This window comes from Alkalicoccobacillus murimartini (genome assembly GCF_030813245.1).
Taxonomy (GTDB): domain Bacteria; phylum Bacillota; class Bacilli; order Bacillales; family Bacillaceae_D; genus Alkalicoccobacillus; species Alkalicoccobacillus murimartini.
On the sequence record NZ_JAUSUA010000003.1, the window covers coordinates 1 to 56,629 of the forward strand.

Sequence of the window (56,629 nt, forward strand, 5' to 3'; positions counted from 1 at the left end):
TCACACCCGTTCCCATGCCGAACACGGCCGTTAAGCTCTTCTGCGTCAATGGTAGTTGGGGGCTTCCCCCTGCGAGAGTAGAACGTTGCCGGGCTTTTTTTTGTTTATACATATATTCCACAGTAGCTCAGTGGTAGAGCAATCGGCTGTTAACCGATCGGTCGTAGGTTCGAGTCCTACCTGTGGAGCCATTGCTTCCATAGCTCAGCAGGTAGAGCACCACCATGGTAAGGTGGGGGTCAGCGGTTCGAATCCGCTTGGAAGCTTTTATAGAAGTAGTAGAAGGGTTTCTCCTAATGTGGAGAAACCCTTTTTTTAGGTTAAATAAGCAAACTTCTAACAAACTTCTAACATCATCTAATAATGCATTCAGTTTGAGTCTTAAATATATTTAGTTCTAATCTCGTGTATATAGATTCTGTGAAAAAAGATTTATAGCTTCTTTCTGAATGGAATGTACTTATATCAAGGGTTTGTACGCACCACACTTATTCTTGCTATTGAGGGACTAAAGAGTTTTAATTAAAATAAAAGCGCAGGTTCTGCTGCTGATTATCTTATAAATTTATAAAGTGTCTGTGAGGGATTAATTTGGAGTGGTATAACTATGTATCACTATCTATTCTGTTACTAACTACATTGTTTGTTTTAATTTTGACTTATAAAAACAAACAATCTGAAGAAGGTAAGGGTAAAGAGTTCCTTTCTTTTCTTATGCTAGGAGTGTTCTCTTGGTTTGTTGCTGTCGGCATTACAAATATCTTTTCACTAGTATTATACGCTGTTTCAGTAATTTATTTTATAGTAGCAGCAGTCCTATTTTTGAAACAAAAAGAGAGTGCTTCTAATTGATCAAAAGTAATAAACAATGAGGGGCGGCGAACTGTCCCTTTTCAATTTTCGATCTCACTATTTCTGAAGGCTAAATGTTAATATCAACTCTCTGTAATTTAATACGAATGATTTTGTTTAAGCAGATAAGAATGTTCGGTTTAAATTTTAGTAAGAGTTACCACTTTTACTCCGTAAAAGACATAAATATTAATAAAGTATGGAATCAACGCTACGGAATGTACTTATACCAAGGGGTTGTATCTTACAACACTCTTTCTCGCTATTGGGGCTTAGTGGGTTGAATCTAGTCCTAAAGCATATCTACTTTCTTCTATTATATATCTGTAATCTAATCTTTTATTTTTGTTAAATAAAAACGTGCCGATTTTGTGCCGATGAAGTTTGATATCTCTTGATGTATTATTATGAGCACTATGTAATACCCCTTGAAAAACAAAGGATTCCAAGTAGTTTTGATACACTCTGAAATCCCTAATTAATCAAGTTCGAAATGGATGGTTCATTTCATTTACGATTTTTTTAACGATAAATTGTATTAAATAGTATTATGTTAGTGTAATATGAATAAAAAGAGACAACGTAATGGGTTAAACTTATAAGTGATTGGAGGTTTTAGTATCGAATCAGTTATAGAAATTTTATATATTTTGTTACCTCTTATAATAGTATCTGCCATTGTACTATTTGTGATTAAAAGGCTTCAATATAAATACAAGCGAGGTACTTTAGGAAAGAAAAAATCGAAAAGTTCTCAAATATTATTAGATAGTTTAATACCACTGGGAATGCTAATGGGTACTATTATTAGCATGTTTCTCAGCATGTTCTCTCAAATTAATTTCCTATCCGCAATTAGTTTAGGACCTGGAATAGGTTTTCTATTCGGATACTTTGCCTATGAAATTTTTAGTAAGAAAGAAGAAGCTTCTTCGTAAATACTTTCTGTAAAAAAGAATGCAGTTATTCATGCTTAAGTGGTTAGTTGATAATTTTTTTAGTTTGCAAACCAAACTGCAAACGGATGAATTACAATGTAACGGAAACAGTAAGAAATATGATTAGTACAAAGTTGAAATCCCTTGTTTTAACGCAGTAAATGGAACTGGGACTCATACTAAATACCAATGAGACAGAAATGGTAAGGTGGGGGTCAGCGGTTCGAATCCGCTTGGAAGCTTTTATAGAAGTACTGGTATAGAAGGGTTTCTCCGATGATGGGGAGGCTTTTTTGTATATAAAAAAGATTTTTAATTCGATATATAAATTAGCGACCATTTGTGTTCCTAATAGTCCTGGATTACCTTCACAGATTAAATTTAATTCTCTATATAAAATCATGGCAAAAATGTTTAGAAAGGCTTTCCTCAAAAGAAGAGAAGCCTTTTTTATTTTGTTTTGATATAATCACCATAAAAAGTAATTCTAACCTAAAGGAAAATTATTATTAAATAAATCCGTCTACAAATCTATTTTCTTAAAAGGAGAGATAAATTATATGATTTTTGGACTTATTGCTCTAATACTAATTATTTTTTTCAGTTCTAGTATAATCGAGAAAAGATTAGCTGAAATAGTTAAGCAAAATAACACTATCATCGAATTAATGAAAGAAGATAAGTCTGTAAAGAAAAAAGAATAAGATATCTAGTAGATGAACTCGTTATTGTTACGGAACCATGTTTTAAGCCCCATTAATCACAAATTTGCATTATAGAATAGAATAAACTCTTTAACTTCTAAACATGAAAAGTGAGGTGGTAACATGAAGAAAATTTCAACCATAATACTGTTATTGATTCTAGCTGGATGCGGATCAAATAATGAACTGGCTACTCACACTGGCAACGTCACTGATTTAATAGAAGAAGAGAATGGAACTCGTATCTTTGTAGAGGAAAGTGAGGACAATACTATAGCTTTTCTAATTACAGACGATTTAAATGATGGAATTGAATTAGATAATAATGTAACTGTGTATTACGATTCAACTGCTATGATAGAAGAATCATTACCACCTAATCAAGGTAGGGTTGAAAGAGTAGAAATAAACTAGTTACTAATCAATCAACTACTCAAAAGGCAGATAAGGACTACTATTTAATACATGGGCTTCTCATAGAGAGGCTCTTTTTTAATTAAAAAATGATTAATGACCATGAGGCGATAAAACCACCAATAACTAATCGATGTTCATCCTGCTCAGAAATCATTTTACAGAGCTTTTAAAGGATGGAAGCACTTACATGCTAGATAACAGTTGAAGAAGGGCCAACAGTCCATTAAACGCTTCTCAGCCTATTTTTAAATACAAGATGTGTGTACTTGAGACTAGTCTAGAGTTAGCTTTAAAATTAATAGCCTATTTGGATGTGCCTATTGATGAAATTTTTATCTTAGAGGAGGAAGATTGATGAATGTAAAAGACAGAAAGAAGTTAGGAGCTATGTTAGAAAAGTGGATGCCATTCTTTATCATTACTTGTACGCTCATAGGTGCTGTTTTAGGTTCATTCCTTTATTATCTTTTTCAAGGTGAATTTCCGTATGAAGTGGTTATGAGTGGCCTGATTATAACTGTTATTTTTACAGTCATTGAGGTGATTAAACAGAAACGAAAAAAAGATAAAGTACCTGAAGCAGATGAGCGAGTGATTCAGAATATATCTCGATATTTTGCTTATATATCGCATGGTTCATTAGCGATTATCTTTATATCTTTAGCGGGTTTCACTCTTATCGGTCAGGAATCTTTTCCAATTCTATACTTATGGATCTTGTTCTTTGCGTATATCTGGATTGTGGGGATTGGTACGCTAATTATCAAAAGAAGGTAAGTAGATATAACAGGTGGGGCAGTGGTTCGGGATTCTCCTAAATGTGGAGAAACTTTTTCTTATGATATGAGAATAGACTAGCTTCCTTGGCAGCAGCAAAGATCGTTTTGTGTAGCTCTTTGTCTTATTCTTAAAATACTTTGATTATTATCCTTTCATGCTACTTAAAACCTATTGGTAGTAAGTCCAAGAATAGTTTAAGACAATCATTCATCTCCTTAAAAATCATATCGATTCTCTTTAAAAATGAAACCGGTTTCAATTAAAGATATATCGATTTACTCATTTTGTCAATCGTTTATATACAACACAATTGGTAAGGAAAGAAAACTGGAAACGTATTAATGTCACGGCTGTTTCCACTCTTCACATGAATTTCTAATGGTTACATACGTTGGTATGATGGTTTCTTTTTCTTGTTCTTCATGCGAGATTAATCCAATTAACGTTTCAATCGTTTTTTTGGCAAGCTTTTGATAATTATGGTTAACAGACGTTATACCAGGTGGAAAGTGTTCAGATAGATACGTGTCATCAAATCCTGTGACCGAGACGTCACCAGGAACCTTTAACCCGAACTTACGAAACATTTTAATGGCGCCAATGGCTACGAAGTCATTAATGCACATTACTGCTGTTGGCCGTTCATCAAGATGTAAAAGGTGCATAGCATCCTGTTCTCCACCCTCAATGCTATACCCACTACTGTGGATCCATTCCTCTTTAACCATAAGCCTTTTTTCTTTCAGCGTCTCCCGAAATACGCTTATCTTCTCATCTGTTGAAGAGACACCAACCACGCCACCTATCAAACCAATGGTCTTATGTCCGTGATGAATGAGCATATCTAGCAATCTGCGAACCCCGCTTGCTTCATCTGTGCGAATGGTATGGGCATTTACGCCGTCCATTTTTCCATTCACAAACACAATAGGTACATGCCGGAGCGAATCATTCATACCTGTGAGTAATTCCTCTGTTGGGTGGGTTTGATTAATCCGACCGCCTAAGAAAACAATCCCATCGACCTGGCGAGAGATGAGGTTATCTAAATAGGCTTGCTCGATAGAAAAATTTTGCATGGAGTTACATAAGAGGCAGGTGTAGCCTCTTTCTAGTGCTTGGCTTTCAAGCTGTTTAACAATCATAGAATAAAAGGGGTGGTCGATATCAGGAAGGATGATACCTAACATTTTTGATTGTTTTAAGTACAAGCTTTGTGCCATTACATTTGGTTTAAAGTTATATTTGTTTATTAGCGCTAATACTCTAGACTTTGCAGGTTCTCGAACGTTGGCACTTCCTGTTAATACTCTCGATACAGTAGCGGGTGATACCTTCGCTTCTTTAGCAATGTGATAAATGGTTACCCCGTCTTTCTTTAGCATCGTTATCTCCTTCCTCTCCAAAATCTCATCTTCTTATTTTCTACAAAATTATAGATTTGATTTGATGAAGAGTCAAAGTGCAAAATTGTCTATTGACAAATATTGATTTATTTTTTAAAGTTAATTGAAACCGGTTTCTTTAAAAGAAATGCACAAATGGAATAGAGATAAGAGAACGTGCGCAACTAAAATGTAAGCGATAACAAATGATTGTAGAATGATATCCACTTGAGGGGGAGCACTAACATGAAACGATTATCTATGTATGCAACAGCAGTTGTGGCACTTGTGTCTTTATCAGCTTGCGGAGGCTCTGGAAGTAGCGGAAGTTCAGATGACAATAAATTGACCGCTTGGGCTTGGAATATTAATATTCCTGTTCTTGAAGAGGCAGCAGAGCAATTTAAAGCAGACAATCCTGACTTTGAATTAGAGATTATTGAAGTAGGAACACCAGACGTCTATCAACGTATTACGACAGGTCTTCAAGCAAATGGAGAAGGATTGCCAGATATTATGCTTGTTGAAGATGATCGGGTTCAAGGCTATCTATCCAACTTTCAAGATTCTTTTTTAGATATCTCTGAGTACGGCTTTGGAGAAGATCATAATGATAAGTTTCCAGCGTTTAAAACGGAATTATTAACTGTCGGTGACGGCGTTTATGGCTTCCCATTTGATGCGGGTCCGTCAGGCGTATTTTACCGAACGGACTTATTTGAAGAGGCAGGCATTGACCCAGACCAAATTGAGACTTGGGACGATTTTATTGAAGCGGGGCAAACGTTGCGTGATGAGCTTGATGTTGCAATGACCGGTATTGATATCAGCAATGATGACGGGGTTTACCGCATGATGTTGAATCAACAAGGAACGTTTTATTTTGATGAAAACGAAGAGGTTGCTTTGGCATCTGAGGAATCTATAAAGGCTATGGAAGTTGTGCAACGCCTTCAACAAGATGGATTAAATGAGAACTTAGTTGGATGGGATGCATGGTTAACGGGATTAGCCAATGGTACTGTGGCGACTGCTCCAACCGGTGCATGGTTAACAGGGTCATTAACAGAACAAGCGCCTGATTTAGAAGGGAAATGGGGAGTAATACCACTTCCGGCAATGGAAGAGGGTGGCAACCGCGCATCTAACCTGGGCGGAAGCAATTACATGATCTCTTCACGTACAGATAACCCTGACCTTGCTTATGAATTTATGGAGTATTTCTCTACTTCAGATGATGTACAGTTAACAGCTATGGAAAACGGATTATTTCCTTCTCTTAACACAATTTATGACGATGAAATCTTCACGTCTCCAGTTAGTTACTTTGGAGATCAAGCTATCTGGGAGATGTTTGCTGGCATGATGGAAGACATTCCTGCAGTAAATTATACCGGGAATTATTCCATTGCACGCGATGAAACAGAAACAGCCCAATCGGATGCAGCGAATGGGGCAGATGTCACTGAAGTTATGACACGTGCTGAGCAACAATTACAAAACAGAATGAATTAATAAACTCAAAAGCGAGCGAGTGAAGCGTTTTGTATAAACGCTTCACCGTTTCATAGAAAGAGGGCTGTGGCGATGAACCGATCGAAGGCAACACCCTATATATTCTTAGCACCGGCGGTCATCTTATTTTTACTCTTCACTGCGTACCCAATCATTGCTTCAGTAATACTTAGTTTTCAAAGATTTGAAGGCGGCAGTTATGTGTTTGCAGGATTCGATAATTACATACGACTGATCAATGACTCCATCTTTCAAACAGCATTAACTAATACATTTATTATCTTTATTCTCCAAGTACCTTTAATGCTCTTGCTCTCAATGATTTTAGCCAATATTTTAAACAGTCAATTGCTGCGCTTGAAAGGTTTCTTTCGGGTTTCGTTCTTTTTACCCGCAGTCACCTCATTAGTAGCGTATTCATTACTCTTTTCAGTTCTACTTCAGGATAACGGACTTATCAACCAATTGATTACAAGCTTTGGAATGGCCGCGGTACCTTGGTTAACAGACGGAACGTGGGCGAAAATTTCTATTGTGCTCGCTATGATGTGGAGATGGACTGGGTATAACATGATTATTTATCTAGCGGCTCTGCAAAATATTCCGCATGAAATGTATGAAGCAGCTAAAATGGACGGGGCAGGAAAAATCAGACAGTTCTTTTCTATCACGATTCCTAGCTTGAAACCGGTTATCTTATTCACAGGTATACTTTCAACCATTGGTACACTTCAGTTATTTGATGAACCGTTTAACCTTACGGGCGGTGGTCCAGCCAACTCAACGATGACACTCGGTTTGTATATCTATGAGAATGGGTTTGAGTACTTTGACTTTAACTATGCAAGCGCCGTAGCGTATGTAGTCGTTATGCTAGTGGCTGTACTTTCCTTAATTCAATTCAAAATAACAGGTGATAAATGATGAAAACAACAAATGGACGGAAACACTTGTTAGGGAAAATAGGGATGTATGTTTTTCTTCTATTCTTTTTAATCATATCAATTTTCCCTTTTTATTGGATGTTTATTGGTGCGACTAATCCATCGTCTTCTATGTTTGCAAGTCCTCCAACCTTTATACCTGGTAGTGATTTCTTGGAGAACTTAAGGAATTTAGATAATAACGTAGGGATTTGGCGTGTCTTATTTAATTCACTTTTTGTAGCTGGTTTATACGTTGTGCTTGCATTAGCCATTAGTACAACCGCGGCCTATGCTTTTGCAAAGTTTTCATTTAGAGGGCGAAACTTCATTTTCACTGTCTTTTTGCTTTCCATGATGATTCCTTATCAAGCAACGTTAATACCACTGTTTCAAATGATGGCAAGCTTTGATTTATTAAATACGTATTTTGCGTTAATTGCACCACAGCTATGTTATCCATTTGCAATCTTTCTTATGAGACAAAACTTTCTATCCTTCCCTACGGAGCTTCTGGAATCAGCACGCTTAGATGGGGCGGGAGAATGGCGGATCTTTCTGCAAATTGTTCTGCCATCAATGAAGCCAGCTCTAGCAGCGACATCCATCTTTTTGTTCATGTTTCAATGGAACAACTTTATGTGGCCGCTTATTGCGATACGCACACCGGATATGTACACGTTCCCTGTGGCATTATCTACGCTTAGCGGGGTGTCATACACGGATTATGGTCAAGTGATGATGGGGATTACGATTGCGACGGTTCCGATTCTGATCTTCTTCCTTATGATGCAAAAGCACTTTATCTCAGGAATGCTTGGAAGCGCACTAAAGTAACACATCATTGTATACATGATTCTTTGGGAGAGAGTAACGGTCATCGTTAGTCTCTCTTTTTTATGGATATTTTTTTACAAATGTTTATGTATCATTTAAGCTTTAATTAATAATAGAAGAAAGAGGAGGTAGTATGCGGAATAAGTTTCTGGTAGATATGATAAAGATCCTGTCTTTTGTAGCCGTTTTTTTAGTGTTTTTTGCGATAGCAGCCAACCTGTTAGACTTGATTATGAATAGACAATTAACAATAATCTTAAGTCTGTTAGCTTTTTTTGTTGTAATCATTAGCTCACTCCTGATTAGTCGGAAGATTTCAGAGTGGTTAGAGCATAAATTGCGAAAGTAGGAATGAATGGATTTAAAAAAAAGACTGGCAGGTAGCCAGTCCTTCTTATCTTTAGAGAAAAGAACCTATGCTCTTTTTCCTTTCCATTTTTGAGAAAGAGACATGATGCACCAAATGGCCGGTGGAAAGGTAATAGATGCAACAATCATATATGCTAAAGTTCGCATAGAATTTTCAGTGCCATTAAAAAAGATTAAAAACAGCACACAACCCAATAAAAATAAAGGTATGATGGTCCTTGCCATGTTTACTAATGCCTTTTTTTCTTCAGCCATCCATTTATTTTTATAGATAGTCATTACAGTCCACGCGGAGGGAACTGCCACTATGGTTAAAGGAAAAGTGGCTACCGCAAATACATTTTTTATGTTTCCTGAACTTAGATATAATCCAATCCAAGCAAGTACTGCTAGTAGAACAGAAGAGAGTGCGATCCATTTTGATGTGCTTCCTAAATTTTGATGTTTCTCTGCTACTGATTCACGATCACTATAAATGGGGGTAGTACCTGGCGCTGCACGAAACAAGTGAATCTCACCACTTGAGCTAATATGTGACCATCCTGAAGATAAGAAAAAATCGAAGTATTCTTCTTTTTCTCCTTCTTTTAATGTACGGTAATCTACACTATAAATATAATCAGAACTTTGGCCTTTTTCCGTAACATAGCCCATGAACTTAAAATCAGTGACATGCCATCCTTTTAGAGAGAATTGACGTAGCTTCTCCATATCCTTTTCCTCTGCAAAAGCTAATCCACCTGACATTACATACTTTGTCTGACTCATTGTTAAACCTCCTCCAATCCAGTCTCTGCTAAGTGCAACATAAGCCTTCTTAGCTTCACATCTTCTTTTAGTACTTCCTTGCCTTTTTCGGTAAGAAAGTATGTTTTTCGCCGGGAATCGGTTCCATCATGCAAATAAATCCATTCATGTTTTAAAAGCTTTTTAATAATCGTGTACATAGAGGCAGGGCCTATTGAAACAGTTCCTTTTGTTGTTTCCTCGATTAAGTTCATAATGGCGTATCCATGCCGTGGTTTCGTTAACGCAGCCATAATATAAAACATAGAGTCTGTTAGTTGCTCAGTGGTTTTCATTTAATCACCTGCTTATCTTTATATCGTTATCTGATGTATCTAAAAGTAATATATCATTATGTGATATATAAAACAAGGATATATCATAAAATGATATATATTTAGTTTGAAATAAAAAAAAGATACATCGGCATCCTTTGTAATAGCTAAAATCCTTAGTGTAATTAAATCATAATTTTAAACGGGCTTATTGTCTAAGAGAATGATCATTGAAGCGCTAATTGGCAATTGTGTAGTTCTTACTTATTTTTAGAAATTTAAAGAGTCCACTCAATGCTACAAAGGTAGTAGTAAGTATAGCTCCTAATAATTCATGATCCTGCCTGAAAATATGTCTAGTGGAAAGTTTATCACTAAAAGCTGATGGGTTGATTAAGTATCAATAGAATCTAATCATTCTTTAAACCCCAATTCCCATCTCCCTTTCTATCCATCACTTGTCTAATAATATACTATTCTATAAAGTATAGATAAATCCTACAATGTGGTACGTGAACGGCCGTTGAATGTGGATAGAAAGCAAGGAGGGATCCATATGCATTTTCCTAAGTATTGGGCTAAAGCAGAAGTGAGGGAGGCAAGTGCCTTCGGTAAAGACATGACATCATCTGTTTGGCGTTGGTCCGATCATAGTATAGAAGAAGCTCAGGCTTTAGCTGATCAGGCAGCAAAAAAGCTGAGGGAACGGATTAGTAGTGGAGAGACTTTACCGGATGCTTATTCGTATGGAGATCGTCCTGTACGTGAAGAAGTCATCCATGAGCAAAAAGATGAAAATAAGATTACGGATTTTGTGATTACGCGTACGACCTATGGGAGCTTAGTATTAAATTCACCACATACTCTATTTGTAGATGTTGATCTAGATGAGTCTCCTAGACCAAATAAAGTGAGTGGTTTTTTTAAGAAGTTGTTTCGGTCGAATGAAGAGACAACAGAACCAACCGCTGAGGAACAAGCTATTGGTCATCTTAAAGGCTGGGTAAGTGAGCATTCGGAACGTGGAGCACGCGTCTATCGAACGCGTGGAGGTCTGCGTTATCTTATTACGCATCAACCATTTAAACCGGGAGAAGCTGAGTCGGATCAAGTTCTCGAATACTTAAACAGTGATCCTAAATATAGAAGGCTATGCTCTATCCAGAAAAGCTTCAGGGCAAGACTCACACCTAAACCATGGAGATGCGGTACCAAACGTCTACCTGTGCGCTTCCCTTACAACTCAGACGCAGAGAGGGAAGCTTTAGAGGGATGGGAGGCTACCTACAAGAACGTGTCTTCAGGTTGGAGAACCTGCAAATATATTACCTCGGTTGGGAATACTCAGATCCATCCAAAGGTCAAAGCAGTACAGGAGATGCATGATCAAATGACTGAGACGCATAAAGATCTTCCGTTGGCTTGAGATGTTAAACAAATCAAAAATAAAAACCCTGCTAGAATGGCAGGGTTTTTATAAAGGCTAAAATGCAGCGGTCCAGCCAGCGTCGGCAGCAAGGACTGCTCCATTCACAAAGCTTGATTGCTCTGAAGCAAGAAACAGTGCGACCTTTGCAATTTCATCAGCTGTGCCTACCCGAGGCATCACAGACGTCGTCTTTTTAATGCGTTCCAAGCCGAAAGTATTAGGTTGTTTTAGACTTGATGTAATGTTTGTTGCTACACCACCTGGAGCAATGGCGTTACAACGAATGCCTTCATTTGCATACATGTATCCAGTATTTTTGGTTAAGCCGACTACTGCATGTTTAGATGCCCCATAGGCTGCGCCAGCATGTGCTCCACTAATACCGCCAGTAGATGCCACATTCACAATGATACCTTGTTTCTTCTCTAAGAAAATAGGAATGGATTTTCGCATAGTGTACATGACACTTTTGGTATTAATATCAAAGAGTAGATCCCATTTCTCATCTGTAATATCACCAACTGGTTCAAACGCATCCATGATACCCGCATTATTCACTAGAATATCTAGCGTTCCATACGTTTCTACAGCTAGATCAATCATTGATTCGGCTTCTTCCCGTTTGGCAAGGTCTACACGAATAGAGGTTGCTTGTCCACCGGCTTCTTTTATAGCCGTGACAGTAGCTTCAACTCCCTCTTGATTTAAATCAGCGGCAACAACCTTAGCCCCTTCTTTCGCATATAATTCGGCGATAGCCTTTCCCATTCCTGATGCGGCTCCTGTTACGATGGCTACTTTATTCTCTAATTGCATACTAAGGACCTCCAATTAATTTCAAATTATTTTAAAATGAAACGGGTAAGGATTCTAAACCTTGTGATGAAAGTGAGAACTGCCAGTTCACTTCTTCGGGAGGAATACTAAGTCGTAAGTTAGGTAATCTATTAAGTAATGTTGTAAACGCAATGTCTCCCTCAACACGAGCAAGTGGAGCACCTAGGCACATATGCATACCAAATCCAAATGCTAGGTGGCGATGAACATCGCGGGTGATATCTAATTCATCTGAATTAGAAAATGTCTCTTCATCGCGGTTTGCCGATTTTACCAATACAAGAAGCATGTCTCCTTTTTTGATCGATTGACCGGCTAATTCGAGATCCTCTTTAGCAAACCTAGGACCAACACTGGTTGATGGACCATTAAAGCGCAATAATTCCTCTACTGCGGTTGGAACTAAATCTAAGTCTGCTTTAAGCTGTTCTAATTGCTCTGGATGATCAAATAGCATCATGCTACCTGTTGCGATTAAGTTAGATGTCGTCTCATGACCTGCAAATATGAGCAATGTAATCATAGAGATTAGCTCTTCTTCATCTAAGCGCTCGCCTTCTTCCTCGATAGCAATGAGTTGGCTGATTAGATCATCTTTAGGATGCTCACGTTTTTTAGCTACAAGGTCTTTAGTATATTCTCCAAACTCTTTTAAGTGTTTTTGAACGGCGGGATCTTGTTTTCCCCAACCTAAACCGTTGGCAATGGCTGAAGACCACGTTTGAAGGTTCTGGCGATCAGACTTAGGAATTCCTAGCATTTCAGAAATCACGTTAATTGGTAAAGGGTAGGCGTAATCCTTCACAAGATCCATCTCACCTTTAGATTGGACCTGGTCAATGAGTTCATCTGCAATTTCCTGAATGCGAGGACGTAAGCCTTCCATATATTTAGGGGTAAAGGCTTTAGATACTAACATTCGTAACCGTTTGTGATCGATACCATCAATAAAAAGCATCGATTTACCAGTGAAAAAGGTATCAGGAGAATCATCCGAATCGGATACAATCTTATCTCTGAATTCACTTCCTTTTTCAATCGATGATGGATCAACGGTAAACAATTTTGGACTCTTTAACACGTGTGTAGCCTCGTCCATTTTTGTGACCATCCATGCATTCTTATCTGGATCACCCATCGGATTTGGGATAGAGATAACCGGGCCAAATTCTCTTAGTTGAGCAAATAAAGAAAAAGGATTCTCGTCACTCTTCCCGCTTAGAAAACCTAGAACTTTCTCGTGTACCTGTTCTGAACTACTCACTTTGCTTCACCCTCTCTGTGTGGAAATACAGATCTGTATTTCAGGAGACCTGTATTAAATAGATGTGATAGAGTTATCATTAAGCTACTTTACACAATCACTTGTTTGTCTTACGAACAAATGTAAAGGTTAAAAAAATTATAGTGTCACTGAGTGACAAAAGTCAACGGAGGAAAGATGTAAAAATGAATGAAGATCATGATATAAATAATCAAAGTCTTAGAGAGACTAAGAAACGTAAGGCTCAAACGGATATTGAACGAGCGGCACTTCGACTATTTTTAGAAAAAGGGTATGAACAAACGTCGATCAAAGATATTACAGATGAAGTCATGATGTCCTCTCGAACCTTTTTTCGGTATTTCACGTCAAAAGAAGAAGTACTCACAGGTTTTTCTCAAACAACGCAAAAGGAACGGGTCGAGCAAATGGCATCAAGCGCTTCTGTTTCAGAAGCGCTTCAAGCCATATTTTCTCTTCTTTCAGAGAAGTATGAACAACAAAAGCAAAACCTTTTGACTCGCTATCATATCTCAAAACAAACGGAATCCATCTCATCCTTATTCTTGTACAAACTATTAGAACCAGAGCCATTAATTTGTGAGGACCTTTGCACTCACATCGAAGGTGCAGATCGAGATCGCGTTCGCTTTTTAGTGGCTATACATATGGCCGCATTTCGTGTGTCAGTGGAGGTTTGGTTAGAGGATAAAGAGAATAAATCTTCGTTAAAGGAGATTCTATTTACGCATTTGGACCAGTTTAAAGACATGTAAACATACGAAATCAAAGTGCTTGATGATACAATAGTCTCAAAAGCAGCAATACTAGGAGGAAGAACCAGATGGACGTATTCTCAGATTTTTTAGCGGGCATTGATAATCCAGAGCACCGCGCGAGAACAGAAGAGGTATTAAGCTGGGTTTCAGAAACATATCCACACTTAGTTCCGAAGATTGCCTGGAATCAGCCGATGTTTACCGACCACGAAACATTTATCATTGGCTTCAGTGTCGCCAAACAACACCTGGCCGTTGCTCCTGAAAAGGTCGTAATAGATCAATTTTCTGAGGACATTGTAGAGGCAGGCTATGAGCACACCGCGCAGTTAATACGGATGAAATGGAAAAAACCGACTGATTTCTCCTTACTAGGGAAGTTGATCGACTTTAACATTAAAGACAAAGCAGGGTATACAAAATTTTGGCGAAAATAGGGTAGTAGGTAGTTCCATACAGGCGAAACAGACAGTCTTTTTTGTCTGTTTCGTCTGTTTTTTTATGTTGGGGTGGGTTCCTCTTGCTATACTTGGTTTTCCTCTTGTGAAATGAGTGAAGCTCTTGTTAAAGGGACTTTAATCTTGCTAGATATTGAATCGATCTTGATTAAACGTGTACCTCTCTTAATAACGGTCCCTGTCACTTGTTGGTACCTCATTCCACCTTGGTTCTCTCTAATTCTTCTTAATTATGACCCAAGAGAATACATTTTTCAGATAAAATGAATACAGATTTTGATTATTTTAAAATCCGTGCCACTTTTAGGGAGATTTATCCGTCTAAATAGGTGAAGGGGGAGTGAGAGCTTGGAGGATAAGGATTTAATACATAAAATACTTGAGGGTGATGAGTTCGCTCTTGAAGAGTTACATAAGCGATATGCACGTCAGATCTATCATTATATTTATACTGAGACGAGGAATTATGATGATGCTGAGGAGATTCTTCAGGAGGTATTCTATAAAGTATCTACTAAACTGAATCAGTTCAAACGACGTTCTTCTTTTAAAACATGGATCTATGTCATCACAAGGAATGCGATCGTTGACTATTATAGGAAACAAGAAAATCAACTTAAAACCATTCCATTACAAGAGGAATTAATTGAGCATAATGGAGGCTTTGAGAGGGATGAGAGCCTCACAGATCTTCAACATTCGATAGAGAGATTACCATTAACGTATCGAAGAATCCTGCATCTACGTTATATCGAGGGTTTTTCACTACTTGATACTGCGAGAATTACTGGTGTATCGGTGATGTCAGTAAAATCTACTCAAAAACGTGCAAAGAAAATGTTGAAGACGCAGCTTGATGAGGGGGTAGCGTGTAATGGATAACCATTCAAACGATAAGAAATATATCATATTGCCTCATAGTGCTTATACGAAAAGTCTAAACGCATTTAAGCAAGGTATGGATGACATTGAGAAGCCAAAACCTAAAAATAGAGCGACGTATGTCGCAGGTATCGGGGTTGCTGTATTACTGGGTTTATTAGCACTTACATTTATTCCTGCGATTGACGATCAAGACCACCCAGCGGAACAAAAGGAAACGGAGAGAGAAGAAGTAAAGGAAGAGCATATAATTAACCTCAATGAAATTAAAGAAAATGATGACCTACTCTCTCAAGTATTGGTTAGAGGTCCTCTAGATTTAGGATCAGGCGGTGGAAGTGAAACGATTCACAGCGGAGAATTTTCAGTTATAGCTCTTTCAGATTGGCAACTAATAAGCTATGGATCTGAGTTTGAACATGGGAGTAAAGCAGTGATTGAAGGACCAGCGGGACTTCATCAAACTATCCTTTTGTTTGATGAAGAAGCAACTCAAGATGAAATGGATCAAGCTAAAACCGAACTTCTATCAAACTATCGTTATACCGAAGCCACAAGGGTTCCTGTTGAGGAGCTTAAAAACTATAAAGAGAAAAACAATGTTACCGACAGTTCTTTGATGGAGCGATTCAAGGATCGATTTGCAATCGAATTAGATGAAGAAACTAAGTTCTATACTATGACAAACGAACAAGAAGGGCGTCTGTATGATTATGTTGAAGCTACCATGTTTGATAAGAAGCTAATTTTATTCTCAGACGTTCCGAATACTCATCAAGGATTACTTTCCGCGAGTTATTTTACATTAAGCTCAATTACTCCTGAGGAAAGTTATGAGGTTTCAATAGGCCCTTATGACCAAAAGCATGGAAGGCCAATCACTCGAACAATGTTAATGGGTGGCTTTCAATGGGAATACTTAGAACTAGACTTGTATGAACATGAACTTGGTTTTACAAGTTATATAAGAGAGGGTGCAACATTAGAAAAAATAGAGCGAACTGGTTTTACGGAGTGGAAATTTTCAGATGAGGGTACCAAAGAAAATCGCTACTATTCATTTGGTAAACTCGATCCCGAAATTTCATTAGAAGATGCGAAGTTAACCTTAATTGATGGGTATGGTCTTGATCGGAAATTTATAGATGGTACAAGCCAAATATCATTTCATCATTATGAACCCTCAATAAATACGACAAGGTCTTTTGAATTAGTTCAGAAACAAGGAGAATGGTATTACATTTTTTCAGAAGATGATCATAGTGAGGGTTTTATTGGTCCAGGCATGTTTGAACTTGCTAGCAAATTTCAGCAGGAAATCATATTTGACTAAGTCGTAGAGGACGTTCTTGATCAACAAGAACGTCCTTTTACAAACTCTATTTATCATCAATCGCCTGACACGCCCACGCATCAATCTCAACTTTAAATGATGGGGCTGCTAACGCCACGACGTAGATCATTGTTGTACAAGGTAGATGGTCACCTAGAAAATCTTTGACTACCTGTCGTCTTTTCTCTGTATCGAAATTTCCGACTAAATAAAAGACGAGCTTTGTCAGGTCTTCTATTCCCATGTTGGCTTCTTCGAGATTTAGTTTGATGTTGTGTAGTGCTAACTCTAGTTGGTTGATCGGGTCTTCTGGTATGTCATTGTGTACATCCATGCCGAGCTGGCCTGAAAGAGTTAACCATCTATTAGCGCCTGTAACTTCCATTTGATGTACATAGGGTGCAACGGGCTCATGTATTCCTTTTGGGTTTCTTGATATCTTCATGTGATTACTCCTTCACCTGTTTTATGATCTTGGCAGGATTTTTGTGGGTTTTATTGAACAATATAACATAAGAGGAGAGGATCTCTATCATGGAACGAATCCTAAACAACCACCGCGAAGACTACGAATTTTATTTGATGGCTATTGCTATTTTATCTGTGTTGACCTTCAGGAAAATAAAGAAACTAGAACGATATAAATTGAACTTAAAAGAGCAGCTTGATCAGAACAAAAATAGGTAAAGTTCACTAGTTGAGAGGAGATGGAGATGTTAAAAGATCCATGGTTTACGGTTCAACAAATAGACAGTACAACCTATGCCATTAGCGAGTATGGTCATTGGGAGAAGGTGCACTCATTTCTTTTAATTGGAGAGTCTAAGGCTATCTTAATTGATACGGGGTTAGGCATTGATGATATGTCGCGAGTGACTTCGCAGCTGACCGAGCTTCCTATTGTAGTCTTAACGACTCATGTTCATGCTGATCACATTGGTAGTCATGATAAGTTTGATCAGATCTACGTCCATGAGGCAGATAAGGATTGGTTAGTGAATGGGATACAGGGGCTACCAATTGAACAGATTAGAAAGGATATGGGGAGAGATATTACGATTCCAACACCAGAGTCGTTTGATCCACAAACGTATACACCTTATCAAGGGGAGCCTGCTGGTTTATTGCATGAGGGTGATGTCATTGAGCTAGGCAATCGTTCACTCAAGGTGCTCCATACCCCAGGTCACTCTCCTGGCCATCTAGCTTTCTTCGATCAGGAGAGAGGGTATTTGTTTACTGGAGATTTACTGTATGACGAAACCCCAGTCTATGCGCATTATCCATCTACCAATCCAGTAGACTTAGTAAACTCTCTCGAAAAAATTGCCTCTCTCAATCATGTGAGTATGGTGTATGGTGCTCATAATTCAGTAGGGCTTCAACCAGCCATTTTAGATGAAGTCAAAACAGCAGTTGCTTATTTAAGAGAGCATCAGTTGTTAACGTTCGGGACAGGTATTCACCGGTTTAATGGCTTTAGTGTTCAGTTTTAAATTTAAAATGGATTCTCGCCATTAATAAATGGAACGATAAGAATAACAATCGAACCTATGGATACTAACCAAAAGACCTTTGAGGTTAACCGTTCTTTAAAGAAAGTACGAAGCTTACCTATCAGTAGTCCTGATAATAACGAATAGAGAACAAATAATGTGTACGATAAACCTAACCAATTAACCCAGATGTTCCCCATAAAAGGAATATCAAAAGCCGCATAAAAGGGTCCCATAAAATGATAGGTAAGGATAAATCCAATAACTAGAAAAACCACTAATTCGATAGAGAGAACAATATCTTTTTTTGTTTGAGTCACAGCTACTCACCCTTTAATAGTTAATGACAAATTCAAACCCCGTAGGCTTGTTTTTTTCATGTGTTTTAAACTCTGTAAAAACTAATTTCAGACCGCTCTCCTCATCTGGTAAGGGTGGAGATACAACATAGGTGTTGGATAGATGGTTATCTGACCCGCTACCGCCTTGCCAGCGACAATCATAGGTTTGATCGTCCCCTACAATCGACAGCTCTAAACGATGAGGAATGTGAAAATCATGCGGATGAAGCGTCTCAGTTGGAGCCAGTCCATCTGTATTTAAAAATACGACACTGGCATTCTTGAATTGTCTCATTATTGTCATCGAATAAAATAGATCATTATCCTTTTCATATGTTTTGAGAATAGGAATATTCTTTCTAAATCCCTTAGGCTCTACAACCGGCTTATGATGCTCTTCATGATACATTTCAGAGAATAGACTCTGAAGAAACTCTTCATAGAGGTGATATGTTTTAGCCCAAGAAGAAATCAGCTTATGAGGCGGGAACCCAGGGTTGTTATGTGTGCGTTCCTTCCTTTCACGAATGAGCTGACAAATTTGTTCATCTATGTCCTGAATGGATTCATCATAGTGATTGGTAGGTGGTTCAAATGATTCGTGGTACAAAATATCGCCTCCAAGGCTTTAAAGATAAATGTGACTCTCGTTATATTTCTAGATACGAACCAACTATTCCTGCGAATGGGAGGAGGAAAAAATGAACGAGTATCCTAAGGTGAAGTATGGCTTTACCTTTACCAGTACTCCAGATGCGATCTCTCGTCAAAAACGAAAGGATGTTCCAACTATTTTAAGTGTCGAAGCAACATTCTCTATTTGGATTAATGATGATCTTTATGTAAGGGTAGAGGAAATGGCCATTCTTGAATTTTATAAGAGCTTAGCTAAATGGGTACAGGCAAATCAAAAATATAAACGCATACAAGAGTTTCATTATTTTACGATTGAACATGATGAAAGAGAAGGTGCGATTATTTCATTACTGCCTTTTGGAGATAAAGCTAGACTTAAAACCATTTGGCCAGAGCAAGAGTTGTATAATGTGTTTGAATTAAAGTATATCGTGGAGCAGCTAACGATAGTAGAGGCAGATTTGAGAAAAGAGATTGAGCATTATTTTGATATAAATCTTACCCATTTTATGAACCATATCCCGTATCGAATTGCCGAATGGAGAGCCTAGACTATGTGTCTCGCTTTTATGTGCCTATCTAGAGGAGGCAATACAGACTAGTCGTGTGATTGAGTACTTTACGAGTGTCAGTGGACAGGAGCATCTGCCATTATCAAATAGGAGAAGCGTACGCTGGAATGATATAAAAGACCCATATGATTTGATACTGAATGATCTTGAATTATGGGAATTGATATTGTATTAAAAACAAAAAACCACGGAATCTAATTCCGTGGAATGATAATCAAGGCTTCGCTGCCCAGATTTCGATTTCAATCTTAATTTCAGGTAAACCTAATGCTGTAAGGTAACCAATGGTCATGGATGGGTACTCGGTATTGAACAAGTTACCCCATTCTGAATAAAAATGATCCCAATCAATTTCTTCTGTTGCCCATACGTTCACTTTAATCACGTGTTCGGCAGATAATGCTTCGGAATCGAGTACAGACTTGATATTTGAAAAGGTGTTAGAGACTTGGTCGTTTAAGCCTTTTGGAAAATTCCCTTCAGCGCTTACTCCAACCTGTCCTGATGTCACATAGAGTTCCGCGTTTCTCGGAATCTTTGTGATATGTGTGTATTGACCAACAGGTGCTGGCACACTTTTAGGATTCTTTCTTGTTATGCTTCTGTTTTCCATTGTGTATCCTCTCCAATTTAAAAAGTAGACTGCTGCTCTCAATTTAGGCAGACTTGTGCCTATGAGGGCTTCTTAGAAAAAAACAGCCGTGGAGTATCCATATCCTATTGCTAAACTAGCGAGTGAACGTTTTTTCATAAGCTTGAATACTCCTTCCTTCTTCTTGGTGAGCTATTACTCTTATCATGTATGATGTTAGAATTTCTGTCAATTCTCATGTGTGGATCGGTCTTGATGTGATTAGCATCGACTTATTAAAGATACTTTTTAAGATCTATGAACTTATATGGTATGATTTATACGAATCTTCAAACAAAGGGAGAGAGTAGCATGGGGCACTCGAAAGCAGTAGTAGGTATTAATTGGGGCGATGAAGGAAAAGGTCGGATCGTTGATTATTTGGCAAAGGATTCAAATGTTGTGGTGAGGTACCAGGGTGGAAATAATGCTGGTCATACAGTCATAAATACATACGGAACATTTAAGCTTCATTTGCTTCCATCAGGTGTCTTTCATAAGGATACAGTGAATGTGTTAGGGGCGGGAATGGTCATTGATTTAGAGCAGCTGTCTATTGAATACCATGAAATTCAAAGTAGGATTGATTTTGATATTGATCTAAAAATATCAGATAAAGCGACGATCCTGTTACCTTATCACGTACTATTAGATAAAGCGGAAGAAGAACGATTAAGCGATAAGAAATTTGGCTCTACCCAAAAAGGAATAGCGCCGGCTTATGGCGATAAATTTATGAAGAGGTCCCTAAAAATTGGTGACTTATATAATATGAACTATGTAGAAGAAAAATTATCTGAGAGCCTTGAATGGGTTAATCATCTGTTAACCGAAGTGTACGAACTTCCTGCGATTGAATTAGGATCGGTCATGGATTGGATTCAAACCTACAGAGACTTTATTTTGAAGTTTGTTACAGATACCGATCAATTAAATAAGCTATATCAAGAGAAATCGGTGCTTTTTGAAGCCCAACTTGGTGCGTTGAGAGATATTGACTATGGAATCTATCCTTATACAACCTCTTCATCCGTACTCGCATCTAATATTCCGATTGGGGCCGGTTATTTTGGGCGCGTTCCAAGCGAAATTATTGGTGTAGTTAAAGCATTCTCATCTTGTGTGGGAGAAGGTCCATTTGTAACGGAATTAAATGAAGAGGATTCACATTTTTTACGTGAAAAAGGGGAAGAGTACGGTGCGGCTACAGGAAGGCCGAGAAGAGTAGGACATTTTGATGCCATTGCTTCTGCATATGGTGTCAAAATCCAAGCGGCAACTGAGCTAGCTTTAACCAAACTAGATACTCTATCTGGAATCAATACTTTAAAGATTTGTACAGCATATGAAGTAAATGGTGAGAACCAACAATCCTTTCCTCATACGTCGCTTTTGCATCACGCAAAGCCGGTATATGAAGAGTTCGAGGGTTGGGATGAGGACATTACAGGAGTAAGAAACTTTGAGGATCTGCCTAAAAATGCACAACGATATGTGAGTCGGATCGAGGAACTCCTCCATACAACCATCAAATCAATCTCAGTCGGCCCAGAACGGTCACAAATCATTCTTCTGTAAAAGGAATGGACGATACCAAGAAGAATGAATGAGCAAGCAAGACAGCGAGAGATTTACAAAGAGCTAGAGGCTGTATCCAAGAGAGTTACACACGATGCCAAGACGGAATACGATTTAACAAGAGCGGACGTCCATGACTAAGAGCATAACGGCTTTTATCAAGCGCAAGGCTTTCCTTAGTAAGAACCAGGTGGCCTCATTTACGAAAAAGCACGAACCAAAAACGAAGTGGATACTATTCCGTATCCACTTCGTTTTATTTCCGTCATAGATACCCCAACAACAACTCAATATTTCTCCCCGGCACAGTTCCTTTCGTTAAGACGTAAGAGAACTGTCTTTTCTCTGAGAGTCCATCAAAATCAATAATTTGCAATGACTTCTGGTGGAGCTCCTCTTTCATTGTCGCTTCTGATAGAAGGGCGAGACCAAGATTATTTTTGACACTTTCCTTAATCCCGTGGGTAGAGCTGAAAACAATCGTTGACCCGATTCGAATGTTATTCGATTGAATCAGGTGGTCGAAGGAATAGCGCGTTCCTGACCCAACTTCTCGAATGACCCAGGTCTGATCGTGGAGGTCTTCGATTGACCGGGGTAACGTGCTTTCCCCTGAGCAGACAACTTGGAGTTGATCGTCTTTAAAAGGAGTGAGTGACACTTCTTTTGATGATGTCTGACCTTCTACTAAACCAATGTCCACATCAAACGAGCGGACCGCGTCTATGACAGAATTGGTATTTCCCATCGTAATACTGAAGTCGATCTGAGGATGATCGGCTCTTAATTTGGCTATGGCTTGCGGCAAGATATATTCCCCGATAGTAAAGCTCGTACCAATTCGAATAAAGCCCGCAGCCTGTTTCTTTTTTTGATATAGCGTTTCCTGAGTATGCTGGTACAGAGCTTTTATTTGCAAGGCTTGTTCATAGAAAAATGCACCTTCCGCAGTTAAGCTGAGTTGTTTGGTTGTTCGTTTGAAAAAAGAAGTCGAGAATTCTTTTTCTAGATTTCGAATGTGAACACTGACAGTTGGCTGAGATAGAGAGCGTTTGACTGCAGTTTTGGTAAAGTTTTTTTCTTGGACTAACGTAATAAATGTTTCGAGCTCATCCATATGCATCTAGCTCACCTCGTTTATTAATTTTGCTAATTATAATCATTATATATATTTATTTCACAAATAAAAAGAGGAGGAGTAAGCTTAAGGGGACATCAGGAGGCGTTAGCGTGCGATTTACAATGAATCATGACCGATCCAACTTTCTCTTAGGAGTGAGCGTAACTTTATTGATTGCTGGACTTGCTTATTACTTGGCTAAGCTCCCTTTTTTAAGTATCGTAGGGCAACTTGTGATTGCCATCTTACTAGGCATGATTTGGAGACAGGTAGTACACACTAAGAAAAAATGTATGCCAGGAGTTGAGTTTTCGAGTACTAAGCTGCTAAGACTAGGCATTATTTTGCTAGGGTTACGTTTAAATCTATCAGATATCTATCAAGCTGGGTTACCAGTCTTTTTTTATGCGCTCATTCTACTAGTTAGTACACTCGGTATTGTCTATGGATTATGCCGACTATTGAAAGTGGATCGAACCGTGAGTCTATTAACAGCTTGTGGAACAGCGATTTGTGGGGCTGCTGCCATTTTGGCTATAGCTCCTATATTAAAAGCAAGAGAGCAGTCCATCGCGATAAGTGTTGCGGTGATTGCCGTACTCGGAACAGCATTTACACTCCTATATACCGTGGTGTTTACTTGGATTCCTCTTACGTCTTACAGCTATGGTGTATTGGCAGGGGGAACGCTTCATGAGGTGGCTCACGTAGTCGCCGCATCATCAGTGGGGGGAGATCAAGCGGAAGATACGGCGATCGTCGTAAAGCTTACTCGTGTTGCCCTACTAGTTCCAACAGCATTTGTAATCAGTCTGATTGTGAGAAGAGGCAAGTACCAACAGGACAATCATAAACTACCGATACCGTGGTTCCTGTTTGCTTTTTTAGGGATGAGTATACTCAATACAATGGGCATGGTCCCTAGTGGCGTAATTGATATCTGTCTAACTCTTTCTTATTTATTTCTTGCGATGGCGATGGCGGGGCTTGGGCTGAAAATAGATGTAGCTGTTTTGCGCAAAAGTGGAGGACGTGTTTTTGCTGCGGCTCTGATTGGGTCGATCATACTTGTCATGGCGGGGTATATCCTCATTCACTTGTTGCCTCTCTAAAGATAAAAGCTTAGCCTCATTTATTACGAGGCTGGGCTTTTTTGTGGGGCGCAGAAGTGTTGGTGAGAATTGAAAAATTGGTTAAATTTATTGGGGGAATTGGAGTATGATGGAGAGAAATGACTGATGGGGGAATGAACGTTAATGAAAGTAAAAACGATTGAACTCTATATTGGGCCATCCATTGACTTAGATGTTGCTGTTGGTAAGGATTATATTGAGCCATCAATCGGGTTCGACGGCCTCATTTATTTTCTAAGACCATTAGATGAAGAAGCCTATAATGAGTTCATTCTAAAAGAGCATCCTATTCAGAAGCCTTGTGATTTTGAGGTGGTAATTCTCAAAGGCGAGCATACCGAGATTCTCACGGTTAAGGATCAAATGCAGCCATATCGTTATGTTCAGCCGCTTCCGAATCATCGCTTTCTTCTTGTGAACGCAAGATCTACTTACGACGGAAATGGAACGTTTGTGAAGAATGCAAAGGTACTAAAAAGAGAAGGAAATGAGTTAAAGACGGTTCGTGAATTTCTAATGGGTGATGGAATAAGCCATGTTTATACAACGGAGATGGGCACGATTTGGACAGGTTACTTTGATGAAGGGGTCTTTGGCAATATGGGTTGGGGGGATCCCGATGCAAAGGAGCCTAGAGATCCTGTTGGAATGTCTGGTGTTATTAAATGGAACTTGAAGGGCGAGAAGCTTTTTGAAAATACGCAGGCTGACATTGCCGATTGCTACGCGATGAACGTTATTTCGGATCATGAAGTATGGTTTTATTATTATGATGTATTTAAGCTTGCTCACTTAAAAAACGGAGTCTTCAAAGAGTTTGACCCTAATTTTGAATCGTCAAATGACTTTATTGTGAATGACACACATGTTTTGATGAGAGTAGATCACATCTTTCAATTGTATGAAATCCAAGGAGATCATCTGAAGTTAGTAGCTCGTATTCATTTAGTGAATGAACATGAAAAGAAGATGGGTGTTGCAAACTCAACGATAGATGTCAGAGGGAATCGGTTAATATTTCTATCTAGACACTACTTATACGATGTCACACTAGATGAAATTGTTGAGCTGGCTAAAGAGATGCTGGAGGATGAATAATATGAGCTATCTAGAAAAGTTGGTTATCTATACAGACCTTATTTTAAAAGTCGGATTGAATGTTCAACTTGGCGATCGTATTCAGCTTAAGTTTAATTCAGAACAATTGGAGCTTGCTCGTCTCATCGTAAGGCGTGCCTATCAGCTAGGAGCGGCCCACATCGTATTAGATCTGCAAGACGATGAAATGTTACTCGCACAGTATGAGCATCTGCACGATCCGTATCTGGATACATACCCAGCCATTCTTGCAGACCATAAGCTGGACTTGTATAAAGAAGGCTATATGCAGTTATCATTGCTCTCTCCTAATCCGGGATTATTTGATAAGTTAGATACGGAGCGTGTCGGAAAAATTAATAAAGCCCGCTCTCTAGCCATGCAGAACGTGATGAGGTATGGCATGGAGAATCATTCAAAATGGGTCATTGCAGCGGCCGCATCAAAGGCATGGGCTAAGATCGTGTTCCCTCAACTACCTGAAGCTGCTGCTGTAGAGCAACTGTGGGAGCAGGTTTTTATGGCAACACGCGTATTGGAGGAGAATCCGGTAGAAGCGTGGCGGAAACATGATCAACTGTTAAAAAAGTATCAAGCCTATCTTAACCATAAACAATATCAAAAAATACACTTTATGAGCGAAGGAACGGATTTACTAGTTGGGCTCGTGGATGGCCACAGCTGGAATGGTGGATCAGAGCAAACTTCAGCTGGAGACGTATTCATGTCCAATATGCCTGTGGAAGAAATTTGGACCATGCCTGATACTAACCAAGTAAATGGATCTGTCTCCATGACAAAATTATTAGAGGTAGGAGGCAAACGCGTGAATAACTTAAAGTTGGAATTTGAGGGTGGGGAAGTTACAAAGGTTATAAGTGATCAGAAAGAAGTCGTCAATCAATTGCTCAACACAGATGCTGGAGCGAGATATCTGGGCGAAGTGGCTTTAGTTTCAGTAGACTCACCAATTGAGAAGACAGGTATCCACTTTTATAACACACTTTTCGATGAAAATGCAGCAAGCCATTTAGCATTAGGACAAGCCTATGCGGATAATCTAATAGGTAGTAATGAGATGAGCCGTGAAGAACGAGAACAACACGGAATGAATCACTCATCTATACACGTAGATTTTATGATTGGTAGCGAGGATATGTCTGTATTTGGTGTGACAAAAGAAGGCCAGAAGGAGAAGATCATGGAGAAAGGGAGATGGATCATTTAATGGTTTCTTGATGATGTGTGGAGAAGCCTTGATGGATGGAGGATCAGTCTTGATAAAGAGGGTGAGTTCTTGATAAATGGGATGGTGGCTTGCTATAAGCAGCACTTCTCTTGGAGAGCGGCACTGCTTCTTGATACAAGCTGGTTCGGTCTTGATATGGGGTGCATAGGCCTTGGTAAAGGGGCTTCGCTCTTAATAAATCGGCTCATGCCTTGGTCCCAATCCTATTCCTCTTGATAAAGCGTTCAACGTACAATTCGGTTGGTAGGAAGGGGCATTTTTAAAAAGTCTTGATAAGTGGATCAGAGTCCATAGTAAAAGCAGCACTCCTCTTGGAGAGCAGCACTGCCTCTTGATAACATACGATTGGTCTTGATTGTTGGCAAATCAATCTTGGTAACGGCGCCGACTTCTTACTAAATCTCTACCGGCCTTAGTGTAGGACCCATTCTTCTTGATCATGCCTTATGTCTACTACGTAGTGTCCAGATTTTGTACACCATGACACTGGAAGCGAAGATGGTTAAGTAGGTAAGGATGAGCCATCCAACTATGAGATAGGGTTCAGTCAGTTCTTGAATGGATTCACTGGTTAATAGCTCTCTGTAATGGATGGCAGCAAGGACAATAGCTGCTATAAAAAGAATAAATAAGCCAAGTCCTTGCCACAGCTTGCTTCGAGTCGTACCATTTTCTGCTTGATATTGCTGGGCCCAGCCATCTTTTTTATATGGTGATAGTTTATCTAGCCACACTTGGATAAAGGTTAAAAAGTTTACCCATAGATAGATTTCCGTGCTAATCACGAGTGCGCCTAAAAAGACGTCTATGGGTCGGCTCATTGGTGTTTTAAGGGCAAGGGTGAAGTTAAGAATTGAAGCTAAGATTACCGGAATAATCCATAACCAAGACCACAAAAACTGATCTGTTGAAATAGCCACGGTTAACAAAACAAAGAGCAGGATGCGGATAAATAGATCAACAAAGGTCTTCATTTGTGAGCGCCACAACATGCCATAGTGTCTGGTTTTAATTTTGATGTCTTTATTTGTGAGTAAATCAACAGTCCCTCCACGCCATTTATTTCGCTGTTGCCGATACGTATGATAGGACCTCATCGCATCTACAAAACAACGGGCGTCAGGGCTGATAAGGGTTTTCCACTTTAGTTTTTGTAGCTGCCAGGTAAGGAGCATATCTTCTACATCACTATCATTTTGCCAAGGTCCGTCTAGGTTGTTTTCATCGACGATTTTTTGCAGAGCTTCTGGACGAAATAGAGTGGCCTGTCCCCCAAGCACATACGTACTTCCTCCGTGATATTGTAGATTTAAAATCCAGCTAGCCATATCTTGTTTTTGTTGATGGGTCCACCAGCGTTGGATAGGACCGCCATATTTATCGCTACTCAGCTTTTGTTCATAATGAGGATCGTCTCGTGTAAGTGTGCTTTTTTTCTGCGGCATCCGCATCGTGTATTTGGCCATCACTCCACCGATGTTTCTAGCACTCATTAATCCACCCCATAAGTGGAGCAGGGCGTTCGGAGCTAGCCGACTATCAGCATCCATTCCGAGAATTGCTTTGACCGCAAGCTTGTACTTCTCTTGGAAAGGAGTGAGCTTATTCTCATATAGATCCATAACATCACCGTAAATGCTCTTCCATGCAGCATTTAATGCGCCGACTTTGCGCTGTTTGTTCCCCTCTGTTTTTAAGACAATGACTCTTAGATTTAATTCATGTCCAGCTTTAAGCGCTTCTTCCTCTGTTTTGTCTGTGCAATTATCTGCGATGACGAAAACATCAAGCTCAACATTTTGCGGTAACTCCTGATCTGCTAATCCTTCCAAACAATCTCGGATTGAGTTCTCTTCATTGTGGGCAGGAATAAAGGCGGCGATTCTCGGCTTTACGTATACACGCTTAAGCGCTGTATTATCAACTGATGGATTCATTTTTCCCCTCCGACTATACAATGACCAACTTCTCAATCATTCTATTTCGGTATATAGAACAAAAGAACTTAAAACGGGTAAAAAGTTTGGTTGTTTTTATATGTCAAAAGTAAGAGTGAGAATCATTCATCGAAAACTCGTTTGGAATAGAAATGGTGGGGTTATATAGATGTGAAAGAGTATATCATTGCGTTTGTTTTTTGCTTTTTTGTTAGGAAAGGTTATATCCAAGCAAATCGTAAACTACTATAAATTATTGGAGATTTCACAGAAACGTTTAAACTAGTCACTTTTGGAGGTGTTAATGAATACTCTTGAATTTATTTCCTCACTCATTCACTCATTAGCATGGCCTCTTGTTATTTTAGTGATTGTCATTCTTTTAAAGGAGCATGTTATTCAAGTTATTTATTCCATTAGAAGAATTTCCTATCGGAATGTTCGCGTAGATGTAGGAGAGCGATTAAGTGAAATTGAATATCAAACTGAAACCGAGGCGAAAAGCTTTGTTGCTGAAGGTGGAGTGATACCCAAAGCGAAAGAATTCGATCATCTTCGTATCAAAATGGAGGAGATTGCAGCGACCTCTCCCCGTGCCGCAATCCTCTACACGTGGTCGGTAATGGAAAAGGAGCTTGAACAAATCCTTGGGACATTTAATGTACCAAATGATGCATCAAATAAGATGAAGTCACTAAAAAAGAACAAGCTACTAGACTCAAAATCATGGAAGCTCCTTAACGATCTTAAAGGATTATACGAAGATATAGAAGCAGGGCCCTCTTTACCATTAACGCAATCAGAAGCGATCCGATACTGTGAACTATGTCAGCGTGTGCTGATTAAATTAAATGAGAATACCAAATGATGCTAAATAACTCAACTCTGCTTACTGGTCAGCTTAAACTAGCGTAGGACATACACGGAGACTCCGATGGGAGCAAAGGCCTGGGTGAGACTCCGCAGTGCATTAGCACAAGGAGGCTCACCAGCCGCCCACGGAAAACGGAGTGTATGTCCGGAGCGGGTATCTACACTATTAAATATGATCGGACAAAAAAACGAACCAATATGCATGGTAAACAGCATAATGGTTCGTTTTTTATAATTGATAAAATAGTTCTGTCCAAGTCTCGTTCTTCTCTAATTAGCGACTGCTATACCCCATGGGGAGAATAACCAGTACGTTAAAATGACCACAATAATAATCAAGGCACTTACCCATTTACTGTGCTTCCACGGAGTCATATCAACCTTAACCTCAGTCTTTGGAAACTCAAATGGTTTGCTTGATTTCTGAAGACGACTAATTCCCCAGATGAGTAGTAAGTCGACAAAGAATATGACACTAAACACATACAGGTAATGAATGTCAGTAAATAGCTGTGTAGATGTGTAAACAACTAAGTGAAAGACAAAGGTAACTTTTGCTGCAAATGGAGTGGCATATCTTGAATAGAATCCTAAGATAATAATGGCTAACAACGGCATACTGTACGCACCGTTAAATTGTTGTACGATGTGGAACAGTCCTGCTGGCGCAAAAGAGATTAATGGTGCAATGACAGCCGACACCAATCCAATGGCTATCGTAAATACCTTTCCAGCTCGTGCAACCTGTTTGTCTGTCACGTTCTTTTTTAATGGCTTATAAAAGTCCAATGTTAAAAGCGTTGTTGTGGCATTTAATGCGCCAACAAATGAGCTGAGAATCGCTCCGAAAATGATTGCTGCAAAAATACCGAATGCCCATTCTGGTAGAACAGCAGTGACAAGCATTGGGTACGCATTATCTGATGGATTGACCCCATCACCAAACATGTTGAAGGCAATAATTCCTGGAAAGACTAAGAATAGGGCGCCAAAGATTTTAAAGAAACCAACATAAAGTGCGCCTTTTTGACCTTCTTTTAAATCTTTTCCTGCTAATACTTTTTGTACAATCATTTGATTGGTACACCAGAAAAATAAGTTATTAAAGAATAAGCCTAAAAAGAGCGTTGGCCAAGGGACCATGTCTGAATCAACGGCACCAAAAGAATTGAGTTTCTCAGGGGTGTTTTGTTGAATCGTCTCAAACCCACCAAGGAAGCTACCATCTCCTAAAACAATTAACCCGAATATCGGAATGGATAACCCAACAATAAGTAAGCCAATTCCATAGACCGTATCACTAAAAGCACTTAATCGTAGTCCGCCAATTAAGAGATAAAGTAAACCAATAATACCTATTACACCAGAAATGAGTGAGATGGCGATAAGAGGTGAAACGTTCAGTAGCTCATCTACTGAAAAGATTTGATTGAATACTAGTGAACCCGAATAAAGCACTACAGGTAAAAACGAAACAACATATGTAAAGATAAATAGCAATGAAGCAATCCGTTTCGTTGTTGTATCAAATCGAATTTCAATAAAATCAGTGACTGTATCGACACCGTACTTTAAATATTTTGGTAAGAAGATAAGAGCAAGTGCAACAATCGCGATAGCGGAAGTGACTTCCCAACCCATAACTTCCATACCGGTTTCATAACTCTGTCCATTTTGCCCAACGATTTGTTCCGTTGATAAGTTGGTCATAATGACAGAACCCGCAATCGTTATGCCAGTTAAGCTACGGCCGCCTAAAAACAATCCCTCTGAGGAATCCATATTGACTCCGCGACTTCGTTTATACGCAAAAAGCCAAATGACAACCACGATAACTACAAATGAAATAATTGATAATAACCCCAAGGCTCTTCTCTCCTTTGTGAATGAATGAACTATCTAGTGAATTTCCTTTTTACTAGAAAGTTAAACAATTTTTAATTAAATTAATCCGTGGAAAATAATTGGAATGATTGGAAAGCGCTTTACTAATAAGTTTTTAATATGAATACAACATTAGGTATTTAAACATTCTCTGAAGTTATCATGGTGCCCTGTTTATACGAATTAATGCTAAGAAATCAATTGATGGGGTAAGAACAAAGAAAAGAAGAGGATGAGGGAGGGAGTTGGTTACGAGAGTAAGAATCCATGATCAAACAAAAATAAAGAGCAAATGAATGATCAATTCCACCATTCATTTGCTCTTTATATTATAGATGTCGCCAAATAGGGATAAACCATTAGACGACTCCAGTTTCTATTTATAGACAGCTGTTGAATAAAGGAACAAACGAGTCGACTTGGTGTCTAAATTTCTCTCTAATCCAAGCATCGATCTACTTTTCTGATACCTGGTTTAGAAGAGACATTAACAGCAGAACAACACTTGTTAAAAATGAGGAACTACTTAGTCAAATGATAGTGAGAGGGGATTCGTTAGTGTTGGCGATGGTAGTGAGAAGTTTGTACGTGAAAAAAAGCAAAACGAAGAATAAATAAACCTTACTTAGAAATAGACCAAACTTGCTCTACAGACCAAATATGAGTCTCAGCATTTTCTTGGTTTTTTTCCTTTGCTACAGCCTTTGCCTCTTGAAGAGTAGTGAAGGTTTTTTCTGACAAGTTATTATGCGTTCTGTGCAATGACTTTGTGTGTTTGATGGTTGTACATACAATCCGATACATATAGCACCCCTAATCTATTTTTTGAGTATAACGTGTTAAAAAAAGAGTGAACAGGCCGTGACCTATTCACTCAGTATCGTTTGTTCTAACCGTCCAGTGATAACCAGGACGAGCGTTATTGTTCAGCTGCTTCGCGAGCATCTCTGCATCAACGAATTCAAAAAAGGATTTATCCAAATGACTGTTTGAAGCCTTTAAAGTTTTCGTTTCACCGTTACATGTACGAATGACTGTGTACAAACGGATCGACTCCTTTAGTGAGTGGCTTGCTGTCTGTCTTCATTATCTCATACATTTGACTAAATAGATACAGAGTACGAGAGGTTTATGCAGGGGACCATTCCCATTACTTAGTTTGGGCGAATATCCCAGTTGATATCATCCCTTTCAACAAGCGAGTTAATGGTAGCTAAGTGATGGGTCTCACTGACGATACGATATTGATTAAAAAATTGATGATTCATTCTTAAAGTGATCCTATCTGTAGAAAATAACCGATCCTCTAATTGATTTGTTGTCGTAATCGAGACCCGATGTGTGTGATTATTTATGGTCCCATCCTCGTCTTTTAGTTCAATTGATGAGAGGTCGCTTAGGATATGAGCAATGATTGATTCATCTTCAATGGACGTTGTTCTACTATCTATATTGGTATCGATTGTAATATCTATTTTTTGAATGGTCGATTCCTCGTTGATCTGATCCGAATATAACTCATCAAAGCTTGTGTACTTTGTATTATTTATGAGTATGAATAGACCAATACCTATTGTAGAAACGATTATGAGTGAATAGATGATTCGCTTAGACATAATGACACCTCTCCCATTACGTACTGTTTGGATATACTATCCTTAATTTAGATTATGAAACATTAATAGGGTGTATTCTCGTCACTATACATATCCATTTTATAATCCAATACCTGTAAAATGTTTGACATTGTATATAATGGTTATATACAATATAAACAAAGATTACATTAGTGAGGTTAATATGAATATTAATTTATCCAACTCATCTCAAGAACCGATTTATTTACAGATAAAGAATCAAATCAAGCAAAGCATATTACGAGATGAATTAAAAGAGGGAGATCCGTTGCCATCTATGCGACGTCTCGCGCAAGATCTTCGCATTAGTGTCATTACAACAAAGCGAGCGTATGAGGAGTTAGAGCGCGATGGGTTCATCACATCCTTTGTCGGAAAGGGATCATTTGTCGCAGGTCACAACAATGATCTAATTCATGAGAATCGACTGAAGATGGTAGAGGAAGAGCTAGCTGCCATTGTCACTGAGAGTAAGAATTTAAATATTTCCTATCAACAGCTAGAGGAATTGTTGCGGATGCTTTATGAGGAGGAAGAGTAGTGGAGGATGTGGTCACACTTAAGAATGTAAACAAAGCATACAAAGAGTTTGCATTAACAGATCTATCATTTTCAGTAAAGAAGGGGTTTATCACAGGTTTCATTGGTCCAAATGGAGCCGGGAAAACCACAACGATCAAATTAATGCTGAACCTTCTTGAAGCAGATTCAGGATCAATCAACGTGTTTGGCAATGATTATTCGACTCAGGTGAATAAGATTAAGCAACGAATTGGCTTTATTTATGCAGATCATCATTTGTATGGGCACCTGACAATAGAGAAGATGAAGAAAGTAATTGCTACGTTTTATACAAATTGGGATGATCAGGTCTTTGCATCGTATATGGAGCGACTAGAATTACCATGGAAACGAAAAATTAATCAGCTCTCAAAGGGTATGGGGACCAAGCTTTCTATAGCTATAGCTCTTTCCCATCATGCAGATTTGATTATTTTAGATGAGCCGACATCAGGATTGGACCCTGTAAGTAGAAGAGAGATCCTAAATTTATTAGCAGAAGTGATCCAAGATGAAGAAAAGGCCATCTTCTTTTCTTCACATATCACAACTGACTTGGAGCAAATTGCTGATTACATCACATTTATTCATGACGGCAAAATTGTGTTTAGTGACAGTAAAGAAACCATCACAGACCAACACTACCTTGTTCGTGGCGCAACTGAATTGCTAGATAAGGACATTCGTACGCTTTTTGTTCAGGTTAGAGAAACATCAGTGGGCTTTGAAGGACTAACCAATCAGGCAGAACTCGTTAAACGATTAATGGGTGAGCACGTTGTTATGGAGCGCGCGTCACTTGAGGACATTATGGTATATACGGTGGGAAAACCTTAGGGGGGAGTCCGAGTGGAAAAGATCGTTTCATGGTTGAAAAGGTGTATATGGTCCATCTTATTATTTAGTGGAGTATATTTAGTTCTCTTTTTAATTGATCAATCGTCGTGGAATCCAGCGGGGTGGAGTGATAAAGTATTTCAACGAATTCAATCAATTGTACCCGAGACTTGGTTTGTTGATCAGTTTGCCTTTTTCTCATCGTATGAATTCAACTTCTTAATTACAATCCTAGGGATAGGCACGGTAGTGGGCATCATATGGGACTTTTATTCTTATGTATTGCTAGATAAAGAAGGAGGAACAGAACAATGACAAGCATACTCGAGGTTAATCAGCTACAAAAAACGTACGCTGATTCTAGTTTTGGATTAAAGGATGTCACCTTTACAATCCCATACGGCTCCATTGTAGGATTTATTGGTGAAAATGGAGCAGGTAAATCAACAACAATGGGATCGATTTTAGGCACATTGCAAAAAGACAGTGGCACCATTAAGATCTTTGGGGTAGAAAGAAATCTCAAAGACGTGCATGTTAACGAAGACATCGGAGTAGTCTTTGACACAATAAAACTACCTGGTGGGTTAACCGTGGCAAAGCTGGATCGAGTGTTTCAGCAGATTTATACGAATTGGAGTAAAGAAACCTACTTCAGGTTGATTCAACTATTCTCACTACCAAAGAATAAAGTAGTCAGTAGCTTCTCGCGTGGAATGTCTATGAAACTATCCGTTGCAGTTGCCCTTTCTCATGAGGCAAAGCTATTAATCTTAGATGAAGCAACGGCTGGCCTTGATCCAGGCGGAAGAGAGGATGTACTGTCGGTCCTTCGTGACTTTGTACAGGATCAGAAATGTAGTATTTTGTTATCCTCTCATATTACGAACGACATCGAGCAAATTGCCGATAGTCTGATTTTCATAAAAAGCGGAGAGATCCTGTTGCAAGCTACTAAGGAAGAGATACTAGGTAACTATGGAATTGTCCAATGTGACCCTATCGAATATCGGAATATTCCGTCAAAAATCAGAGTGGCGACTCGAGGAAATGATGCATTCTTTGATGTTCTTGTCTCTGATATAGAAGAGTTGCCGCCCTCACTAAAATCGAAAAGATTCTCTATCGATGATGTGACATTATTACTTATGAGAGGTGAACGAGTATGAAGGGGTTAATATTAAATCAATATTATTCGGTGGAGAAGTCGATATGGTGGTATTCACTCATAGGGTTTGTGGCTGCGATGGTTTTGATATTTTTTGAGAACCCAGTCATGCAAAGAGCAGCGGGCTTTTTACCACTTTTCCTTTTGGCAACAGCCGCGCTAGAAGTAGTGAGGCATGAAGCGATTTCTGGCTGGAACAAGTATGTGCTAACCTTGCCAGTTAAACGAATCCGTGTTGTTCAAAGCCATTATTTGTTCTTTTTAATCCTTACTATTGTTGGAGTACTTATTTCAATTGTTGCCTATATGATTGCACAGTTTGTATTTGGTCTTAGTCCGAGTGCAGGATATATAAATTCCTTGCTGAATATAATGGGTATTTCGTTTACGATGGGATTTGTCGTCTATCCATTAACGTATATTCTTGGAACTGAAAAGGCGGAGACAGTAACGCTGGTAGGAGCAGGAGTAGGTATAGGAGTCTTCTTTTTATCTGCTTTTATTTTTGATTTTATACCTATTGAAATTCAAGGATTAAACAGTGATCAACTTTTCTCGCTAAGCTTCATGATCATCAACTTTGTTCTCTTCATCATCTCCTATATCGTTTCAATTCAAGTCTATAAAAGAAAAGAATTTTAAGAAATTAATATTGAGGTGTCTCATGTCCAAGTCGATATATTTAAGAAAGCTTAAGCCTGACGATCTTAGTCATATATATGAATCTTTTGATTATGAAGAAATACTCTATATGACTGGAACGAAAAAGACTTTCACATTTAAGCAGGTACAAAAGCATTATGAAAAATGCATAGAGGACGACTCCCGTTATGACTTTGCTATCTGTTTATCAGAGAACGACGAACTCATAGGTGATTTATCCATTGTTGATATTGAGGAAGATAATCACAAAGCTGTATTTAGAATCTCCTTGCATCGGATCGACGTCGCAGGAAAAGGTTATGGAACTGAAGCCGCCAAACAAGCTGTCGCGTTTGCCTTTGAAGAGCTGAAGCTAAACCGGCTACAACTCGAAGTCTACTCCCACAACCTACGAGGATACCATTCTTATAAAAAAGCCGGATTTATAGAAGAAGGTAGACTTAGACAATCACTCTACATGAACGGACAATACTCGGATGAGGTCATCATGTCGGTGTTGCGAGAGGATTATGAAAAAGCACTGAGATGAGGCTGATGCGCGAAAACAGGGGCGAGGTGCGCGAAAAGCTTGGGAATGCGCGAAAATGAAGTTGAAGTGCGCGGAAATCCTGAGAAGTGCTCGAAAATAGAGACGAAGGTGCGCAGAAAGCTTGAGAATGCGCGAAAAAGAGGTCTAAGTGCGCGAAACGATCACTGCGCTACACCAAAAATTAAAACATAGAAAAAAGCAGTAGATGACTCTACTGCTTTTTAGATAATAATCGGGAGAAGGAGAACTATATTAGTTTCCCTTCTCCCCTTTTCGAAACAGCCATTGTATTAAATTCTGCGCCTGCTCCATGGTGATCTCCTCTTGGTGCAATCGTAGTAATACTGAACGCCATGCTGGTAGCAGAATAACGTCTAAAGGTAGATCCGTACCATTTTGAAGAGAGCCAATATATTGATCAACCTTTCCTTCCTTTCCTTCTGGATGATTAGAACCTAATAATAAACAAAAATTTTGCTCATACACAAAAGGTAGGTTAGTTGTCATTGCGGCAGACATTTTTTCAATACTTGTTTCAAATAAACTTGCTGCTCCTTCCATTCTGTCAATAAGTCTTTGCTCCATTTCCTCTCTAATAGTGGTATACAGATTTATTTTGGAACCGAAATGATGATAAACGGCACCAGTTGTCATGTCAGCTTTTTTTGCCAATTCATTAATGTTTACATCGGGAAAAGCCTTATGTTTAAATTCTTCGATAGCCACCTTTAGTAGGGCTTCTTTTTTTGTTCCGGGTATAGGGATCCAATTTTTCATACTATTCACTCTACCATATTGACAGAAGTACGTAAATAGACTACGTTATACATAATGGTATTATGTTCCATAATTCGAATTTGAGGAGAATCGCTATGAAGTTATTGTTTCTATCACACCCTGTACAGGATTTAAAAAAAGCACTAAATTTTTATCGCGAGACTCTTGGCTTTGAAGAAGCGTGGCGGGAAGGGGACCATACAGTTGCGTTGAAGCTTCCAGGAACTGAAGTACAGTTAATGTTAGAGGTGGGAGAAGAAAGCCTAGCAGCGGGTGGCGTATTTTTAGTTGAGAGTGTTGATAATTTTTATAATCAGAGTAAAGGGGAACTAAACTTTATTCGTACACCAGTTGATATACCGCCTGGAAGATATGCGATATTTCAAGACACATCTAACAATGTATTAAGATTGATCGATTTCTCAAATGAGAATGCTTAAATGAACGTGCACACTTTCGATGACACGCAGCATTTACATGTAGGCTATTATGAAGGTGGGAAGGATCTTGAAGGGATATTTTTTAAAATAGTGGGTGAACCGACATGGTGCTTATTCTTTGATCATGATTTTTATGGGCTCAAAGTCAGTGGCACGTATTCATGGGACTCTTCATTTGGATTACTTGTTGATACGATCTCCACAAAACATGAAGAACTGACGTATGAGCGCGGATGTTTGCTGTTTCAACAGTTTTTAGAACGAGAGAAATTTATATAAATTGGAGTCGGGTGGATGAATGCGCAAAAATATGGTCGGAGTGCGCAGAAAACTTAGGAATGCGCGAAAAAGAAGTTGAAGTGCGCGGAAAACCTGAGAAGTGCGCGAAAACGATATCGCGATGCTCAAAAAAGTTAAAAATGCGCGAAAAACAGAGTTTGATGCGCAAAAAACCAAAGTCATACGAAAAGGAGGCACGAGAAATGGATGCAGAATTCTTCTTAGTAGTGGGCGGGTTGCTTGTGCTTGGTATTGGGTCCATTCTTTTCATAAGGAAAGTCCTACTCAAACCTAATCCGCTCCACATAGTCCATTTCATAAAAGTGAACAGGGGCAGCAATCGAGCTGCGGCTTCTATTCATTATAATGGTGAGTCTTTTGCGGCGATTAATGAAAATCAATCGATGCCATTAGCTAGCACGGTTAAAATTATGGTGGCCATTGAGTATGCAAGGCAGGCTTCGGAAGGAAAGCTGGATCCAAAAGAGTCAGTTGCGCGAGAGGAGCTTGATCCGTTTTATGTACCTAAAACGGATGGTGGCGCTCATCAGGCTTGGTTACACAGCTTATCTTCGGAAGAGGAACCGACTCTTAAGGATATTGCGGTTGGGATGATTGCATATAGTTCGAATGCTAATACGGAGTATCTAATGAATAGGCTGGGGTTAGACCGAATCAATCAGCTTATCTCATTGTTAGACTTACATACACATGATCCGCTTTATCCTTTTGTTAGTGCCTTGGCCATTCCTAACAGTATCAAGGAAGAGAAGCAGCTTTCGCGTGAACAAATGCTTCAAGAAATGAAAAACATGGACAATACAGAGTATCGAGCGCGCGCCAATCAAATTCATCGTCAATGGTTACATACACCTTTAACGCATCATGAGAAACAATCGATGACAAAGGACTTAGACATGGAGGTTCAACAGATTTGGTCAGATCGACTGCCTGGATCAACGAGTTCAGACTATCTAACGATTATGAAGAAATTAAATGATAAGGACTTTTTTGATCCGGCTGTTTACGCAGAACTTGATCCAATACTTGAACAATTAATGGTGAACCCGGCTAATCAAAAATGGCTAAAGCATGCTGGGCAAAAAGCAGGTTCGACTGCTTTTGTATTAACTATTGCTATGTATGCGACGGATAAGGAAGGCAACCAAACAGAACTGGTCATACTTACAGATCAGTTACAGATTAAGGAACAGATGAAATTATCGAATAGCTTAAATGCCTTTCAGCTAGAATTTATGAAAAATGAAGTCTTTCGTAATCGGGTAAAAGATTTGATTGGTGGAGGTAATTAAATGGACTGTCTTGTATGTGAGTTAAAAAACGGTGTCCAGGAAGGCATAACCTAGTCTTACTCTACATAATCCTACTCTAGACGTTTAAATAAAATAAAACGGGGAACGTTAAGTAAACGTTTGTTTAATTTACTCAGAGGATGGATGCGTTATGTTATATTTACTTGCGATTTTATTACCGCCTGTTGCGGTGTTGTTTGTAGGAAGACCCTTTCAAGCAATCCTTAATTTCATTTTAACTCTGTTCTTTTGGGTGCCAGGAGCTATTCATGCTTGTTTAGTTGTAGCGGATAAGAAAGCAGATCAGAGGGCAAAAAAATACGGAAGTCATAGATAAAGAATGTAACAGCGGCAAATGGATGTCGCTGTTTTTTTGTGTTATTTTCCAGTTGTATAAAGAACGTATGTTCGGTTATACTACTTGTTATAAGGTGGGGTTACCGATGATTAGAGAAGATATGTATCCATTAGTAAATCGTTTTATTGTGTGTTCTACAACGCGTAATGTGATCGAAAGGCATCTAAGGAAGCTTCCGACTGAGCGTCTACGGATGATGTCTTATGAGTTAGGCAAGGAGTTACATGATATCAAGAAGGAGATGCACGCGCGTGACGTAAAGCTAGCCAAGGTGCCTTCATCTAGTACGGATTTTTATGGCTACACTCTCTATCATAAGGGCTGGCGTTCCGAGCATCAGGTGTTAAAGGTCATTATTCAACAAGATGTTGAGACGCTTCTTGAGGAATTAAAACAGAAGACAGCTAAGAAAAAAGAATCAAACCATTAAGCTAAAGCAAATCGCTTTAGTTTTTTTGTATGAATAGTATGGTTGAGGAAATAAGTCCCGTTGGTTAAATATGTGAAATAATACTCTTTCCTCATGCTTTTTTTAGCGGAATTTGGCAGAATAAAAAGAGTTATTCTCGAGGAAGGGAGTTGAACTATCATAAAGAACGTTCAAGACGCCTATGATTTGGAAAGGTTCTCAAAAACCGAGGAGGAGTTTGAAGCATTTTATGATCAAGATCTCCATCATTTAGCAGAGGATCTAGAGAATGAACGAAAGACACTAGTTGGTTCCCAGCGAAAGCTATATGTGATCATCAGTTTACTTACGGTGGCTGTTGCTGCTTATGTTTTCTTTTATGCCGAATTAAAATACCTACTTGTTATCCCTGGGTTATGGCTCTTATATTATATGGCGGTTGGGCAGGGACGAAGTAGACAGTTTAAGCAGGCAGAAGCCGAGCTGAAGGAACGAATAAAAGAAGAGCTCCTAACAAAAATTATTCATTTTATGAATGAGCATTTTACTTATAAGCCTACTCATTATATTCGTGCAAACCATTTTGTGGATGCCCATATCTTTGCAGATGAGTTCGATTATTATCATGGCGATGACTTTGTTGAAGGGTATGTGGGAGATGGAGACGAGCGAACAAAGGTTTATTTCTGTGAAGTGACGGCTGATAAAGTTGTTACCTATGAGCATCGTAAACGAGTGAGGCGTTGGAGGGAAGCAGCCTTTCAAGGGTTATTTTTTATGGCAGACTTTAACAAAGATTTTCAAGGACTTACTACCATTGTGCCAAAGGAGAAGCGAAGGAGTTGGCTTTCTCGCTTTTTCACGAAGCGTGATGAGGGCATATTACGTGAAATGGAGACTATGGATCTTGATTTTGATAAGACGTTTACAGTCAAAACAACAGATGAAATAAAAGCAAGATACATTTTGACACCAGCATTAAAAAAACGCTTAATGGAATTTGCCAGCCAACAACGATCCAATAGGTCCAATGCCAAATATCGCAAAAAAGAAGCCGTTAGACAGAGTCTAGAACAGATGGACAAACATCCGATTCCAAAGAAGTACACCAAACCGTTAAAACGAGCGAAAAGCTATTTTTCCTTTTTAGATGGGAAAATGTACTTTATGCTTCATACAAACCAAACTCATTTTGAATCACACATTCATCAAAAGGTAGATAAAAAGATGTTTATGGAGTACTACAAAGATATTAACCGGGCGATGCAGCTCGTAGATGATTTGAACTTGAATCTGAGAATCTGGAATAAATAAACCACACATACAAAAGTGTATCGTAAGAGATAAAAGGAGAGGTGTTAGTTGGGGACTTATATACTCATTGGAGTTGGGGTGATCGTGATCGCTATGATCGCTATCTCCATTGTCTACTATAATAAATTACAGCGCTACAACATCCATGTTGATAATGTATTTGCGAATTTGGATGCCATTTTAATGCGAAGGGTAGATGAACTTTCGAAATTAGTAGATATGACACGTCAGCATGTAGAAGATGAAAATGAAATCTTGCAAGGAGTTATTGGGTTAAGACAACAAATCATCGACGCAACAAATGTAGATGACAAAGTCAAAGCACACAACAATATGAACCGCCAAGTACCTAACTTCATGCTTCAGGCTGAACGGTACCCAGATATCAAGTTTAGCGATGCATACAAGCATCTCCAACGTTCCATTACAAATATTGAGGAGAACATTCAAGCGGGACGTCAATCCTATAATCAGTCAGTAGGACGCTTTAATACTGAAGTAACAACCTTTCCAGGCAATATTTTTGCTGGGATCTTTCGCTTTGGCTCAAGGCCTATGTTTGAGGCACCCGCTGAGAAGCGTGAAGATGTAGACCTTCGTTCGATGTTTAGTCGGTAATACGAGTGGGTGGGTCATTAAATTGTCTAAAGAAAAAGAGACGCTGAGAGTAGCGTCTCTTTTTCTTCGTGCCGAGGATTTTGAGTTTGTTATAGCACAAATTTTACTTTTGACATATGAACCTAAATAAAATCAAATTCAAACGAGGCATCACCATTGACTTCACTAAGGGTAAAATCAATGAGGACAACCTCCTGAGGAGCGCCGGAGTGGTCTATAAATGATTCTCTTTTTACATCGACTGACCATGTATCTTGAGCAAAGTAAACGGAGAGTTCGGAATCCAATCGAGATAAGATAAGCTTTCCGGATTCAATTTGTACATCTTTTGCTAAGCTGACAAAGCGTTCGATAATCGGTTCTGGTGAGTGTAGAGAGAAAGAATCAATGATTTTTATGGCGCCAGTTTTGTTATCGACTTTCCATTCTCGTTTGAATGAATGCAAGGATTCAGTTGTATAGGCATTAGTCAGATCCAAAGAAAACCGTGTCTCTTCATGTTGGTTGTTATACGAGAGGACATGAGCAGCAGCTTGTTCTCCTGTACTCTGGACATCCCCTCCGATAATAGGTACTGAATGACCGTGAGAACCGTTAGTGAGGATATCATAACGATTTGAACCAAAGTAGGCCCTTGAATAGTGACCAGCACCTAAATCAGAAAGCATCGAAACACCATCTACAAAGATCATAAAGTGTCCTAAGTCATTGTGGTTATGGGGTTCATCATTATGCCCGCCTTTGGCTGCGAAACCGATTTGTTTATCATGATATGTAGCTGTTTTAAGCAATAATTTTGCTTCTGGAAAGAAGCTTTCATGGCAGGGCCAATCTTGCCCTTCATTTGTCTCGTCAAACCAAATAAGATCCCGAATAGCCGGAGCAAATCGATAACATGGGTCGTTCCCGTACGCCGCACACAGAGTTGAATGAGGTAGGTGAATGTGATCAATGTGAGCATGCAGATAGTGACTGAGCCCTAGCATAGGAGAGGCTTGCTCCAATGCATCAGAAAAATTAGCAACCGTGCCTGCACCCATAAACACTTTTTCTTGAAACTTGGCGGCACATTTTATCTTTGGATTCTCTAATAGGTTTATTTCACTTTGTGTATGTTTCTTAAGCAGGTCCGCAAAGTAGATGTAGTAGCCGTAGCCATACTGCCAGTAATGGTACCCTTCCTGACAAACACCCTCATCAGTCAGTCCTTGCTCAAAATAACCAACACTGCGAATGCATTTCTCCAGAATCGAAGCGAGCCTGTCCTCTGAATCAACCAAATAGATCGCACAAGCACCAATCGATCCCGCACACACGGCAGACCAGTTATGTTCTGCTTTCTCCCAGCTATGTTCAAAAGCTAAGAAGGGACGAAGGACACGTCTTTCTATCTCATAGTGGATACGTTGGTTTATGAGAGCTGGTAAACGGTTTTTGTGCATCGTCAGAATTTCTGCGAGAGAAAAAGCGGTCTCAGCTGCAAATAAATCGATTTGTTCGTAGGCATTAGATTCATTTTCTGATAAGTTAAAAATAGAGTCTAGATTTAGGTGGGCCGGGAGACTCCACGTCCACTCTTCACAAATGGACCAGAGGATGTTTTCTAGATGAGTTTGATAAAGCGGTTCATTGGGATTCAAATAGAGAAGGATAGCTAACGCATTTAACCGTCTGCGGCGTAAAAAATAAAGCTTTTGATAGGTATCTCGATTCCCGTTGTTCACATAGTCTGCGAAAGCTGTGTAACTAAGTGTGGGAATGGGTTCATTCATGAGTCTATCTGCATCAATTGATAGCTCGCTGACCCAATGTTGCAGGTGAGGGGAATTTTTTATTTTTTGTTGTGCACGTTCGCTTGTCATTGGAAAGCCAAAACTATCTGTAAATAAAAGATCAGTAGATGGTCGTTTCATAGTGTATCTCCTCCAGTGATGTATCATCATAGCGATTTTTTTGTCTGCGGTACCTTCATGTAAAAATTGTATCACTTTTTGTTTTGAAAGGGGTTACAATGAAATAAATCCAGCTATAGGGAAGGTGTAAGAATGACGAAATGGAACGTATCGACTCAAAAAGGAAACAAAGAGAAAACAGAGCTTGAAGATATATTGCTAAAACTTGTAAAACCAGCAATCTCTGAGTTTCAATCGGGACACGCAGGCATTCGTCTCGGGGAAACGGGTACATCCTATGATTCTCAAACTGCAGAAATGGAAGGGTTATCACGGCTCTTATGGGGAGTCGCTCCACTTCTTGCAGGAGGTAGAAAAGAGTCGCAAGTTATTGACCCATTAGTAGAAGGAATCAAAAATGGAATCAATCCTACCCATCCTGAATATTGGGGGGAGCTTTCTGATTATGATCAGAGGCTTGTTGAGATGTCCGTATACGGCTATGCCCTTTGTTTAGCTCCGGATCAGGTATGGGGGAAACTTACGGCTGAAGAGCAAGAACAACTAGTCGTTTGGTTGTCACAAAGCAGTAAATATAAATGCCATGATTGTAATTGGTTGTTCTTTCCCGTGCTAGTTCAACTTGGCTTGAAGCAAGTAGGTGCTCCTTACTGTCAAAAAACGATTGATGAATCACTAGATCGAGTGGAGGCCTTCTATTTAGGAGACGGTTGGTATGCAGATGGGCAGGATGCTCATCGTGACTATTACGTTCCGTTTGCGATTCATTTTTACAGCTTATTTTATGCAAAGATGATGGAGAATGAGGACCCTAAGCGTGCTGCCACTTACAAAGAGAGAGCAGCATTGTTTGCACAGGACTTCATTTATTGGTTTGCTGATGACGGGGCAGCTATTCCATTTGGTCGAAGTATGACCTACCGTTTTTCTCAGGCCGCATTTTGGAGCGCGGTTGTGTTTGCTGATGTAGAGGTTGCTCCTTATTCTCTTGGTGAGATTAAAGGAATTCTATTTCGTCATATCCGTCAGTGGATGGAGCTACCAATTTTTGATACAAGAGGTGTGCTGACGATTGGATATGCCTATCCAAACCTGTGCGTGTCAGAGAATTATAATTCACCGGGCTCTCCTTACTGGGCACTAAAAACATTTTTATTTCTTGCGTTGGCAGAGGACCATCCTTTTTGGGAAGCCGAGGAAGAGAAGATGCCGGTATTGGCTGACGTTTCTGTACAGCCTGAATCTAATAAAGTACTTGCTCGCGACAACGGGCATGCAGCGATCTTTAATCCCGGACATACGAAGACCAATGATCATACCCACACCTCTGCTAAGTACGAAAAGTTTGTCTATTCCAGTCACTTCGGATTTAGTGTCCCACGAGGAGAATGGGGGCTTGAGCAGGCAGCATTTGATTCAATGCTCGCATTAAGTGAGCAGGATCATTTATACAGAGTGAAACGTACGTCTAAAACAATCACGCTCTCAGAATCTATGATACAAATGGTTTGGCAGCCTTGGAATGACGTAGAAGTAGAAACATGGGTCATTCCAGTTCTTCCAGGACACCTTCGTGTCCATCGAATCAAGACAGCTAGGCATCTCTCAGCTGCAGAAGGAGGATTCGCTGTTGGACTTGGTGATCGGAATACAGAACCAACAGCATTGATCACAAATTCAGACGACGCTGCTTTGTATTCTAACGTAGGAGGCACAAGCGCGATCAAACTTCTATATGGAAAAGGTCATGCGAAGCTAGTATTTCCGAATGCAAATACAAACCTAGTAAAATCCAGAACAAGTATCCCAACAATTGTTGCTGATTTTGAACCTGGTACTCATATAGTTGCTTCCATCGTATATGGCACCCCTGAACCTCATGTTGAAGAGGACTGGGCCTCTAGCTTTTCTTTCCAAGAAGAAGAGGGTTCTATTTCCTTTTATCAAAAGGGAGATGAAGAGCCTAGGTTGAAGCTTTCATTGGAGTAGGATAGGAGTTGTAAAATAGCAGTGTCCCATTGAAGGGACACTGTTTTTAATTGTGGCTATAGTAGAGTGTTTGTTTGATGGTTTACCAAGACAAAGATAAGAAATACAAAAACAGTTGAACATTTACCAAGAGAGGGAGCTAGATATCAAGAGAGATCAGAGAGATACGAAGCAGAAAGAAGATTTATCAAGACACGAAGCTCTTTTCCAAGAGAACAGTCAACAATATCAAGAGCTTTGATCACTTTACTCAGATCGCTCAAAAAAAGGAGGCTTGCGCACACGCGCAAGCCTCTTTCCTTATGAGTTGAATTGCACAAATTGTGTGTTAGCTGTAATGAACAGGCCACTTCGAAGCTCGTACATTTTTGAGCCATTCACAAACAGTTCTCGCACAACAGTAAATACCTCGTCGCGTCTAACAATTTGATGGCGAGCATTCCAATCAGGTTGGTTATAGACCCAAAGCTCGGAAGCGAGTACACGAACGGTTCCGATTGAATCACTTCCCTCACTGTTAGCAATCTCGTTGATGAAGCTGTCCCAGACACTAAGTAGATTAGCGGGGCAGTTCTTACCAGTCCAGTGCTGATGGCTAACGACACGAGAAAGGGGGACGTTTAATTGGTTCATTAAACTACGAACTAGCTCAATGCCTCTAGCTCGTGTAGCTGTGAAGTTCCCGTCACTATTGACGCAAAGCTCAATCCCAACGGATTGTCTATTACCAGTGGCGCCTGCGTGCCAGCCGATTTCATTTGTCGGAAGGTGTTGATAGATTTCCGTGTCATCTACTGTGTAATGCCAGGACACCTGTCGATTCTGGGCGTCTGCTCCTTTTACATAGCGAGCATGAGATTCAGCATTCGCCCCATTACTTGTGTTGGCTGTTTCATGTACGGTAATAAATGTGGGATCAATGCTTGTCCCAGGTCGGTTGGAGTTACTTGTTGGAATCAAATCTTGGATGATGTTCATGTTAGTTGTCCTCCTCTTTTTTTGTAGCCAGCTTTCTTGTCAGGTCATGAATGGCCAAAGTCTGTGCGGCGATTCGCTTTTCGAAACGAAGTAATAAATACAAAGCAACGGTACTTGGAAATCCAACGTTAGCCAGCAGCATCGTCCATTCAGGCATTGCACCCATTTTTTCACCCCTTTAAGAGAAGCTACTGTATAAAGAGATGCTTTCTCATAAAAAATCAACTTTTTTCCCAAGAAAATAAGAACATACATTCGTAAAAACTATGTATAATGAGAACATAAGTTCTTATAAATTGTGAGTAGACGTTGTTTATTAATGTCTCTTCATCTCTTTAAAAGAGAAAGGAGGTAGGAAAATGAAGCATCCAAAGCAACGTTCCTATAGGGACTTTCCTGCTTATCAAACGTATGTAAACACCTATGGAGAAGCGTTAAAACATCCAGTAATTAAAGCTTTTTTAGAAGAAGAACATCATGAGGAACAGTTGGCGAAAAGTATCTCCAATCCAACTGAAAAGAATATAGAAGTTGTGAATGAGAGTTTCCGTGCTTTTTATATGGAACTTCGATTAGTGAAGTACCTCTCGCAATTAATTCATTTTTATTCGATTGATGTCAGCAAACGATACAGACGGCATTTCTCCAGACATTCATATGTAATGGATCAGCCGCTCTCATACGATAACTCACTTCATCTACACGATGTGCTTGAGTCAACGGAGCCAAGTACAGAAACATTGGTGACAGAGACAAGTAAGAGCTTAGAGGATTTGATCGAGCATCCACTGCTTTATGAACAATTTCTAAGTCTTTCGGACAAGCAGAAGCAGGTTTTGAACCTGCAGTTTATACAAGGGCTTAGTCATAAGGTGATTGCTGAGAAACTTGGTAGCACACCGCAGAACATTTCTCAGATAGGCAGCAGAGCATTAGCTAAGTTGAGAGAGTCAATTCATCAGGGAGGGAACAATGATTAAAGAAAACAAGAAAAACAGGCAAGAGGAATTAATAAGAAAGATGGAGCCAAAGATTAAGAAAAGTGTTCGTACAGTGCCTTGGCAGTACCGCGAAGATGTAGAACAGGAGATTAAGATGAAAGTCATGGAATCGATCGAAAAGGTGAATACGTACGACGTCCCTACATTTTTTGAATATACTCAAAAAGAAAAAAGACGTAGAGAAGGATTGTGTCAGGATGAAGCGAATAATAAAGGATAACGTAATAAAAGAAGGGTGAGGTGAATAATGACAGTAAACGCAAAGCAAATCTTTGTGAATCTACCAATCAAGAATTTACAGACATCCAAAGCATTTTTCTCTAAAGTTGGATTCACATTTAATGAACAGTTCGAAGACGAGACCACAACTTGCATGGTGATTAGCGAGACCATCTACGTGATGCTACTGGAGGAAGAACGGTTTGTCTCCTTCACCAAGAAGGAAATTCCTGATAACACCAACTATTCAGAGGCGATTGTGGCTCTCTCTGTAGGTAGCCGAGCCGAAGTAGATGAAATTGTAAATCAAGCTTTTGCAGCAGGAGCTAGCAAATATAATGAATCACAAGACCATGGATTCATGTACGGCTGGAGCTTTGCCGATTTGGATGGACATCTGTGGGAAGTTTTCTATATGGATGAGAGTGCTGCGGAAGAAGCGGCGAAGGGATAAGAGAAAGTGCAGTGAGTATCTACGGGTGCTTGCTGTTTTTTTGTGGTTTTTGCGGGGAGGGGGGGTTGAACGATGGAAGCAAATGGGTTTCATCACCCTACTATGTGGGTATATTTATCATTAAGTCACTGATACACTGAATATAATGTATTTTCTGATATTTATAGGAGGGTAAACTTTTATGAATGGCAAGCTGCTTTTCGTTATAGGTATTCTTTCGTCCTTTGTATTGATTGGTGTTGCAAGATATTTTGGCATAAATATTTCTCTGGCACCACTTTTAACGGCGGTGTTTGGAGAACCTACTCTAATTTCTTCTGCGATCATTATTATTTTTATGGGGGCCATCTGCTATTTTATATACAAGTCCATAAAAAAAGCTGGTGGATTTAATTGAGGGTTATACCAATATTTTTGCTCATGCTAGCTTTTTTAATTAGTGGGATTACGTTGTTTAATTTAGGTGAACAACGGGCTGCCGCGGATTGGATTGCTGTTTGCCTATTTCCTTTACTAATGATTACTGTCTATCCAGTGAATTATTTATTATTCAAAGCGTATCAGTCTTTAACGGACACTCGATTTGAATTTGAATCATTAGCTCAGATTGTCATGTCCGTGTTTATATTTGTTATTCATCTAGCTATCTCTCTTCATATAATAGGCTTTAATGTTAACGTTGGGTTGGTTATAGGTATTTTGTTTGGTTCATTTATGATGATAGTAGGATATGCTTTTCCAAAAACCAAGCCAAACGTCTTGTTTGGTGCTCGCACAATATGGGCATTGAAGGATGATGAGGTTTGGCGTTTAACTAATCATTTTGCTGGAAAGCTTACCGTTTATATTGGTGCTGCTTTAATTTTATGTACACTCATATTTGCGAACTCGTTTGCTCTTATTATTTCTACTCTGCTCTTCTTGTTAATCATCCTAACAATCATCATTGAGATCTTTTCATATAAAACATACAAAAAGCTATATCGCGAATAATTGATTTCACCTCTAAATATTATCCATTGATTTATTCTGAGTAGATTGATAAAGTTAGTACTAATATAAAGCTCTTATCAAGAGAGGCGGAGGGACTGGCCCGATGATGCCCGGCAACCGACACGTATGTAAAGGTGCCAAATCCAGCAGAACAGTAGGTGTTCTGATAGATAAGGAGAACGTTCACGTCTTCTTATAGAAGAGGTGTTTTTTTTATAGGAACTGGGGGGAAGCGTTATGAAATACGGGTTTTGGTTGCCGATCTTTGGTGGCTGGCTACGTAATGTTGAGGATGAACAGATGCCATCGACCTTTGACTATGCAAAAAAAGTCGTTCAGGCAGCGGAAGAGTGGGGATACGATACGACGCTTCTTGCTGAGCTCTATTTAAATGATATAAAAGGACCAGGTGAGGATGTGCTGGAGGCTTGGACCACAGCTGCTGCCCTTGCATCGGTTACAAATAAAATTGAATTAATGACGGCGATTAGACCTGGGTTCCATAATCCAGCGACTACGGCAAAGATGGCCGCAAATATTGATCAGATAAGCAACGGTCGTTTTACGTTAAATGTCGTATCGGCTTGGTGGGCGGAGGAAGCTCGCCAATATGGAGGCGTGTTCACAGAGCATGATGAGCGGTATGCACGCACGGAGGAATTTATTGATGTGTTAAAAGGACTGTGGACAGAGGATTCCTTTTCTTATGATGGAACCTATTATCAGTTAAAAGAAACGCGTCTCTCGCCTAAACCTGTACAGCGACCTAATCCAATTTTATATGCAGGTGGCGAAAGTGAACAAGGCAAAACAACCATTACTGAGAAGTGTGACGCCTATGTGATGCATGGGGGAACTGTTGAGGAAATTCGTACGAAGATTTTAGATATGAAAGAGCGCCGAGCGAAAACTAGTCATGCTCCACTATCGAGCTTTGGCATGGCGGCTTATGTGATCTGCCGCGATACAGAGGAAGAGGCGCAGGCTGAGCTAGAACGAATTACCGATGTAAAAGAATCGGATGCTTATGCGGGGTATGATGATTTCACAAGTAAATCACAGCTGGAACAACAAATTAAGCTACAGGATTATTCCGTGTCTAACCGTGGACTTAGACCACAGCTTATAGGTACACCTGAGACCATTGCGAAGCGAATTCTTGAATTTGAAGAGGCGGGTCTTGATCTAGTACTGCTTCAATGCTCCCCACAATATGAGGAGATGGAGCGCTTTGCACGAGATGTTATGCCATTGGTCGAACAATTTAGAAACCAGACAAATACAGCTATTACGTAAGGGGACGATTGGATGAAGAAAATATATGTAATTCACGAAAACCAAGAGTGGACCATTCACCTGTTTAAGAGATTAGAAGAATTAGGACTTCCTTATGAAGACTGGCATTTAGGATCTGGCTCTATTAACCTGAATGAAGCGCCTCCTGAAGGCATATTTTACTCGCGAATGAGTGCTTCTGCCCATACACGAAATCATAGGTATGCACCAGAATTAGCGGCGGCTGTTTTAGCTTGGCTTGAGCGACATGGTCGAACGGTTATTAACAATAGTCGTGCCCTACAGCTTGAAGTAAGTAAAGTAGTCCAATACATGGAGCTTGAGAAGTTCGGTGTGCTTACACCTAAAACACTAGCAGCTGTTGGGCAGGATCAGATCCTGGAGGCAGCTAACGCGTTTGAAGGACAGGCGTTTATTACGAAGCATAACCGTGCAGGAAAAGGGCTTGGTGTGAGGTTGTTTCAGGACAAGCAAGCACTAAAAACCTACTTGGAAAGTGATGAATTTGAGGAACCGGTAGATGGCATTACCTTATTGCAACAATATATTGAAGCGCCAGAACCGTATATCACTCGTTGTGAGTTTGTTGGAGGAAAGTTTGTCTATGCGGTACGTGTTGATACATCAGAAGGATTTGAACTTTGCCCAGCTGATGCGTGCTCTATAGAGGATTTATTTTGCCCGGCTGGAGAAGAGCCTCAAGCGAAATTCCAGGTCGATAACAGCTTTGATGATCCAGTGCTTGAGAAATATGCGGAGGTACTTAAGGCAAATGGCATCCAAATTGCTGGCATTGAGTGTATCCGCGACAAGCAAGGCAACCTGTACAGCTATGACATTAATACCAACACAAATTACAATTCAGAGGCTGAAGAGAAAGCTGGAGTCTTCGGTATGCTTGAGGTAGCTAAATATCTTGGGAGTGTCCTAAAAGAAGAACAGGTCGTATTGGTTTAATTTGTGAAAAAAGATAAAATAAAAAGCCCATCGAGCTGGTATACTACCTGCTCGATGGGCTTTCATTGTTTAATGGTGGAATCCGCCACTCATGGAGTCTAGTTCAAATGAATCCAGTACAGTGTCCTCACCATCAAGAATCTCGATTGTATGTGAGTCGTACCAGTTTTCATCACTGTCTGTAATTGATAAGAATGTTTGATCTTCGATTGGAACGGTAATCGTTTCTCCTGAATAGGCAATTCGTGCTCGTTCTGCTTCAGGTAGTGGTGTGTATCCGAATGTGACATACGTGAATCTAAAGTCCGGATTATACCAGCTTCCAGAGTCAAATCGTTGTGTTTGAGTTCCGTTGGTTCCAGATCGACTGAATCCGCCTTCTAATACCAACCCGCTTACTGGAATACGAGTGAATTTCTCTAGATTCACAGTTAACTTTTCGAGTCCGAGATCTGTCTCATTCACAGTATAAATGGCGTATGCATCGTCTGTATTAATATCCTCCCAGAGCACATCAATGGTAGATTGTTCGGGGTGACTGGCAGCAATGGCATCCTCTACTTCTGAATACGAAGTGTTATCTACATAGATTTCACCTGGAGAGAGTGAGGTCATCAGTCCGCCATACAAACTAATAAATAATAAGGCCATCATAAGCGATGAGAAGAAGGCCCCTCTGGTTAGAAGCATAATGGCTAAGCCAGCCAACAAAAAGATGATAGCAAGATAAAGTAAGACAAACCCAATAGGTCCAGGTGAAAAGGAAAGGAGCTGATATTGAGATAAAGGTTCTTGGATAAACCATTGCGTCACCCAGCTAACAGGTTCTGATTGAAGTGTGCGTAGCACTTCATGCGGAGGTTCCAATTCAGACATAAATCCTGTGACCAAAAAGATAAAAAAGGCGATGATCGACTCTGCCTTAAACGAACGTTGAAGCTGTGCCCCTGATAATCTCGGCTTTTTTAAGCTGAGTAATACGAGATGACGAAATCCAAAAAAGAGAAGTGGTAGATAGAGCAGATGCTTCACCAGCAGAAACTGCCCATAAGATAATAGCCAGCCATTAAAATAATCCTGCGTAACACGTGTAACTAAAAATAACCCGGACAGAGACAACAGCAAAACAGCCCCAGCTGCAACGGGTGAAAACCACTTGTGTAACTTCTGGCTATCTGGCAGTTGTGAAGCAAACCAACCCATTACAAACAAAGGGCCGATCCATGCTGCGACACTTAGAAAGTGAATAAAGGTTGAGATAAATCCCATCCATCCTGCAATAGAAGCTCCGTGGCTCGCCCAACTAGCTGAGAGCATGAGCAAGACTGTACCTATTAAAAGTAAGTAGTTGGTCAGCTGTGAAGCTTGTTTCTCTGCCCGTTGGATCAGTAGCATACTCACAGTAATGATAGAAGCAAATAGTAAAGCTTGTCCTGTTGCATAAGTAAACAAAACTGAACTAATGGCATCAGGCCAGGTAGATCCAAACTGACTTGTGAGTGTGGTAATCACATTCATTGTAGGCACAGCAAGGAGAATGGGAATAGAGATCAACATACTTTCAACGCTTTGTTTCTTTAGAGAAATCGTTGGTTGATACTGCTCTGGAATGAGTTTGAGAATATAATAACCGCTAACAAAAGCAAAAGCGATGTATAGAAAAATGTTAGATAGCTGTACAATAATCATGGAGTGCCTCCGAAAATATTTAATCTCATCTACATTGTAACCATCAGCTATAAAAAGAGACAAGCTCCATCTAATTGGACAGACTGTTTCTTGGAACGATGTGACGGCTCTGTTCACAAAGGTCAGGTTTTTTAGAACAGATCCTAAGAATAAAGTGACATTAAGTAAAGATCGAGTTATCTTTAGGAAGAGAAAAAGGGAGACGATGACAAATGGTTACGAAAGAAGTTGGGAAGCGGAGTCTTTTGGCAGCTTTGCTTGCCATTGTGTTGCTTTGGGCTTTTATGCCGACAGTTGTATCCGCACATTCGCAGCTAGAAAGCTCTAGCCCGGAAGATGGTCAAACGCTTGAAGAAAGTATTGATAGCGTTGTCCTGGAATTCAGCGCAGGTATTGAATCAGCAAGTACAATAACGATATTGAATGAAGCAGAAGAAGAGATTCCAGTTGATATTAACGTAAACGCATCTTCCTTAGATGCTCAAACAGAAGCACCATTACCAAACGGCGAATACCGTATCGTCTACACTATTTTAAGTGAAGACAGCCATCCAGTTGAAGGTGAAATCTCGTTTGTTGTGAACGCAGAAGAGCCTGAGGAATCAGCATCTGAGGAAGCTGATTCAGATCAGACCGAAGTACCTCCAGTGGAAGAAGAACAGGAAGAACCTGTTGAAGCACCTGATACAGATGTAGAAACAGAATCATCAGGATTTAGTTTTATATGGATCGTTGTCGTAGTGGCTGCAATTGGTCTAATTGCAGGCGTAGCGGGCCGAATGGCGAAACGAAATAAATAAAAACAAACAAGCAGTGGACATCTTAGATGGCACTGCTTGTTTTAATAGGTTGGCACTGACTTTAATACTTAACAGCTTTCTTATGAAGCTTGGTTGAAATATTTGTAGGTTCAAAGTTAAAGGTGTAAGAACCAGACCCTAATTCAGCGGTGACATCCTCAAGCTGAAGAAGACCTTCAATGTCAGCAAGCTGTGTGGAGCCTTCACGTACATTTACGGCGCTGACTACAGGGAATTGAACCAAGCCAGTTGTATTGGGTGGAATATCGATGGACCATTTCACGCGTCCGTCTTCATCCATTTTCCAAGCGGATGTTACTTGCCCATAAAGAGTGTGTAGGGAAGCTTTGACCCAACGAAGTTCATTGGTGAAATGAGGTTCGAAGCGTATTCGTTGGTACCCTGGTTTATCACAGTCAATTCCTGCGACCTTTCTGTAAAGCCAATCACCTATTGAGCCATAAGCATAATGATTAAAGGAGTTCATGTCCGCACTCCAGAATCCGCCATCCTCTTTGATCCCATCCCAATGCTCCCAAACTGTTGTTGCTCCTTTTTTAACCTGGTAGAGCCATGAAGGATAGTCATCCTGGAAAAGGAGGGTGTAGGCAATATCTGTGTGACCCGCTTTTGTGAGGGCGAAGTTCAAATAAGGTGTGCCCACAAAGCCTGTTTTCAGGTGATAATTCGCGTCGCTCATTAACTGCTTCAGCTTTTGTTCCGTTCGCTCGCGTGTTTTACCTGTGACGAGATCAAAGTTTAGGGCGAGGATATGTGCTGTCTGTGTAGGCACCGCAAGTCGGCCATTGGTGGTGATGAACTCATTAGAAAAGGCGTCTTGAACCTGACTGTGGAGCTTTTTGTAGTGATGATGATCAGCCTCCAATCCAAGAACATGTGCCGCCTTGCTAACTAGTTTGGCCGAATAAGCATAGAAGGCTGTTGCTATAAAATCTCTTTCTGTTGCTCCAATGTAGCTACCTGGCTTGGAATCAAGGGCGAGCCAATCACCGAAGTGAAAGCCAGTATTCCAAAGGTATGGATCATCTCCTTGCTGATGAATATAGTTCACCCAAGCTTTCATGCTCCCAAATTGCTCTTCAAGAATTCGTTTATCTCCATAATTCTCATAAAGAACCCAAGGGCAGATGACTGCTGCATCTCCCCATGCGGCAGACGAATGAGAGGTCTCATTCAGAACATGTGGAATGACAAACGGAACAGAGCCATCCTCGCCTTGCTCGCTAGATAGATCTCGTAACCACTTTTTGAAAAAAGGGACAACATTATAGAGATAAGAAGCCGTGCTGATAAACATTTGAGCATCGCCGGTCCACCCGAGCCGTTCATCTCGCTGAGGGCAGTCAGTCGGAACATCAAGAAAGTTTCCTTTTTGTCCCCAAACAATATTGTGCTGTAGTTGATTAATAAGTTCATCTGAGCATTCGAACGTTCCAATTCTCTGCATGTCCGAGTGCAGGACAATGCCAGTGAAGTCTTCAAGTTGAACCTGACCTGGAAAATCAATCAATTCAACATACTGAAATCCTTGAAAAGAAAAGAAAGGCTCGAATTCCTCTTTGTCGTCACCTTTTAATGTATAGGAAACAGTCTGTTTGGCTTTTCTCAAGTTATCTACGTAAACATTTCCATCGGCATCAAGAACTTCGAAATGACGGAGGGACACTGTTTCTCCTCTTTTTCCTTGTATTCGAAAATGGACCCACCCAACCATATTTTGACCGAAATCAAGAACCGTCTGCCCTTTTGGTGTCCGAATGATCTCGATAGGTGTAAGGTGCTCTTGTTTGCGTACAGGTTCATTCTCTTGTGAAACAATTCTCCCTTTTGGTTTCTCTGCATGAATCACAGACACCCAGTCGTCAAGCGAGAATTCGGGTTCATCCCAACCTGGCTGTTCGAGTCGCGCATCATACGTTTCTCCATGATAAATCTCAGAAGATAAGATAGGACTGATTCCAGCTTTCCATGTTGTATCTGATCGTATGATTGTCTGTTCATTGTTATCATTTATAATATGAAGTTCCGCTAGAAGAGCACTCTCTTTTCCGTAGATGTCAATTTTATCTTCCCATCCAAGGTTACTCCTGTACCAACCTTTTCCG

The 56,629-nt window shown here is 39.8% G+C and carries 64 protein-coding genes, 2 tRNA genes, 1 rRNA gene and 1 riboswitch (1 of these 68 cut by a window edge); of the genes, 46 read left to right on the top strand and 21 right to left on the bottom strand.

The genetic code is table 11. The features are described 5' to 3' along the window. The 7 genes from rrf to J2S05_RS10810 form a co-directional block, all read left to right on the top strand. Positions 1-94 (top strand): 5S ribosomal RNA (rrf, locus tag J2S05_RS10780); the annotation flags it as partial. 22 nt (positions 95-116) lie between these two features. After that, positions 117-191, top strand: a tRNA-Asn gene (locus J2S05_RS10785). Between the two features lie 2 nt (positions 192-193). Beyond that, positions 194-266 (top strand) — tRNA-Thr (locus J2S05_RS10790). Positions 267-591: 325 nt separating this feature from the next. Continuing rightward, the gene (locus J2S05_RS10795; protein ID WP_306982691.1) at positions 592-852 is read left to right on the top strand and encodes a hypothetical protein; all 261 of its coding nucleotides are present in this window, start codon (positions 592-594) and stop codon (positions 850-852) included. Positions 853-1,454: 602 nt separating this feature from the next. Further along, positions 1,455-1,790: a hypothetical protein gene (locus J2S05_RS10800; RefSeq protein WP_370873637.1), complete on the top strand. Its 336-nt coding sequence runs from the start codon at positions 1,455-1,457 to the stop codon at positions 1,788-1,790. An 827-nt stretch (positions 1,791-2,617) separates the two neighbouring features. Further along, on the top strand, positions 2,618-2,908 hold the full coding sequence (locus J2S05_RS10805; RefSeq protein ID WP_306982692.1) for a hypothetical protein: 291 nt from the start codon (positions 2,618-2,620) through the stop codon (positions 2,906-2,908). Between the two features lie 357 nt (positions 2,909-3,265). Further along, positions 3,266-3,688 (top strand): hypothetical protein, encoded by a 423-nt coding sequence (locus J2S05_RS10810; protein WP_306982694.1) that lies wholly within the window; start codon positions 3,266-3,268, stop codon positions 3,686-3,688. 347 nt (positions 3,689-4,035) lie between these two features. On the opposite strand, the gene J2S05_RS10815 is transcribed toward J2S05_RS10810, so the two are convergent. Next, on the bottom strand, positions 4,036-5,076 hold the full coding sequence (locus tag J2S05_RS10815; RefSeq protein ID WP_306982698.1) for a LacI family DNA-binding transcriptional regulator: 1,041 nt from the start codon (positions 5,074-5,076) through the stop codon (positions 4,036-4,038). Positions 5,077-5,322: 246 nt separating this feature from the next. Here J2S05_RS10815 and J2S05_RS10820 point away from each other — a divergent pair, with 246 nt between their 5' ends. The 4 genes from J2S05_RS10820 (at position 5,323) to J2S05_RS10835 (ending at position 8,700) form a co-directional block, all read left to right on the top strand. Further along, positions 5,323-6,591: an ABC transporter substrate-binding protein gene (locus J2S05_RS10820; protein WP_306982699.1), complete on the top strand. Its 1,269-nt coding sequence runs from the start codon at positions 5,323-5,325 to the stop codon at positions 6,589-6,591. A 72-nt stretch (positions 6,592-6,663) separates the two neighbouring features. Then, a complete protein-coding gene (locus J2S05_RS10825) occupies positions 6,664-7,515 on the top strand; it encodes a carbohydrate ABC transporter permease (protein WP_306982701.1) in 852 nt (283 codons plus the stop codon). Further along, on the top strand, positions 7,515-8,351 hold the full coding sequence (locus J2S05_RS10830; RefSeq protein ID WP_306982703.1) for a carbohydrate ABC transporter permease: 837 nt from the start codon (positions 7,515-7,517) through the stop codon (positions 8,349-8,351). Before J2S05_RS10825 ends, J2S05_RS10830 begins: the two co-directional genes overlap by 1 nt. 133 nt (positions 8,352-8,484) lie before the next feature. Then, positions 8,485-8,700: a hypothetical protein gene (locus J2S05_RS10835; protein WP_306982704.1), complete on the top strand. Its 216-nt coding sequence runs from the start codon at positions 8,485-8,487 to the stop codon at positions 8,698-8,700. A gap of 65 nt (positions 8,701-8,765) precedes the next feature. On the opposite strand, the gene J2S05_RS10840 is transcribed toward J2S05_RS10835, so the two are convergent. Both J2S05_RS10840 and J2S05_RS10845 read right to left on the bottom strand, forming a co-directional pair. Then, positions 8,766-9,488 (bottom strand): DUF2812 domain-containing protein, encoded by a 723-nt coding sequence (locus J2S05_RS10840; RefSeq protein ID WP_306982706.1) that lies wholly within the window; start codon positions 9,486-9,488, stop codon positions 8,766-8,768. Between the two features lie 2 nt (positions 9,489-9,490). Then, entirely contained in the window at positions 9,491-9,802 is a 312-nt protein-coding gene (locus tag J2S05_RS10845) for a PadR family transcriptional regulator (protein WP_306982708.1), read from the bottom strand. Positions 9,803-10,337: 535 nt separating this feature from the next. On the opposite strand from J2S05_RS10845, the gene J2S05_RS10850 reads away from it, so the two are divergent. Then, entirely contained in the window at positions 10,338-11,207 is an 870-nt protein-coding gene (locus J2S05_RS10850) for a hypothetical protein (protein ID WP_306982710.1), read from the top strand. A gap of 57 nt (positions 11,208-11,264) precedes the next feature. Here J2S05_RS10850 and J2S05_RS10855 read toward each other — a convergent pair whose 3' ends face one another. Next, entirely contained in the window at positions 11,265-12,026 is a 762-nt protein-coding gene (locus J2S05_RS10855; protein WP_306982712.1) for a glucose 1-dehydrogenase, read from the bottom strand. Between the two features lie 31 nt (positions 12,027-12,057). After that, positions 12,058-13,311, bottom strand: a complete 1,254-nt coding sequence (locus tag J2S05_RS10860) for a cytochrome P450 family protein (protein ID WP_306982714.1) — start codon at positions 13,309-13,311, stop codon at positions 12,058-12,060. Between the two features lie 185 nt (positions 13,312-13,496). Between J2S05_RS10860 and J2S05_RS10865 the strand changes: the two genes are divergently transcribed. The 4 genes from J2S05_RS10865 to J2S05_RS10880 all read left to right on the top strand — a co-directional run bounded on the left by J2S05_RS10865 (position 13,497) and on the right by J2S05_RS10880 (position 16,763). Beyond that, positions 13,497-14,087: a TetR/AcrR family transcriptional regulator gene (locus J2S05_RS10865; RefSeq protein WP_306982715.1), complete on the top strand. Its 591-nt coding sequence runs from the start codon at positions 13,497-13,499 to the stop codon at positions 14,085-14,087. A gap of 68 nt (positions 14,088-14,155) precedes the next feature. Next, on the top strand, positions 14,156-14,527 hold the full coding sequence (locus J2S05_RS10870) for an iron chaperone (protein WP_306982716.1): 372 nt from the start codon (positions 14,156-14,158) through the stop codon (positions 14,525-14,527). Positions 14,528-14,896: 369 nt separating this feature from the next. Beyond that, positions 14,897-15,430, top strand: a complete 534-nt coding sequence (locus J2S05_RS10875) for an RNA polymerase sigma factor (RefSeq protein WP_306982717.1) — start codon at positions 14,897-14,899, stop codon at positions 15,428-15,430. After that, positions 15,423-16,763, top strand: a complete 1,341-nt coding sequence (locus J2S05_RS10880) for a hypothetical protein (protein ID WP_306982719.1) — start codon at positions 15,423-15,425, stop codon at positions 16,761-16,763. The genes J2S05_RS10875 and J2S05_RS10880 overlap by 8 nt, the downstream gene beginning before the upstream one ends. A 46-nt stretch (positions 16,764-16,809) precedes the next feature. On the opposite strand, the gene J2S05_RS10885 is transcribed toward J2S05_RS10880, so the two are convergent. Beyond that, entirely contained in the window at positions 16,810-17,208 is a 399-nt protein-coding gene (locus J2S05_RS10885; RefSeq protein WP_306982720.1) for a RidA family protein, read from the bottom strand. Positions 17,209-17,297: 89 nt separating this feature from the next. Between J2S05_RS10885 and J2S05_RS10890 the strand changes: the two genes are divergently transcribed. Both J2S05_RS10890 and J2S05_RS10895 read left to right on the top strand, forming a co-directional pair. Then, positions 17,298-17,450: a hypothetical protein gene (locus tag J2S05_RS10890; protein WP_306982721.1), complete on the top strand. Its 153-nt coding sequence runs from the start codon at positions 17,298-17,300 to the stop codon at positions 17,448-17,450. A gap of 20 nt (positions 17,451-17,470) precedes the next feature. Further along, on the top strand, positions 17,471-18,259 hold the full coding sequence (locus J2S05_RS10895) for an MBL fold metallo-hydrolase (RefSeq protein WP_370873638.1): 789 nt from the start codon (positions 17,471-17,473) through the stop codon (positions 18,257-18,259). A gap of 2 nt (positions 18,260-18,261) precedes the next feature. Here J2S05_RS10895 and J2S05_RS10900 read toward each other — a convergent pair whose 3' ends face one another. Continuing rightward, a complete protein-coding gene (locus tag J2S05_RS10900; protein WP_306982724.1) occupies positions 18,262-18,579 on the bottom strand; it encodes a hypothetical protein in 318 nt (105 codons plus the stop codon). Positions 18,580-18,592: 13 nt separating this feature from the next. Further along, positions 18,593-19,210, bottom strand: coding sequence for a hypothetical protein (locus J2S05_RS10905; protein ID WP_306982725.1), 618 nt, complete (start codon positions 19,208-19,210; stop codon positions 18,593-18,595). Positions 19,211-19,301: 91 nt separating this feature from the next. Between J2S05_RS10905 and J2S05_RS10910 the strand changes: the two genes are divergently transcribed. Beyond that, positions 19,302-19,787, top strand: coding sequence for a DUF7878 domain-containing protein (locus J2S05_RS10910; RefSeq protein ID WP_306982727.1), 486 nt, complete (start codon positions 19,302-19,304; stop codon positions 19,785-19,787). Positions 19,788-20,022: 235 nt separating this feature from the next. Here J2S05_RS10910 and J2S05_RS10915 read toward each other — a convergent pair whose 3' ends face one another. Next, on the bottom strand, positions 20,023-20,421 hold the full coding sequence (locus J2S05_RS10915) for a RidA family protein (RefSeq protein WP_306982729.1): 399 nt from the start codon (positions 20,419-20,421) through the stop codon (positions 20,023-20,025). Between the two features lie 330 nt (positions 20,422-20,751). Here J2S05_RS10915 and J2S05_RS10920 point away from each other — a divergent pair, with 330 nt between their 5' ends. Next, positions 20,752-22,017, top strand: coding sequence for an adenylosuccinate synthase (locus J2S05_RS10920; protein ID WP_306982732.1), 1,266 nt, complete (start codon positions 20,752-20,754; stop codon positions 22,015-22,017). A gap of 265 nt (positions 22,018-22,282) precedes the next feature. Here the strand turns inward: J2S05_RS10920 and J2S05_RS10925 are convergent, their stop codons facing one another. Then, entirely contained in the window at positions 22,283-23,140 is an 858-nt protein-coding gene (locus J2S05_RS10925; protein WP_306982733.1) for a LysR family transcriptional regulator, read from the bottom strand. 107 nt (positions 23,141-23,247) lie between these two features. On the opposite strand from J2S05_RS10925, the gene J2S05_RS10930 reads away from it, so the two are divergent. From J2S05_RS10930 to J2S05_RS10940, 3 genes are all read left to right on the top strand, one after another. Then, positions 23,248-24,249 carry a YeiH family protein gene (locus tag J2S05_RS10930; RefSeq protein ID WP_370873639.1) on the top strand — a complete coding sequence of 334 codons (1,002 nt, stop codon included), beginning with the start codon at positions 23,248-23,250 and terminating at the stop codon, positions 24,247-24,249. Positions 24,250-24,393: 144 nt separating this feature from the next. Continuing rightward, complete coding sequence (locus J2S05_RS10935; RefSeq protein WP_306982735.1) at positions 24,394-25,368, top strand: hypothetical protein; 975 nt, start codon at positions 24,394-24,396, stop codon at positions 25,366-25,368. 1 nt (position 25,369) lies between these two features. Beyond that, the gene (locus J2S05_RS10940; RefSeq protein WP_306982736.1) at positions 25,370-26,596 is read left to right on the top strand and encodes an aminopeptidase; all 1,227 of its coding nucleotides are present in this window, start codon (positions 25,370-25,372) and stop codon (positions 26,594-26,596) included. Positions 26,597-27,054: 458 nt separating this feature from the next. Here the strand turns inward: J2S05_RS10940 and J2S05_RS10945 are convergent, their stop codons facing one another. Then, the gene (locus J2S05_RS10945; protein ID WP_306982738.1) at positions 27,055-28,554 is read right to left on the bottom strand and encodes a glycosyltransferase family 2 protein; all 1,500 of its coding nucleotides are present in this window, start codon (positions 28,552-28,554) and stop codon (positions 27,055-27,057) included. 304 nt (positions 28,555-28,858) lie between these two features. Here J2S05_RS10945 and J2S05_RS10950 point away from each other — a divergent pair, with 304 nt between their 5' ends. Continuing rightward, on the top strand, positions 28,859-29,422 hold the full coding sequence (locus J2S05_RS10950) for a hypothetical protein (RefSeq protein WP_306982740.1): 564 nt from the start codon (positions 28,859-28,861) through the stop codon (positions 29,420-29,422). A gap of 275 nt (positions 29,423-29,697) precedes the next feature. Here the strand turns inward: J2S05_RS10950 and J2S05_RS10955 are convergent, their stop codons facing one another. From J2S05_RS10955 to J2S05_RS10970, 4 genes are all read right to left on the bottom strand, one after another. Further along, on the bottom strand, positions 29,698-31,293 hold the full coding sequence (locus tag J2S05_RS10955; protein WP_306982741.1) for a solute:sodium symporter family transporter: 1,596 nt from the start codon (positions 31,291-31,293) through the stop codon (positions 29,698-29,700). A 639-nt stretch (positions 31,294-31,932) separates the two neighbouring features. After that, positions 31,933-32,115 (bottom strand): hypothetical protein, encoded by a 183-nt coding sequence (locus J2S05_RS10960; RefSeq protein ID WP_306982742.1) that lies wholly within the window; start codon positions 32,113-32,115, stop codon positions 31,933-31,935. Between the two features lie 66 nt (positions 32,116-32,181). Further along, positions 32,182-32,355, bottom strand: coding sequence for a hypothetical protein (locus J2S05_RS10965; protein ID WP_306982744.1), 174 nt, complete (start codon positions 32,353-32,355; stop codon positions 32,182-32,184). A 110-nt stretch (positions 32,356-32,465) separates the two neighbouring features. Beyond that, positions 32,466-32,927 carry a hypothetical protein gene (locus J2S05_RS10970; RefSeq protein ID WP_306982746.1) on the bottom strand — a complete coding sequence of 154 codons (462 nt, stop codon included), beginning with the start codon at positions 32,925-32,927 and terminating at the stop codon, positions 32,466-32,468. 184 nt (positions 32,928-33,111) lie between these two features. On the opposite strand from J2S05_RS10970, the gene J2S05_RS10975 reads away from it, so the two are divergent. The 6 genes from J2S05_RS10975 to J2S05_RS11000 are packed head-to-tail and all read left to right on the top strand — an operon-like array spanning position 33,112 to position 36,706. Next, entirely contained in the window at positions 33,112-33,489 is a 378-nt protein-coding gene (locus tag J2S05_RS10975) for a GntR family transcriptional regulator (RefSeq protein WP_306982748.1), read from the top strand. A gap of 8 nt (positions 33,490-33,497) precedes the next feature. After that, positions 33,498-34,346 carry an ABC transporter ATP-binding protein gene (locus J2S05_RS10980; RefSeq protein WP_306983463.1) on the top strand — a complete coding sequence of 283 codons (849 nt, stop codon included), beginning with the start codon at positions 33,498-33,500 and terminating at the stop codon, positions 34,344-34,346. 12 nt (positions 34,347-34,358) lie between these two features. Beyond that, the gene (locus J2S05_RS10985; RefSeq protein WP_306982750.1) at positions 34,359-34,661 is read left to right on the top strand and encodes a hypothetical protein; all 303 of its coding nucleotides are present in this window, start codon (positions 34,359-34,361) and stop codon (positions 34,659-34,661) included. Continuing rightward, the gene (locus J2S05_RS10990) at positions 34,658-35,515 is read left to right on the top strand and encodes an ABC transporter ATP-binding protein (RefSeq protein ID WP_306982752.1); all 858 of its coding nucleotides are present in this window, start codon (positions 34,658-34,660) and stop codon (positions 35,513-35,515) included. The genes J2S05_RS10985 and J2S05_RS10990 overlap by 4 nt, the downstream gene beginning before the upstream one ends. Next, entirely contained in the window at positions 35,512-36,156 is a 645-nt protein-coding gene (locus J2S05_RS10995) for an ABC-2 transporter permease (RefSeq protein ID WP_306982754.1), read from the top strand. The genes J2S05_RS10990 and J2S05_RS10995 overlap by 4 nt, the downstream gene beginning before the upstream one ends. Before the next feature lie 22 nt (positions 36,157-36,178). After that, positions 36,179-36,706 carry a GNAT family N-acetyltransferase gene (locus tag J2S05_RS11000; RefSeq protein WP_306982756.1) on the top strand — a complete coding sequence of 176 codons (528 nt, stop codon included), beginning with the start codon at positions 36,179-36,181 and terminating at the stop codon, positions 36,704-36,706. A gap of 252 nt (positions 36,707-36,958) precedes the next feature. Here J2S05_RS11000 and J2S05_RS11005 read toward each other — a convergent pair whose 3' ends face one another. After that, complete coding sequence (locus J2S05_RS11005; protein WP_306982758.1) at positions 36,959-37,483, bottom strand: TetR/AcrR family transcriptional regulator; 525 nt, start codon at positions 37,481-37,483, stop codon at positions 36,959-36,961. 95 nt (positions 37,484-37,578) lie between these two features. Here J2S05_RS11005 and J2S05_RS11010 point away from each other — a divergent pair, with 95 nt between their 5' ends. The 7 genes from J2S05_RS11010 to J2S05_RS11040 all read left to right on the top strand — a co-directional run bounded on the left by J2S05_RS11010 (position 37,579) and on the right by J2S05_RS11040 (position 42,214). After that, entirely contained in the window at positions 37,579-37,923 is a 345-nt protein-coding gene (locus J2S05_RS11010) for a VOC family protein (protein ID WP_306982759.1), read from the top strand. Further along, entirely contained in the window at positions 37,924-38,202 is a 279-nt protein-coding gene (locus J2S05_RS11015) for a DUF3986 family protein (RefSeq protein WP_306982761.1), read from the top strand. Between the two features lie 203 nt (positions 38,203-38,405). Then, positions 38,406-39,515, top strand: coding sequence for a serine hydrolase (locus J2S05_RS11020; protein WP_306982762.1), 1,110 nt, complete (start codon positions 38,406-38,408; stop codon positions 39,513-39,515). A 151-nt stretch (positions 39,516-39,666) separates the two neighbouring features. After that, positions 39,667-39,852, top strand: a complete 186-nt coding sequence (locus J2S05_RS11025; protein WP_306982764.1) for a YqaE/Pmp3 family membrane protein — start codon at positions 39,667-39,669, stop codon at positions 39,850-39,852. Between the two features lie 106 nt (positions 39,853-39,958). Then, positions 39,959-40,303, top strand: coding sequence for a hypothetical protein (locus tag J2S05_RS11030; RefSeq protein ID WP_306982766.1), 345 nt, complete (start codon positions 39,959-39,961; stop codon positions 40,301-40,303). Positions 40,304-40,489: 186 nt separating this feature from the next. Beyond that, entirely contained in the window at positions 40,490-41,596 is a 1,107-nt protein-coding gene (locus J2S05_RS11035; RefSeq protein ID WP_306982767.1) for a DUF3137 domain-containing protein, read from the top strand. A gap of 48 nt (positions 41,597-41,644) precedes the next feature. Continuing rightward, on the top strand, positions 41,645-42,214 hold the full coding sequence (locus J2S05_RS11040) for a LemA family protein (protein ID WP_306982770.1): 570 nt from the start codon (positions 41,645-41,647) through the stop codon (positions 42,212-42,214). 122 nt (positions 42,215-42,336) lie between these two features. On the opposite strand, the gene J2S05_RS11045 is transcribed toward J2S05_RS11040, so the two are convergent. Next, a complete protein-coding gene (locus J2S05_RS11045; protein WP_306982772.1) occupies positions 42,337-44,127 on the bottom strand; it encodes a heparinase II/III domain-containing protein in 1,791 nt (596 codons plus the stop codon). Between the two features lie 132 nt (positions 44,128-44,259). Between J2S05_RS11045 and J2S05_RS11050 the strand changes: the two genes are divergently transcribed. Further along, on the top strand, positions 44,260-46,116 hold the full coding sequence (locus J2S05_RS11050) for a DUF2264 domain-containing protein (RefSeq protein ID WP_306982774.1): 1,857 nt from the start codon (positions 44,260-44,262) through the stop codon (positions 46,114-46,116). A 300-nt stretch (positions 46,117-46,416) separates the two neighbouring features. Here J2S05_RS11050 and J2S05_RS11055 read toward each other — a convergent pair whose 3' ends face one another. Both J2S05_RS11055 and J2S05_RS11060 read right to left on the bottom strand, forming a co-directional pair. Further along, positions 46,417-47,094: a peptidoglycan recognition protein family protein gene (locus J2S05_RS11055; RefSeq protein WP_306982775.1), complete on the bottom strand. Its 678-nt coding sequence runs from the start codon at positions 47,092-47,094 to the stop codon at positions 46,417-46,419. A 1-nt stretch (position 47,095) separates the two neighbouring features. Beyond that, a complete protein-coding gene (locus J2S05_RS11060) occupies positions 47,096-47,260 on the bottom strand; it encodes a YvrJ family protein (protein WP_306982777.1) in 165 nt (54 codons plus the stop codon). 193 nt (positions 47,261-47,453) lie between these two features. On the opposite strand from J2S05_RS11060, the gene J2S05_RS11065 reads away from it, so the two are divergent. The 7 genes from J2S05_RS11065 (at position 47,454) to J2S05_RS11095 (ending at position 52,014) form a co-directional block, all read left to right on the top strand. Beyond that, positions 47,454-48,074, top strand: a complete 621-nt coding sequence (locus J2S05_RS11065) for a sigma-70 family RNA polymerase sigma factor (protein ID WP_306982779.1) — start codon at positions 47,454-47,456, stop codon at positions 48,072-48,074. Next, positions 48,067-48,315 carry a hypothetical protein gene (locus J2S05_RS11070; protein WP_306982781.1) on the top strand — a complete coding sequence of 83 codons (249 nt, stop codon included), beginning with the start codon at positions 48,067-48,069 and terminating at the stop codon, positions 48,313-48,315. The genes J2S05_RS11065 and J2S05_RS11070 overlap by 8 nt, the downstream gene beginning before the upstream one ends. A 27-nt stretch (positions 48,316-48,342) precedes the next feature. Beyond that, positions 48,343-48,768, top strand: a complete 426-nt coding sequence (locus J2S05_RS11075; RefSeq protein WP_306982783.1) for a VOC family protein — start codon at positions 48,343-48,345, stop codon at positions 48,766-48,768. A 181-nt stretch (positions 48,769-48,949) separates the two neighbouring features. Beyond that, the gene (locus tag J2S05_RS11080) at positions 48,950-49,165 is read left to right on the top strand and encodes a hypothetical protein (RefSeq protein ID WP_306982786.1); all 216 of its coding nucleotides are present in this window, start codon (positions 48,950-48,952) and stop codon (positions 49,163-49,165) included. Continuing rightward, entirely contained in the window at positions 49,162-49,761 is a 600-nt protein-coding gene (locus J2S05_RS11085; RefSeq protein ID WP_306982787.1) for an SdpI family protein, read from the top strand. Before J2S05_RS11080 ends, J2S05_RS11085 begins: the two co-directional genes overlap by 4 nt. Positions 49,762-49,832: 71 nt before the next feature. Next, positions 49,833-49,938, top strand: a riboswitch (SAM riboswitch). 60 nt (positions 49,939-49,998) lie between these two features. Beyond that, on the top strand, positions 49,999-51,057 hold the full coding sequence (locus J2S05_RS11090; RefSeq protein ID WP_306982789.1) for an LLM class flavin-dependent oxidoreductase: 1,059 nt from the start codon (positions 49,999-50,001) through the stop codon (positions 51,055-51,057). A 12-nt stretch (positions 51,058-51,069) separates the two neighbouring features. Continuing rightward, on the top strand, positions 51,070-52,014 hold the full coding sequence (locus J2S05_RS11095) for an ATP-grasp domain-containing protein (protein WP_306982791.1): 945 nt from the start codon (positions 51,070-51,072) through the stop codon (positions 52,012-52,014). A 69-nt stretch (positions 52,015-52,083) separates the two neighbouring features. Here J2S05_RS11095 and J2S05_RS11100 read toward each other — a convergent pair whose 3' ends face one another. Next, positions 52,084-53,703, bottom strand: a complete 1,620-nt coding sequence (locus J2S05_RS11100; protein ID WP_306982793.1) for a copper resistance D family protein — start codon at positions 53,701-53,703, stop codon at positions 52,084-52,086. 212 nt (positions 53,704-53,915) lie between these two features. On the opposite strand from J2S05_RS11100, the gene J2S05_RS11105 reads away from it, so the two are divergent. Then, positions 53,916-54,503, top strand: a complete 588-nt coding sequence (locus J2S05_RS11105; RefSeq protein ID WP_306982795.1) for a copper resistance CopC family protein — start codon at positions 53,916-53,918, stop codon at positions 54,501-54,503. Between the two features lie 61 nt (positions 54,504-54,564). On the opposite strand, the gene J2S05_RS11110 is transcribed toward J2S05_RS11105, so the two are convergent. Continuing rightward, a protein-coding gene (locus J2S05_RS11110) for an alpha-L-rhamnosidase (protein WP_306982796.1) crosses the window boundary here: on the bottom strand, positions 54,565-56,629 show its 3' portion. 611 nt of this gene lie beyond the right edge of the window; only the last 2,065 of its 2,676 coding nucleotides appear in the window; the start codon falls outside the window, past its right edge; it ends in the stop codon at positions 54,565-54,567.

What these genes read in the sequence shown, in the direction of transcription:
- J2S05_RS10870 (WP_306982716.1), top strand. Translation starts at nt 14,156, where the DNA reads ATGGACGTATTCTCAGATTTTTTAGCGGGCATTGATAATCCAGAGCAC.
- J2S05_RS11045 (WP_306982772.1), bottom strand. Translation starts at nt 44,127, where the DNA reads ATGAAACGACCATCTACTGATCTTTTATTTACAGATAGTTTTGGCTTT.
- J2S05_RS10920 (WP_306982732.1), top strand. Translation starts at nt 20,752, where the DNA reads ATGGGGCACTCGAAAGCAGTAGTAGGTATTAATTGGGGCGATGAAGGA.
- J2S05_RS10990 (WP_306982752.1), top strand. Translation starts at nt 34,658, where the DNA reads ATGACAAGCATACTCGAGGTTAATCAGCTACAAAAAACGTACGCTGAT.
- J2S05_RS11010 (WP_306982759.1), top strand. Translation starts at nt 37,579, where the DNA reads ATGAAGTTATTGTTTCTATCACACCCTGTACAGGATTTAAAAAAAGCA.
- J2S05_RS10825 (WP_306982701.1), top strand. Translation starts at nt 6,664, where the DNA reads ATGAACCGATCGAAGGCAACACCCTATATATTCTTAGCACCGGCGGTC.
- J2S05_RS10975 (WP_306982748.1), top strand. Translation starts at nt 33,112, where the DNA reads ATGAATATTAATTTATCCAACTCATCTCAAGAACCGATTTATTTACAG.
- J2S05_RS10840 (WP_306982706.1), bottom strand. Translation starts at nt 9,488, where the DNA reads ATGAGTCAGACAAAGTATGTAATGTCAGGTGGATTAGCTTTTGCAGAG.
- J2S05_RS11105 (WP_306982795.1), top strand. Translation starts at nt 53,916, where the DNA reads ATGGTTACGAAAGAAGTTGGGAAGCGGAGTCTTTTGGCAGCTTTGCTT.
- J2S05_RS10915 (WP_306982729.1), bottom strand. Translation starts at nt 20,421, where the DNA reads ATGGAAAACAGAAGCATAACAAGAAAGAATCCTAAAAGTGTGCCAGCA.
- J2S05_RS10890 (WP_306982721.1), top strand. Translation starts at nt 17,298, where the DNA reads ATGGAACGAATCCTAAACAACCACCGCGAAGACTACGAATTTTATTTG.
- J2S05_RS10865 (WP_306982715.1), top strand. Translation starts at nt 13,497, where the DNA reads ATGAATGAAGATCATGATATAAATAATCAAAGTCTTAGAGAGACTAAG.
- J2S05_RS11005 (WP_306982758.1), bottom strand. Translation starts at nt 37,483, where the DNA reads ATGAAAAATTGGATCCCTATACCCGGAACAAAAAAAGAAGCCCTACTA.
- J2S05_RS11090 (WP_306982789.1), top strand. Translation starts at nt 49,999, where the DNA reads ATGAAATACGGGTTTTGGTTGCCGATCTTTGGTGGCTGGCTACGTAAT.
- J2S05_RS10960 (WP_306982742.1), bottom strand. Translation starts at nt 32,115, where the DNA reads ATGTATCGGATTGTATGTACAACCATCAAACACACAAAGTCATTGCAC.
- J2S05_RS10895 (WP_370873638.1), top strand. Translation starts at nt 17,471, where the DNA reads ATGGAGATGTTAAAAGATCCATGGTTTACGGTTCAACAAATAGACAGT.
- J2S05_RS10835 (WP_306982704.1), top strand. Translation starts at nt 8,485, where the DNA reads ATGCGGAATAAGTTTCTGGTAGATATGATAAAGATCCTGTCTTTTGTA.
- J2S05_RS10910 (WP_306982727.1), top strand. Translation starts at nt 19,302, where the DNA reads ATGAACGAGTATCCTAAGGTGAAGTATGGCTTTACCTTTACCAGTACT.
- J2S05_RS10995 (WP_306982754.1), top strand. Translation starts at nt 35,512, where the DNA reads ATGAAGGGGTTAATATTAAATCAATATTATTCGGTGGAGAAGTCGATA.
- J2S05_RS11075 (WP_306982783.1), top strand. Translation starts at nt 48,343, where the DNA reads ATGACAGTAAACGCAAAGCAAATCTTTGTGAATCTACCAATCAAGAAT.
- J2S05_RS11080 (WP_306982786.1), top strand. Translation starts at nt 48,950, where the DNA reads ATGAATGGCAAGCTGCTTTTCGTTATAGGTATTCTTTCGTCCTTTGTA.
- J2S05_RS10935 (WP_306982735.1), top strand. Translation starts at nt 24,394, where the DNA reads ATGAAAGTAAAAACGATTGAACTCTATATTGGGCCATCCATTGACTTA.
- J2S05_RS10945 (WP_306982738.1), bottom strand. Translation starts at nt 28,554, where the DNA reads ATGAATCCATCAGTTGATAATACAGCGCTTAAGCGTGTATACGTAAAG.
- J2S05_RS11050 (WP_306982774.1), top strand. Translation starts at nt 44,260, where the DNA reads ATGACGAAATGGAACGTATCGACTCAAAAAGGAAACAAAGAGAAAACA.
- J2S05_RS11025 (WP_306982764.1), top strand. Translation starts at nt 39,667, where the DNA reads ATGTTATATTTACTTGCGATTTTATTACCGCCTGTTGCGGTGTTGTTT.
- J2S05_RS10880 (WP_306982719.1), top strand. Translation starts at nt 15,423, where the DNA reads ATGGATAACCATTCAAACGATAAGAAATATATCATATTGCCTCATAGT.
- J2S05_RS10830 (WP_306982703.1), top strand. Translation starts at nt 7,515, where the DNA reads ATGAAAACAACAAATGGACGGAAACACTTGTTAGGGAAAATAGGGATG.
- J2S05_RS10950 (WP_306982740.1), top strand. Translation starts at nt 28,859, where the DNA reads ATGAATACTCTTGAATTTATTTCCTCACTCATTCACTCATTAGCATGG.
- J2S05_RS11065 (WP_306982779.1), top strand. Translation starts at nt 47,454, where the DNA reads ATGAAGCATCCAAAGCAACGTTCCTATAGGGACTTTCCTGCTTATCAA.
- J2S05_RS10810 (WP_306982694.1), top strand. Translation starts at nt 3,266, where the DNA reads ATGAATGTAAAAGACAGAAAGAAGTTAGGAGCTATGTTAGAAAAGTGG.
- J2S05_RS11000 (WP_306982756.1), top strand. Translation starts at nt 36,179, where the DNA reads ATGTCCAAGTCGATATATTTAAGAAAGCTTAAGCCTGACGATCTTAGT.
- J2S05_RS10940 (WP_306982736.1), top strand. Translation starts at nt 25,370, where the DNA reads ATGAGCTATCTAGAAAAGTTGGTTATCTATACAGACCTTATTTTAAAA.
- J2S05_RS10885 (WP_306982720.1), bottom strand. Translation starts at nt 17,208, where the DNA reads ATGAAGATATCAAGAAACCCAAAAGGAATACATGAGCCCGTTGCACCC.
- J2S05_RS11100 (WP_306982793.1), bottom strand. Translation starts at nt 53,703, where the DNA reads ATGATTATTGTACAGCTATCTAACATTTTTCTATACATCGCTTTTGCT.
- J2S05_RS10820 (WP_306982699.1), top strand. Translation starts at nt 5,323, where the DNA reads ATGAAACGATTATCTATGTATGCAACAGCAGTTGTGGCACTTGTGTCT.
- J2S05_RS11030 (WP_306982766.1), top strand. Translation starts at nt 39,959, where the DNA reads ATGATTAGAGAAGATATGTATCCATTAGTAAATCGTTTTATTGTGTGT.
- J2S05_RS10925 (WP_306982733.1), bottom strand. Translation starts at nt 23,140, where the DNA reads ATGCATATGGATGAGCTCGAAACATTTATTACGTTAGTCCAAGAAAAA.
- J2S05_RS10815 (WP_306982698.1), bottom strand. Translation starts at nt 5,076, where the DNA reads ATGCTAAAGAAAGACGGGGTAACCATTTATCACATTGCTAAAGAAGCG.
- J2S05_RS11060 (WP_306982777.1), bottom strand. Translation starts at nt 47,260, where the DNA reads ATGGGTGCAATGCCTGAATGGACGATGCTGCTGGCTAACGTTGGATTT.
- J2S05_RS10970 (WP_306982746.1), bottom strand. Translation starts at nt 32,927, where the DNA reads ATGTCTAAGCGAATCATCTATTCACTCATAATCGTTTCTACAATAGGT.
- J2S05_RS11070 (WP_306982781.1), top strand. Translation starts at nt 48,067, where the DNA reads ATGATTAAAGAAAACAAGAAAAACAGGCAAGAGGAATTAATAAGAAAG.
- J2S05_RS11015 (WP_306982761.1), top strand. Translation starts at nt 37,924, where the DNA reads ATGAACGTGCACACTTTCGATGACACGCAGCATTTACATGTAGGCTAT.
- J2S05_RS10855 (WP_306982712.1), bottom strand. Translation starts at nt 12,026, where the DNA reads ATGCAATTAGAGAATAAAGTAGCCATCGTAACAGGAGCCGCATCAGGA.
- J2S05_RS10805 (WP_306982692.1), top strand. Translation starts at nt 2,618, where the DNA reads ATGAAGAAAATTTCAACCATAATACTGTTATTGATTCTAGCTGGATGC.
- J2S05_RS11020 (WP_306982762.1), top strand. Translation starts at nt 38,406, where the DNA reads ATGGATGCAGAATTCTTCTTAGTAGTGGGCGGGTTGCTTGTGCTTGGT.
- J2S05_RS10845 (WP_306982708.1), bottom strand. Translation starts at nt 9,802, where the DNA reads ATGAAAACCACTGAGCAACTAACAGACTCTATGTTTTATATTATGGCT.
- J2S05_RS11055 (WP_306982775.1), bottom strand. Translation starts at nt 47,094, where the DNA reads ATGAACATCATCCAAGATTTGATTCCAACAAGTAACTCCAACCGACCT.
- J2S05_RS11095 (WP_306982791.1), top strand. Translation starts at nt 51,070, where the DNA reads ATGAAGAAAATATATGTAATTCACGAAAACCAAGAGTGGACCATTCAC.
- J2S05_RS10850 (WP_306982710.1), top strand. Translation starts at nt 10,338, where the DNA reads ATGCATTTTCCTAAGTATTGGGCTAAAGCAGAAGTGAGGGAGGCAAGT.